General features: G+C 63.7%; 19 protein-coding genes and 2 pseudogenes (2 of these 21 cut by a window edge). 9 read left to right on the top strand and 12 right to left on the bottom strand.

What is annotated here, in order from left to right:
* A protein-coding gene (locus tag PseuLF5_RS01145) for a helix-turn-helix transcriptional regulator (protein WP_222832682.1) crosses the window boundary here: on the bottom strand, window positions 1-580 show its 5' portion. Its footprint begins 215 nt before the window's first position; the window shows 580 of its 795 coding nt (coding positions 1-580); the start codon lies at window positions 578-580; its stop codon lies off the left edge, out of view.
* Between the two features lie 488 nt (window positions 581-1068).
* On the opposite strand from PseuLF5_RS01145, the pseudogene PseuLF5_RS28095 reads away from it, so the two are divergent.
* The 6 genes and pseudogenes from PseuLF5_RS28095 to PseuLF5_RS01170 all read left to right on the top strand — a co-directional run.
* Window positions 1069-2391, top strand: a pseudogene (locus tag PseuLF5_RS28095) (condensation domain-containing protein); the annotation flags it as partial.
* Between the two features lie 90 nt (window positions 2392-2481).
* Window positions 2482-7482, top strand: a pseudogene (locus PseuLF5_RS01150) (amino acid adenylation domain-containing protein); the annotation flags it as partial.
* A gap of 218 nt (window positions 7483-7700) precedes the next feature.
* A complete protein-coding gene (locus PseuLF5_RS01155; protein ID WP_340132721.1) occupies window positions 7701-20714 on the top strand; it encodes an amino acid adenylation domain-containing protein in 13014 nt (4337 codons plus the stop codon).
* Window positions 20711-38533: a non-ribosomal peptide synthase/polyketide synthase gene (locus tag PseuLF5_RS01160; protein ID WP_340132722.1), complete on the top strand. Its 17823-nt coding sequence runs from the start codon at window positions 20711-20713 to the stop codon at window positions 38531-38533. The genes PseuLF5_RS01155 and PseuLF5_RS01160 overlap by 4 nt, the downstream gene beginning before the upstream one ends.
* 66 nt (window positions 38534-38599) lie before the next feature.
* A complete protein-coding gene (gene macA, locus PseuLF5_RS01165) occupies window positions 38600-39748 on the top strand; it encodes a macrolide transporter subunit MacA (protein WP_267800754.1) in 1149 nt (382 codons plus the stop codon).
* Between the two features lie 2 nt (window positions 39749-39750).
* Window positions 39751-41709: a MacB family efflux pump subunit gene (locus PseuLF5_RS01170; RefSeq protein WP_186748144.1), complete on the top strand. Its 1959-nt coding sequence runs from the start codon at window positions 39751-39753 to the stop codon at window positions 41707-41709.
* A 64-nt stretch (window positions 41710-41773) separates the two neighbouring features.
* Here PseuLF5_RS01170 and PseuLF5_RS01175 read toward each other — a convergent pair whose 3' ends face one another.
* Window positions 41774-42523: a response regulator transcription factor gene (locus PseuLF5_RS01175; protein WP_340132723.1), complete on the bottom strand. Its 750-nt coding sequence runs from the start codon at window positions 42521-42523 to the stop codon at window positions 41774-41776.
* Between the two features lie 323 nt (window positions 42524-42846).
* On the opposite strand from PseuLF5_RS01175, the gene ycaC reads away from it, so the two are divergent.
* Entirely contained in the window at window positions 42847-43479 is a 633-nt protein-coding gene (gene ycaC / locus PseuLF5_RS01180) for an isochorismate family cysteine hydrolase YcaC (RefSeq protein ID WP_123462852.1), read from the top strand.
* 211 nt (window positions 43480-43690) lie between these two features.
* On the opposite strand, the gene PseuLF5_RS01185 is transcribed toward ycaC, so the two are convergent.
* The 7 genes from PseuLF5_RS01185 to PseuLF5_RS01215 form a co-directional block, all read right to left on the bottom strand.
* Entirely contained in the window at window positions 43691-44428 is a 738-nt protein-coding gene (locus PseuLF5_RS01185; RefSeq protein WP_340132724.1) for a Fic family protein, read from the bottom strand.
* Window positions 44425-44688, bottom strand: a complete 264-nt coding sequence (locus PseuLF5_RS01190; protein WP_123462970.1) for a hypothetical protein — start codon at window positions 44686-44688, stop codon at window positions 44425-44427. Before PseuLF5_RS01190 ends, PseuLF5_RS01185 begins: the two co-directional genes overlap by 4 nt.
* Window positions 44689-44835: 147 nt before the next feature.
* Window positions 44836-46086, bottom strand: a complete 1251-nt coding sequence (locus tag PseuLF5_RS01195; protein ID WP_340132725.1) for an MFS transporter — start codon at window positions 46084-46086, stop codon at window positions 44836-44838.
* 7 nt (window positions 46087-46093) lie between these two features.
* Entirely contained in the window at window positions 46094-49003 is a 2910-nt protein-coding gene (locus PseuLF5_RS01200; protein ID WP_340133257.1) for a PAS domain-containing hybrid sensor histidine kinase/response regulator, read from the bottom strand.
* Between the two features lie 170 nt (window positions 49004-49173).
* Window positions 49174-50712 carry a cryptochrome/photolyase family protein gene (locus PseuLF5_RS01205; protein WP_340132726.1) on the bottom strand — a complete coding sequence of 513 codons (1539 nt, stop codon included), beginning with the start codon at window positions 50710-50712 and terminating at the stop codon, window positions 49174-49176.
* Window positions 50713-50816: 104 nt separating this feature from the next.
* Window positions 50817-51941, bottom strand: coding sequence for an alkene reductase (locus PseuLF5_RS01210; RefSeq protein WP_340132727.1), 1125 nt, complete (start codon window positions 51939-51941; stop codon window positions 50817-50819).
* Window positions 51942-52038: 97 nt separating this feature from the next.
* A complete protein-coding gene (locus tag PseuLF5_RS01215; protein WP_186748148.1) occupies window positions 52039-52716 on the bottom strand; it encodes a type 1 glutamine amidotransferase domain-containing protein in 678 nt (225 codons plus the stop codon).
* A 210-nt stretch (window positions 52717-52926) separates the two neighbouring features.
* On the opposite strand from PseuLF5_RS01215, the gene PseuLF5_RS01220 reads away from it, so the two are divergent.
* On the top strand, window positions 52927-53511 hold the full coding sequence (locus tag PseuLF5_RS01220) for a TetR/AcrR family transcriptional regulator (RefSeq protein ID WP_123462865.1): 585 nt from the start codon (window positions 52927-52929) through the stop codon (window positions 53509-53511).
* Window positions 53512-53640: 129 nt separating this feature from the next.
* Here PseuLF5_RS01220 and PseuLF5_RS01225 read toward each other — a convergent pair whose 3' ends face one another.
* Window positions 53641-54336, bottom strand: a complete 696-nt coding sequence (locus PseuLF5_RS01225) for a tRNA (adenine(22)-N(1))-methyltransferase (protein WP_340132728.1) — start codon at window positions 54334-54336, stop codon at window positions 53641-53643.
* Window positions 54337-54472: 136 nt separating this feature from the next.
* Entirely contained in the window at window positions 54473-55522 is a 1050-nt protein-coding gene (locus PseuLF5_RS01230; protein WP_123462867.1) for an NAD(P)-dependent alcohol dehydrogenase, read from the bottom strand.
* A gap of 190 nt (window positions 55523-55712) precedes the next feature.
* Here PseuLF5_RS01230 and PseuLF5_RS01235 point away from each other — a divergent pair, with 190 nt between their 5' ends.
* Window positions 55713-56642, top strand: coding sequence for a Gfo/Idh/MocA family protein (locus PseuLF5_RS01235; RefSeq protein WP_123462869.1), 930 nt, complete (start codon window positions 55713-55715; stop codon window positions 56640-56642).
* 56 nt (window positions 56643-56698) lie between these two features.
* On the opposite strand, the gene PseuLF5_RS01240 is transcribed toward PseuLF5_RS01235, so the two are convergent.
* A protein-coding gene (locus tag PseuLF5_RS01240; protein WP_340132729.1) for an alkaline phosphatase D family protein crosses the window boundary here: on the bottom strand, window positions 56699-57671 show its 3' portion. The gene runs 446 nt beyond the window's last position; the window shows 973 of its 1419 coding nt (coding positions 447-1419); its start codon lies beyond the right edge, outside the window; the stop codon is at window positions 56699-56701.

A 57671-nucleotide genomic window follows, 5' to 3' on the forward strand; every position in this document is an offset into this window, starting at 1 on the left:
GCGCCAGCGGTGCCTGATCGAGTTCAGCCTGGGGCAGGCGTGGCTGGCGGGCGTGGGTTTGCCGACTGATGTGCGCATGGCGTTCGATCAGCGGCAGCAGGGTGTCCGAAAGGCTTTTGAGAAACGACAGCTCCGGCAGTGAAAACACCCGCCGGGTATGCGGTCGGTAAAACGAAATGACGCAGCGGCGGTTGGACATGCGCGACACCAGATTGCACTGGTGCGCATTGTGTTGCGGGTAGCGAGGTTGCAGCGAGGCTCTGAGCTGGATCAGCAGCGAGTCATTCATCTCGATCATCTTCGGCAACAACGGATGGTCATCGGCCCGTTCGAGCGGGTCGGCCGGCGCACAGGTCTGCGGCAAACCGGCACTGCCCAGCGGCTTGATCTCGACCACGCTGGCCTGACGCTCATCCAGCGTCCACTCGCTGAGGTCGACGCCGTCGACCGGCACCAGCGTGTCGACCAACTGAAACATGTTCGCGGCGAAGTGATCGTCCCCGGTGCTGGCAATCAGCTCACCCAGTTGCCAGTAGAAATGCGGGTTTTCCATATTGCGAATACTGCCGGTCAGATTCATATCCTTGTCATCCCTGGTTCAGAGCCATCACTGAATCGTCTGCCGTCTATGTAAAAGCCGCCCACGCAGTCATTTCTCCTTGAACATGATCTGGAGCGGGATTTAAGCCTATGGATTTGTCCTACGTCTGTAGGGGAAAACAGGGACACAAAGTGCCATCATTTCGGAAAGTTGGCGCCGGGCTTCTGACGGTATCCGGCACAGATGCCACGGCTTTCGTGACTGTTCGGTCACTGCAAAGCCTTGAAAGCCGGGACTATTAAGCTGCGGTGCGAGCATTGCGCTGGCCGATGGCTGCACTGGCTTGTGGCATTTTTCCTACAAGTATTTCAGCGTTTCCTCTCCGAACTTTTAGAAGCTTCCTGCCGGATCAGTGGCAACCGGGGCTGACAGGCCTTGGGAGGGGGCTGGGTTGTCCGGGTTTCACGTGTCATGTCGGCATCGGGGCCGATGCTTGAATAGGCGCAAAATTTCATGAGAAGGACTTTATGCCGCCTATTTCTGCCCCAGCGGTGGACACGCCGTCCGCATCGACCCAGACGTATCCCCTGACCGCAGCGCAGCTGGACATCTGGCTGGATCAGCTGAGTCGCGGCGATTCGCCGCTGTACAACATCGGCGGGTACCTGGAGCTGAGCGGTCCGCTGGATCCGGCACGGATGCAGGCAGCGCTCGAAGGCCTGGTGGCCCGGCATGACGCCCTGCGCACGGTGCTGCTGCCGGGTGCCGGCGTCGATGGCTTGCCGTTGCAGCGGTTTGCCCGCGCATGGCCGGTGCCGATGCCGATTCACGATGTGTCGGCGCAGGCCGACCCGGAGTCGGCGGCGCGGGCATTGGTTCAGGCGCGTATTGATCAGCCCTTCGTGCTGGGCGGCGGCTGCCTGTTCCGTTTTCTGTTGATCCGCCTGGATGATGAGCGCCACTGGCTGTCCGTGCAGGCCCATCACCTGATCATTGATGGCTGGAGCTTCGGCGAAATGTTCAAGTCGCTGGACGATATCTATAACGCGCTGGCGAACGGCCAACCGGCGCCGGCCTCGGCACCGTCCTACCTCGACTTCATCGCCGACGATACGCGCTATCGCGCGTCGCCCCGTTACGCGCTGGACCGCAGGTACTGGCTGGACAAATACCGGCAATTGCCCGAGCCGCTGTTGCTGCCACGCCATCAACCGAGCCGCGCCGGCAAAACCGTTCAGACCCAGGTGTTCACGCAACCCTTGCCGGCGTTGTTGCACGAGCGCATGAAGCAGGTGGCCCGAGGCGCTGGCGCTTCGGCGTTCCATGTGTTGCTGGCGGCGCTGCACGTGTATTTCAGCCGTACGGCGCAGCGTGACGAATGGGTGGTCGGCCTGCCGATTCTCAATCGCGGCGGTGCACGGTTCAAATCCACCCTCGGGCTGTTCGCGCAGATCAGTGCGGTTCACATGGCGTTTGGTCGCCAGCGCACGTTCGGCGAACTGGTCAGGGCGATCCGCGATGAGCTCAGAAAGGATTTTCGCCATCAGCGTTTCCCGGTCAGTGAGATGAACCGCGCCCTGGGCCTGCTGCGTGAGGAGCGCTCGCAGTTGTTCGAGGTGACGGTGTCCTACGAGCAGGGCGCTCACGATTATCGCTACGGTGAGGCGTCGGGGCGGATGATCAAGGCCTCCAACGCGGAGGAGGCCACGCCGCTGGCGGTGCACCTGCTGAGCAATCAGGTCAACGACGACGCGCATTTGTACCTGGTTTACAGCGAGGCGTATTTCAGTGCCGAGGAGATCACGGCCCTGGCCGCACGCTGGCTGTTGATTCTGGAACAAGGGCTGGAGGCGGTGAACTTGCCGGTGGCGGATTTCAGCCTGAGCACGCCTGAGGAAGAGGCGCTGCTGCAACAGTGGAATGCGACGCGAGTGAGCTACCCGGCGGTGAGCACGATCCATCAGCGTTTCCAGGCGCAGGTGGCGCAACGGCCGCAGGCGCTGGCGGCGGTGCAGCAAGGGCAATCGTTGACCTATGCCGAGCTTGATCAACGGGCCAACGCGCTGGCTCATCATCTGCTCGATCTTGGTGTGCGCCCGGATGACCGGGTGGCGATCGTCGCCCGACGCGGTCTCGACACGTTGGTCGGGTTGCTGGCGGTTCTCAAGGCCGGCGCCGCCTATGTGCCGCTCGACCCGGCGCATCCGGCCGAGCGCCTGAGCTATCTGCTGGAGGACAGCGCGCCGCTGGCGGTGCTGACCCAGCGTGGTTTGCGCGGGCATCTGCCGGCGTTGTCGGTGCCGGTGATCGAACTCGATCGCCCGAGCTGGCCGGCCACTGATAGTGACGCGCCAAAGGTGCCCGGACTGACCCCGGCACATCTCGCCTATGTCATTTACACCTCCGGCTCCACCGGCCTGCCCAAAGGGGTGATGGTCGAGCACCGGACCCTGTGCAATCTGGTGGATTGGCACGCTGACGCGTTCGATCTGCAGGCCGGCAGCCAGACCTCGAGCCTCGCCGGGTTCGGTTTCGATGCGATGGCCTGGGAAGTCTGGCCGGCGCTGTGCGTGGGTGCGACCTTGCACCTGGCACCCGCCAGCGAGGGCAGCGAAGACATTGGTGCGCTGCTCGACTGGTGGCGGGCGCAACCCCTGGAGGTGAGTTTCCTGCCAACCCCGATCGCCGAATACGCCTTCAGCCGCCAGCTCGATCATCCGACCTTGCGCACGCTGCTGATCGGTGGCGATCGCCTGCGCCAGCCCCCGCGCCCGCAATCGTTCGCGGTGATCAACAACTACGGCCCGACCGAAGCCACGGTGGTGGCGACCTCGGGGCGCCTCGCCGCCGGGCAGGCGCTGCACATCGGCAAGCCGGTGAGCAACGCCACGGTGTATGTGCTCGATGATCAGCAACAACCGCTGCCGCCAGGCGTGGCCGGCGAGTTGTACGTCGGTGGGGCCGGCGTGGCTCGCGGTTACCTGAACCGTGCGGACCTGAGCGCCGAACGCTTCCTGCGCGATCCGTTCAGCCGCGAAGCGGATGCGCGGATGTATCGCACCGGCGATCTGGCGCGCTGGCGCAACGACGGCACGCTGGAGTATCTGGGGCGTAACGACGATCAGGTGAAAATCCGTGGCGTGCGCATCGAACCGGGGGAAATCGAGAGCGCACTCGCCAGCCATGCGGCGGTGCGCGAAGCCGTAGTGCTGGTGCGCGACGGGCAGTTGTTGGCGTGGTTCACCGAGCAGGCGCCGCTGGACATCAACCAGTTGCACGCGCACCTGAAAAGTCGCCTGAGCAGTGCCATGCTGCCGAGCGCCTACGTGCGTCTACCGGCATTGCCCCTGACCGCCAATGGTAAGGTCGACCGCAAGGCGCTGCCGGCGCCCGGGCCTGAGGACCTGATCCGCCGCGAATATGAAGCGCCGCAAGGCGAGGTTGAAATCGCTCTGGCGCAAATCTGGACGGAAGTGTTGCAAGTCGAACGGGTCGGGCGTCACGACCATTTCTTCGAGTTGGGCGGGCATTCTTTGCTGGCGGTGATACTGATCGAGCGCATGCGTCAGCTCGACTTGAGCAGTGACGTGCGCGTGTTGTTCAGTCAGCCGACCCTCGCCGCACTGGCGGCCTCGGTCGGCAGCGGGCGTGAAGTCGAGGTGCCGGCCAACCGCATCGCTGCCGACTGCACGCACATCACCCCGGCGCTGCTGCCGCTGGTGCAACTGGCCCAGGCGGACATCGAGCGCATCGTCGCCACGGTGCCCGGCGGGGCGGCCAATGTGCAGGACATTTATCCGCTGGCGCCGTTGCAGGAAGGCATCCTCTATCACCACATCACCGCCGCCCAAGGCGATCCGTACCTGCTGCAATCGCAACTGGCGTTCGACAGCCTTGAGCGCGTCGAGGCTTTCGCCGCAGCGCTGCGCGAGGTCATGGCGCGCCACGACATTCTGCGCACGGCGGTGCTCTGGGAGGGCCTGAGCACGCCGGTGCAAGTGGTCTGGCGCGAGGCGATTCTGCCGTTGCAGGAAGTCGAATTCGACCCGGCCAACGGCCCGGTCCTCGAGCAGTTGCATGCGCGCTTCAACGCCCGGCGTTACCGCCTCGACGTCAGTCAGGCGCCGCTGATGCGTCTGGTGTACGCCAAGGATCCGGCGTTGGGCCGGGTAGTGGGGATTCTGCTGTTTCATCACTTGGCGATGGACCACATTGCCCTCGAAGTGATGCGCGGCGAGTTGCAGGCCAGCCTTTGCGGGCAGGTCGTGGAACTGGCGCCGCCGGTGCCGTATCGCAACTACGTGGCGCAGGCGCGCCTGGGTGTCAGCGAGCAGGAGCACGAGACGTTTTTCCGCGAACAACTGGCGGATATCGACGCGCCGACCCTGCCGTTCGGCCTGCAGCAAGTGCAGGGCGATGGTTGCGGCATCGACGAGGCGCAGCAGGCGCTTCCGGCAGAGGTCTATCAGCGTTTGCGCCATCAGGCGCGTCAGGCCGGGGTCAGCGTCGCGAGCCTGATCCATCTGGCGTGGGCGCGGGTGCTGGCAGCGACGTCCGGCCAGTCCAATGTGGTATTCGGCACCGTGCTGATGGGGCGGATGCAGGGCGGCGAGGGCGCCGACCGGGCGTTGGGGGTGTTCATCAACACATTGCCGCTGCGCATCGACGTCGACGCCGGGGTGCTCGACGCTGTGCGCGCCACCCATGCACGACTGACCGCACTGCTCGGGCACGAACATGCGTCGCTGGCGCTGGCCCAGCGTTGCAGCGGAGTCGCCTCACCGGCGCCGCTGTTCAGCGCGCTGCTCAACTACCGGCACAGCGATGAATCGCAACTGCTGGAACCGTCGCGGCAAGCCTGGCAAGGCATCGAAACCCTGGCCAACGAAGAACGCACCAACTATCCGCTGACCCTGAGCGTGGATGATTACGGCAACGGTTTGCGCCTCACCGGCAGGGCCGTGGCGCAGATCGGCGCGCAGCGGATCTGCGGTTATATGCAAGCCGCGCTGAGCGGCCTGGTGCAGGCGTTGGAACAGGCACCGCAACAGCCGCTGAACCGCTTGCCGATCCTGCAGGCCGAGGAGTTGCAACGCTTGCTGATTGCGTTCAACGCCACCGAGGTCGATTGCCCGCTGGAACAGCCGCTGCACGTTTTGTTCGAAGCGCAGGCGCAGCGCAAACCGAACGCTATTGCGCTGCAGAGCGGTGAACGCAGCCTGACGTATCGCCAGCTCAACGAGCACGCCAACCGCCTGGCCCACCACTTGCGCGAACTCGGCGTACAGCCGGATGCGCGGGTGGCGATCTGTGTCGAACGCGGGCTGGATCTGGTGGTCGGTTTGCTCGGCATCCTCAAGGCGGGGGGCGCCTATGTGCCGCTGGACCCGGACTATCCGCTGGAGCGTCTGAATTACATGTTGCAGGACAGCGCGCCGGTTGCCCTGCTGGTGCATGGCGCCACGCGGCAACTGTTGGGCGAGCCGGGGGTGCCGCTGCTCGACCTCGACCGCCGCACGTGGGACCAGCAACCCGCGAGCAATCTGCAGGTGCCCGGTCTCGGCGCCGCGAACCTCGCCTATATGATCTACACCTCGGGTTCTACAGGCCTGCCCAAAGGCGTGATGATCGAACACCGCAGCGCCTGCAACATGGTGCACTGGGGCTCGGTCATTTCGCCGCCAACCGGGCACGGTGCGCTGCTGCAAAAAGCGCCGTTCAGCTTCGACAGTTCGGTGTGGGAGATCTTCTGGCCGCTGTGTTCCGGCATGCGTCTGGTATTGGCCCGACCGGATGGCAACCGTGATTCGGCGTACGTGGTGCAGACCATTCGCCAGCATCAAGTGACGGTGGTCAAGTTCGTCCCGGCGTTGCTGCAGCAGTTCATCGAACAGGACGACGTCGAGCAGTGCACCAGCCTCACTGATGTCCTCAACGGTGGCGGCGAACTCAGCGCGGCACTGGCGCGGCAGGTGCGTGCCCGGTTGCCATGGGTGCGTTTGCACAACGTCTACGGCCCGACCGAAACCACGGTGGACAGCACCGGATGGACGCTGGAGCCGCACCTGCCGGTGCCGGAGAATCTGGTGCCGATCGGCAAGGCGCTGAGCAACACCCGTCTGTACGTACTCGACGCTTACGATCAACCGGTGCCGCAAGGCGTCAGCGGTCAGTTGCACATCGGCGGCGTCGGCGTGGCGCGCGGTTATCACCGATTGCCCGAGATGCAGGCCGAGCGCTTCATCGACAGCCCGTTTGTGCCCGGCGACCGGTTGTACCGCACGGGCGATCTGGTGCGCTACAACCCGCATGGCGAGCTGGAGTTCCTCGGCCGCAACGACTTCCAGATCAAGCTGCGGGGTTTGCGCCTGGAGCCGGGGGAAATCGAGGCGCGGCTGATCGAACATCCAGCGATCCGTGAAGCGCTGGTGATGGTGCGCGACGAGCGTCTGGTGGCCTGGTACACCGTGCGCTGCGGTGCAGAAGCACCGGGGCTGGAGACCTTGCGCACCCATGTGCTGGCGCGGCTGCCCGAATACATGGTGCCGGGAGCCTTTGTACGGCTCGACGCTTTGCCGCTGACGCCAAACGACAAGATCGACCGGAAAGCCTTACCGGAACCGGGGGCGGACGCGCTGATCAACCGGCCTTACGTGGCGCCCGAGGGAGAGGTCGAAACCACGCTGGCACGGATCTGGGCCGAGGTGCTCGGCGTCCATCAGATCGGGCGGCATGACAACTTCTTCGAGCTCGGCGGACATTCGTTACTCGCTGTAAGCCTGGTGGCGCGCATGCGCCAGAACGGTTTGCACACCGATGCCCGGGCGCTGTTCAGTCAGCCGACGCTGGCCGCGCTGGCGCTCAGCACCACGCGAGAGGCGCAGCAAGTGGTCATCCCGAAAACCACCATCCCGAGCCTCAACCGCAAACGCCGGCTCTAGTCCGGCGCCGTTCACTACGGCTGACATCGAACCTGTGGCGAGGGCGCTTGCTCCCTCGCCACAGGTATTCGGCAACTCGTCGGCAGGGAAGGTGGCTTGTCCCCGCTTCCCATGTCAGCCCCCCATGCCCCGATGTTTTAGTTTTTCCAGGCTGCGCGCAGTTCGCACGGACTCGCGGCTGCGCGCTCATTTTTCTCGTATTTACAGCAGGTTATCCCATGCAATTCAGCGAACTGATGGCTGTTATTTCCACCCATGCGATCCGCCTTCAACAGGAAGATGAAGACTTGGTCATTCTGGGCAGCGACGACGCGCTGGATGATGCGGTGTGGGACAGTCTCGCCGCGCACAAGGCGCAACTGCTGGAACTGGTCGCCCGTCACGGCGGCGACTGGTTGAGCCCGGCGTTTCGCATCACCCCGGACATGCTGCCGCTGGTGACGCTGGATCAGCCGACCATCGACCGTATCGTCGCCAGCGTGCCGGGCGGCGCTGCCAATTTGCAGGATATTTACCCGCTGGCGCCGTTGCAGGAAGGCATGCTGTACCTGCACCTGTCGGCGCCTGCTGGCGACCCCTACGTGTCGCAGGCGCGCTTCGCCTTCGCCAGTCGTGAGCGTCTGGAAGCTTTCGCCGAGGCGCTGCAGTGGATGATCGAACGCCACGACATCCTGCGCACCTCGTTCGTCTGGGAACGCCTGGATGAACCGCTGCAAGTGGTACAACGCCATGCGTCGCTGCATTGCGAAGAAGTCCGGCTCGACCCGGGTGTCGACGTGCTGACGCAACTGCTCGAACGTCACGATCCGCGCACCTTCCGTCTTGATGTGCAGCAGGCGCCGCTGCTGCGTCTGGTGTATGCGGCGGACCCGGCGAACGGGCGTGTGGTCGCACTGTTGCTGTTTCATCACTTGATCATGGACCACGTCGCCCTCGATGTGGTGCGTCGGGAAACCCGTGCGCACCTGCTCGGCCAGGCCGCGCAGGTCGGGCCGGCGGTGCCGTATCGCGATCACCTGGCCAAGGCGCGCCTGGGCCTCGACCAACAGTTCCATGAGGCGTTCTTCCGCGAGATGCTCGCCGACATTGACGAGCCGACCTTGCCCTGCGGTTTGCAGGATGTGCAAGGCGACGGCCAGGCCATCGAAGAAGCCTTGCTGATGCTTGAGCCCGAGTTGAGTCGACAACTGCGCGGGCAGGCGCGCCAGCTCGGGGTCAGTGTCGCCAGCCTGATGCACCTGGCGCTGGGCCGGGTGCTCGGCCAGTTGTCCGGGCGCACGGCTGTGGTGTTCGGCACCGTGCTGCTGGGGCGGATGGAGGCAGGCGAGGGCGGCGAGCAAGCGCTGGGCATGTTCATCAACACGTTGCCGCTGCGCGTGGATGTCGGGCAGGACGGGGCGCGCGAGGCGGTGCTGGCGACCCATCGGCGCCTGACCGCATTGCTCGCCCATGAGCAGACGTCACTGGCACTGGCCCAGCGCTGCAGCGCCGTCGCGGTGCCGACGCCGCTGTTCAGCGCCATTCTCAACTACCGGCACAGCAGCGCGGAAGACGTCGCCGAGGTCAGCGATCTGGCCCCTGGCGTGCAGGTGTTGGGCGCCCGTGAGCGCACCAACTACCCGTTGACCGTCAATATTGATGATCTCGGTGAAGACTTGCGCATTACCGCGCTGGCGGACGCGGCCCTCGGTGCCGAGCGCATCGCCCGTTACCTGAACACCGCGCTGCACAGTCTGGTGCACGCCCTGCAATCGGCGCCGAATACGCCGCTGCACAGCCTCGATATCCTGCCGGCAGCCGAGCGTGAAAAACTCCTGCATGGCGACCGTTCATTGGCGCCGCGCTTCCCCGAATCACCGCTGATCCACCAACAGTTCGAAGCCCACGCACGGGCCCGGCCCGAAGCGCCGGCGCTGATGTTCGGCGGGCACACCCTGAGCTACGGCGAACTCAATCGCCGCGCCAACCAGCTCGCGCATCACTTGCTGGCGCGCGGTGTCCGCCCGGATGACCGGGTGGCGATCTGCGTCGAGCGCGGCCCGCAGATGATCGTCGGCCTGCTCGGCGTGCTCAAGGCCGGCGCCGCTTACGTGCCGATCGACCCGGCGTATCCGCTGGAACGCATTGCCTACACCCTTGAGGACAGCACCCCGGTGGCGCTGTTGATGCAGGCCGACACCGCCGAGCGCGTGGCCGGCGCCGAGGTTGTGCAAATCGACCTCGACAGTGTGCAACTGCACGCCGAGCTGACCAGCAATCCGTACATCCCTGAACTGCTGCCGAGCCATCTGGCCTATGTGATCTATACCTCCGGTTCCACCGGTCTGCCCAAAGGCGTAATGGTCGAGCACCGCAACGTGGTGCGGTTGTTCGCGGCGACCCAGCCGTGGTTCAACTTCAACCCGCAAGATGTCGGGGCACTGTTCCATTCCTTTGCGTTCGACTTTTCGGTGTGGGAAATCTGGGCCGCGCTGGCCTTCGGTGGCCAGTTGCTGCTGGTGCCGCAAGCGGTCAGCCGTTCCCCGGACGACTGCTACGCGTTGCTGTGCCGCAGCGGCGTCACCGTGCTCAACCAGACCCCGAGTGCCTTCCGCCAGTTGATCGCCGCGCAGGGGCGCAGCCCGCTGCAGCACTCGTTGCGCGAAGTGGTGTTCGGCGGCGAAGCCCTGGAACCGGGCCTGCTCAAGCCGTGGTATGCGCGGGTCGGCAATGCCGGCACGCGCCTGGTGAACATGTACGGCATCACCGAAACCACCGTGCACGTGACCTATCGGCCATTGGCCGCGGCGGATGCGCATCTGGTCGGGCGCAGCCCGATTGGTGTGGGCATTCCCGACCTGCAACTGTACGTGCTCGACGCCCAACGCGAACCGGTACCCGCCGGCGTCATCGGTGAGCTGTACGTCGGCGGTGCCGGGGTTGCCCGTGGCTACCTCAATCGCCAGGCGCTGACCGCCGAGCGCTTTATTGCCGACCCGTTCAGCGGCCGCACCGACGCCCGTTTGTACAAGACCGGTGACCTCGCACGCTGGACCGCAGACGGCAGCCTCGAATACCTGGGGCGCAATGACGATCAGGTGAAAATCCGCGGTTTCCGCATCGAACTGGGCGAAATCGAAGCGCGTCTTGCGGCCTGCCACGGTGTGCGTGAAGCGGTGGTCATCGCCCGCGAAGACAGCCCCGGTGATCAGCGGCTGGTGGCGTACTGGCTGGCCGCAGAAGACGCCGCGCCGAGTGCCGCGCAATTGCGCGACGCGTTGCTGCTGTCGCTGGCCGACTACATGGTGCCGAGCGCCTTCGTACGCCTCGATGCGTTGCCGCTGACCACCAACGGCAAGCTGGATCGCAAGGCCTTGCCGCAGCCTGAAAGCGATGCGTTCGCCCGGCGCGGTTTCGAAGCACCGTCGGGTGACGTGGAAACGCTGATTGCCGGCCTCTGGCAGACCCTGCTCGGTGTCGAACAGGTCGGTCGTCATGACAATTTCTTCGAACTCGGCGGCCATTCGCTGCTGGCGGTAAAACTGATCGAGCGCATGCGTCAGCACGATCTGCACTGCGACGTACGCGTGCTGTTCGGCCAGCCAAGCGTGGCGGCACTGGCGGCGACGCTCGGCAGCGGCCACCGCCTCGTGGTGCCGGACAATCGGATCAGCGCCGATTGCACACGGATCACCCCGGACTTGCTGCCACTGGTCTCACTGGATCAAGCCGCCATCGACCGCGTTGTGGCCACGGTGCCCGGCGGCGTCGCCAATGTGCAGGACATTTACGGTCTGGCACCGTTGCAGGCGGGGATTCTCTACCACCACCTGGCGACCAGCGCCGGCGACCCGTACGTGCTGCAGGCGCAATTCGCCTTCGCGGGTCTGCCACAGATCGAGGCCTTCGTTCGCGCACTGAACGCAGTGATCGCCCGGCACGACATTCTGCGCACCGGCGTGGTCTGGGAAGGCCTGGAAGAACCGGTGCAGGTGGTCTGGCGCGAAGCGCCGTTGGCGCTGGAGCGCGTCGATGCCGACCTGCTCGAAGGCGACGTGCTGGAGCAGATGCAGGCGCGTTTCGATCCGCGTCACTACCGCCTCGACCTGCGCCGTGCACCTTTGATGCGCCTGGCCTATAGCGAAGACCGCGAACACCAGCGCTGGGTCGGCATCCTGTTGCTGCACCACATCGTCCTCGACCACACCGCACTCGAGGTGTTGCTGGCAGAAATGAACGACAGCCTGCAACCAGGCGCTCGCGAACTGCCGGCGCCGGTGCAGTACCGCAACTACGTGGCGCAAGCGCAACAGGGCGCCAATGCCCAGGCGCATGAAGCGTTTTTCCGCGACATGCTCGGCGACATCGACGAACCGACCGTGGCCTTCGGTCTGCAAGACGTGCATGGCGACGGCAGCAGCATTGTCGATACCGTGCAGGCGCTGGACGCCGGCGTTGCCCGGCGCTTGCGCGAACAGGCGCGCCGGCTCGGGATCAGCGCCGCCAGCCTGGTGCACCAGGCCTGGGGGCAGGTGCTGGCGCAAATGTCGGGCCGCGACGAGGTGGTGTTCGGCACGGTCTTGCTCGGGCGCATGCAGGGTGGCGAGGGCGCCGACCGCGCCTTGGGCATGTTCATCAACACCTTGCCGCTGCGGGTCAGCGTCGGCGCGATGGCGGTGCAGGACGGTGTGCGCGCCACCCACGAGCGGCTGGCGCAACTGCTGGGCCACGAACAGGCCTCGCTGGCGCTGGCCCAGCGTTGCAGCGGTGTATCGGCGGCGCTGCCGCTGTTCAGCACCTTGCTCAACTATCGCCACAGCGCGGCGCAATCGGCGAGCGTGGCGTGGGATGGCATCGAGGTGCTGAGTTCCCGCGAGCGCAGCAACTATCCATTGGTGATCAGCGTCGACGATCTCGGTGAAGGCTTTGGCCTGACTGTGCAAGCCGTCCCGCAAGTGAATGGCGTGCGGGTCTGCGATTACCTGCAAACCGCGCTGCACAACCTGCTGACAGCACTGGAGCACGCTCCGGCCACTGCGTTGCAGCAGATTTCGGTGATGTCGCCCAGCGAGCGGCAGCGGGTTCTCGTCGGGTTCAACATCACCGGGCGTGAATACCCGCCTGCGCAAACCGTACAGCGTCTTTTCGAACAGCAAGCGGTGGCCCATCCCGAGGCCCTGGCGGCGGTGCAAGGTACGCAGCAATTGAGCTATGGCGAACTCAACCAGCGCGCCAATCGCCTCGCGCATCACCTGATCGGCCTTGGCGTGCAGCCCGACGACCGGATCGCCCTGTGTGCCCGCCGCAGCCCGGACATGCTGGTCGCACTGTTGGCGATCCTCAAGGCCGGCGCCGCTTATGTGCCGGTCGATCCGGCGTACCCGCCGGAGCGCATTGCCTACCTGTTGCAGGACTGTGCGCCGGTGGCGGTCCTGGCCCAGGCCTCGACCCGCGACCTGCTCGGTGGCGTAGCGCTGATCAATCTCGACAGCGAACGCTGGCAACACCTGTCAGATGCCAATCCGCGGATACCGGCGCTGACGCCGAACCATTTGGCCTATGTGATCTACACCTCCGGTTCCACCGGCCAGCCGAAAGGGGTGATGGTCGAACATGCGACCCTGGAAAACCTCGTGCACTGGCACGTCGAAGCCTTCGACCTGCAGGCCGGCAGTCATACCGCGAGTGTCGCCGGGTTCGGTTTCGACGCCATGGCCTGGGAAGTGTGGCCAGCGCTGTGCGTCGGCGCGACCTTGCACCTGCCGCCGCAGTCGATCGGTAACGAGCACTTGGACGAGTTGCTCGACTGGTGGTGCGCGCAGCCGTTGCAGGTGAGCTTCCTGCCGACACCGGTGGCCGAATACGCCTTCAGCCGTCAGTTGCAGCACCCGACCTTGCGCACGCTGTTGATCGGTGGCGATCGCCTGCGCCAGTTCACGCGCCTGCAAAGCTTCGAGGTGATCAACAACTATGGTCCGACCGAAGCGACGGTGGTCGCGACTTCCGGGCGGGTGGAGTGTGGCCAGCCGTTGCACATTGGCCGGCCGATCGCCAATGCCAAGGTGTACTTGCTGGACGCCGAGCAGCGTCCGGTGCCGGTGGGCGTGGCGGGCGAGTTGTATGTCGGCGGCGCGGGCGTGGCGCGTGGCTATTTGAATCGCCCCGAATTGAGCGCTGCGCAGTTCCTCTTTGACCCGTTCAGCGATGACCTGCAGGCGCGCATGTACCGCACCGGCGATCAGGCGCGCTGGCTGGCCGACGGTAATATCGAGTACCTGGGGCGCAACGACGATCAGGTCAAATTGCGCGGCGTGCGCATCGAACTCGGTGAAATCGAAGCCGCGCTCGGCAGTCACGCGGCGTTGCAGGAAGCTGTGGTCCTGGTGCGCGATGGGCGCCTGATCGCCTGGTTCACCGAGCGCTCGGCGGTTGACATCGAACAGTTGCGCCATCACTTGCAGGCGCGCCTGCCCGATGCTTTGTTGCCCGCGGCTTACGTGCGGCTGGCGGCCTTGCCGTTGACCGCCAACGGCAAGATTGATCGCAAGGCCTTGCCGGAACCGGAGCACGGCGCGTGGCTCAGCCGCGAATACGAGGCGCCACACGGTGCGGTGGAAATCGCGCTGGCGCAGATCTGGATCGACGTGCTGAAGGTCGAGCAGGTCGGGCGCCACGACAACTTCTTCGAATTGGGTGGGCATTCGTTGTTGGCGGTGAGCCTGATCGAACGCATGCGCCAGATCGACCTCGCCGCCGACGTGCGCGTGTTATTCAACCAGCCGACCCTGGCAGCACTGGCCGCCGCTGTGGGCAGCGGTCGTGAAATTGCAGTCCCGGCCAACCGGATCCCGCCAGGCTGCACGCACATCACCCCGGACATGCTGAGCCTGACCGAACTCGATCAGCCGAGCATCGCACGCATCGTCGCCACGGTGCCCGGTGGCGCGGCCAATGTGCAGGACATCTACCCCTTGGCGCCGCTGCAGGAAGGCATTCTTTATCACCACCTGAGCGCCGAACAGGGTGATCCATACCTGCTGCAATCGCGACTGGCGTTCGACAGTGTCGAGCGTCTGCGCACGTTCGGTAATGCCTTGCAGCAAGTCATCGCGCGCCACGACATCCTGCGCACCAGCGTGGTCTGGGAGGGACTGTCGAGTCCGCACCAGGTGGTGTGGCGCGAGGCTCCGCTGGTGGTGCAAGCGGTGGCGCTGGACCCGGCGCAAGGTGACATTCTCGAACAGTTGCACGCACGCTTCGATGCGCGCTACCACCGCCTGGACCTCAGTCAGGCGCCGCTGATGCGCATCGTCTATGCCGAGGACCCGGCGCAGCAGCGGGTGGTGGCGATTATCCTGTTCCAGCACTTGATCCTCGACCACACCGCGATGGCAGTGGTGGGCGAGGAAATGCGTGCGTTCATGTTCGATCAGGCCGACAGCCTCGGCGCGCCGATGCCGTATCGTAACTACGTGGCGCAGGCGCGGCTGGGCGCCAATGAGCAGGAGCACGAAGCGTTCTTCCGCGACATGCTTGGCGATATCGACGAGCCGACCCTGCCGTTCGGCCTGCACGACGTGCAAGGCGATGGCGGCGACATCGAGGAGGCGCAGCAAACCGTCGATACCGGGCTGACCCGGCGTCTGCGCGAGCAGGCCCGGCAACTGGGCGTCAGTCCGGCGAGCCTGATGCACGTGGCCTGGGCGCAGGTATTGGGCGTGCTTGCCAACCGCCGCGACGTGGTGTTCGGCACGGTGCTGCTGGGCCGTCTGCAGGGCGGCGAGGGCGCCGACCGCACGCTGGGCGTGTTCATTAACACCTTGCCGTTGCGCGTGGACGTCAGCGCAGGTGTGCAAGGCGCGGTCAAGGCCACACACGCACGCTTGACCGCGCTGTTGGCCCATGAACATGCGCCACTCTCACTGGCGCAACGCTGCAGCGCGGTGTCCGGCGCGCCGCTGTTCAGCGCCATTCTCAACTACCGGCACAGTGCGGCCGAGGCGCAGCCGCGTGACGGTCAGGGTATCTGGGAAGGTGTGCAGTTACTCGGCGGCGAAGAGCGCAGCAACTACCCGCTGACCCTCAGCGTCGACGACCTGGGCGAAGGCTTCGCCCTCGCGGTGCTGGCGCTGACGCAGATCGGCGCGCAGCGCATTTGCGGCTACATGCACACCGCGCTGGAGCATCTGGTGAACGCGCTGGAACAGGCGCCGCAACGTCCGCTCAACCGCTTGCCGATTCTTCCGGTGGAGGAATACGAGCGCTTGCTGGTCGGCTTCAACCCGACAGCGACGGCGTACCCGCGCGGTGCAACGATTCAGGCGCTGGTGCAAGTGCAGGCCGCGCAACAACCAGAGGCTCTGGCGGTGGTGCAGGGCGCGCAGCAACTGACCTATGCGCAACTCAATCAACAGGCCAATCGCCTGGCCCATCACTTGCTCGGCCTCGGCGTGCAACCAGACGACCGGATCGCCGTGTGCCTGCAACGCAGCCCGCAAATGCTGGTGGCGCTGCTGGCGATCCTCAAGGCCGGCGCCGGTTACGTGCCGGTCGATCCGGCGTACCCGGCGGAACGCATCGCTTACCTGTTGCAGGACAGCGATCCGGTGGCGGTGCTGGCACAGGCCTCGACCCGGGAGCTGTTGGGCCGGGTGCCGGTGATCGACCTCGACCTGGACATCTGGCAGCACCTGTCCGACGCCAATCCGCAACTGCCGACGTTGACCCCGGCGCATCTGGCGTACGTGATCTACACCTCGGGTTCGACCGGCCAGCCGAAAGGCGTGATGGTCGAACATGCGACCCTGGAAAACCTCGTGCACTGGCACTGCGAGGCGTTCGACCTGCGCGCGGGCAGCCACACCGCGAGTGTCGCCGGTTGCGGTTTTGACGCGATGGCCTGGGAAGTCTGGCCGGCGCTGTGCGTCGGTGCGACCCTGCATTTGCCGCCGCAGTCGATCGGCAACGAACACCTCGACGACTTGCTCGATTGGTGGTGCGCGCAACCGTTGCAGGTCAGCTTCCTGCCGACTCCGATCGCCGAATACGCCTTCAGTCGCGAGCTGCAGCACCCGACGCTGCGCACGTTGTTGATTGGCGGCGATCGCCTGCGCCAGTTCCCCCGCGAACACAGCTTTGCGGTGATCAACAACTACGGCCCGACCGAGGCCACGGTGGTTGCGACCTCCGGCCAGATCAATGCCGGCCGGCTGCTGCACATCGGCCGGCCCGTCAGCAACGCCAAAGTCTACCTGCTCGATGATCAGCAACGGCCGGTGCCGGTGGGCGTGACGGGGGAGTTGTACGTCGGTGGCGCGGGGGTGGCCCGGGGTTATCTGAACCGCCGCGACCTGAGCGCCGAACGCTTCCTCGAAGAACCGTTCAGCGACGAACCGCAGGCGCGCATGTACCGCACCGGCGACCTCGCGCGCTGGTTGGCCGATGGCAACATCGAGTACCTGGGGCGTAACGACGATCAGGTCAAACTGCGCGGCGTGCGCGTGGAACTGGGGGAAATCGACGCCGCGCTGTCGAGTCATCCGGCGGTGCAGGACGCGGTGGTGCTGGTGCGCGAGGCGCGTTTGATCGCCTGGTTCACGGCGCGCACGGCAGTCGACATCGAGGACCTGCGCCTGCATCTGCAGGCACGCTTGCCGCAGGCCTTGGTGCCCGCCGCTTATGTGCGCCTGTCGGCGCTGCCGTTGACCGCCAACGGCAAACTCGACCGCAAGGCCTTGCCCGAACCGGATCAGGACGCCTGGCTCAGCCGCGAATACGCTGCACCGCAAGGTTCAGTGGAAACCGCGCTGGCGCAGGTCTGGGCCGAGGTGTTGCAGGTCGAGCAGGTCGGGCGTCACGACAACTTTTTCGAACTGGGCGGCCATTCGCTGCTGGCGGTGAGCCTGATCGAACGCATGCGTCAGCTCGGCCTGAGCACCGACGTGCGCGTGCTGTTCAGCCAGCCGACCCTCGCCGCGCTGGCCGCCGCCGTGGGCAGCGGCCGCGAAGTCGAAGTGCCGGCCAACCTGATTCCGAGCGGATGCACGCACATCACCCCGCAGATGCTGACGTTGCTGCAACTGGATCAGCCGAGCATCGAGCGGGTGGTCGCGACGGTGCCGGGTGGCGCGGCCAACGTGCAGGATATTTACCCGTTGGCGCCGCTGCAGGAAGGCATTCTTTATCACCACTTGAGCGCCGCGCAGGGCGATCCGTACCTGCTGCAATCGCGCCTTGCATTCGACAGCCTCGAACGCTTGCAAGCCTTCGCCGCCGCGCTGCGTCAGGTCATGGCCCGTCACGACATCCTGCGCAGCGGGGTGGTCTGGGAGGGCTTGGCGACGCCGGTGCAAGTGGTCTGGCGTGAGGCGCAACTGCCGGTGCAGGAGGTCATCCTCGACCCGGCGGCCGGCGATGTTCTGGCGCAGTTGTACGAGCGTTTCGACGCGCGGCATTACCGCATCGAGCTCAGTCAGGCACCGTTGATTCGTCTGGTCCATGCGCAAGACCCGGCCAATGATCGGGTGGTCGCGATGCTGCTGTTCCATCACATCGCCATGGACCACACGGCGCTGGCCGTGGTGCAGGAAGAAATGCAGGTGATCCTTTTCGGCCACGGCCAGGCACCGCTGCCGGCGGTGCCATACCGCAACTACGTGGCGCAGACGCGCCTGGGCGTCAGTGAGCAGGAACATGAAGCGTTCTTCCGCACTATGCTCGGTGACATTGACGAGCCGACGCTGCCGTTCGGTCTGCTTGACGTACACGGCGACGGCAGTGACATCGAAGAAGTGCGCCAGAGCGTGCCCGAAGCCCTGGCCTTGCGCTTGCGTGGCCAGGCGCGGCAATTGGGGGTGAGTGTCGCCAGCCTGTTCCACCTGGCGTGGGCGCAGGTCCTGGCCACGACTTCCGGGCAGGATCACGTGGTGTTCGGCACCGTGCTGTTGGGCCGGATGCAGGGCGGCAGCGGTGCCGATCGCGGCCTGGGCATGTTCATCAACACCTTGCCGTTGCGCGTCGATCTGGGCGACACCCCGGTGCGTGCCGGCGTCCGTGCGACCCACGCCCGACTGACCGCGTTGCTCGGCCACGAACATGCGTCACTGGCGCTGGCCCAGCGTTGCAGCGGTGTGGCAGCGCCGGCGCCGCTGTTCAGCGCCATGCTCAACTACCGCCACAGCGTCAGCGAGGAACAGCAGCAGGCCGCTCGCCTGAGCTGGCAAGGCATTCATAATCTGTCCAGCGAAGAGCGCACCAACTATCCGTTGAGCCTGAACGTCGATGACCTCGGCCAGGGCTTTTACCTCACGGCGATGATCCCTTCGCGCATTGGCGCGGCGCGCGTCTGTGGCTACCTGCAACAAGCGTTGTCGGGGCTGGTCGAGGCGCTGGAGCAGACACCGCAGCAGGCGTTGAACCGTCTTCCGGTGTTGCCGGATGGCGAACGTCGGCAACTGCTGTTCGGCCTCAATGCCACTGACGTCGATTACGATCTGGAGCAGACGATTCATGGGCTGTTCGAGGCGCAAGTGCAGCGCTCGCCGCAGGCGCCGGCGGTGGTGGCCGCTGAGCAGTCGCTGACCTTCGCCGAACTCAATGCGCGGGCCAATCAACTGGCGCGGCATTTGCGCGGGGTGGGGGTGCAGGCCGATTCGCGGGTGGCGATCTGCGTCGAGCGGGGGCTGGACATGGTGGTCGGGCTGCTGGCGATTCTCAAGGCCGGCGGCGGTTACGTGCCTCTGGACCCGGCTTACCCGTTGGAGCGTCTGGCCTACATGCTGGAGGACAGTGCGCCACTGGCGGTGTTGGTGCAGGGTTCGACTCGCTCGTTGCTCGGCGAGGTCACGGTGCCGCTGATTGATCTGGATCAGCCGCACTGGCAATCGCAACCGGCGGACAATCTGTCAGCACCGGAATTGACCCCGCACCACACGGCTTACGTGATTTACACCTCGGGTTCCACCGGGCAACCCAAAGGCGTGATCAACGAACACGCCGGGGTGGTCAACCGCTTGTTGTGGATGCAGGACGCTTATCAGCTGACGGCAGCCGACTCTGTTTTGCAGAAGACGCCGTTCAGCTTCGACGTGTCGGTGTGGGAGTTCTTCTGGCCATTGATGACCGGCGCCCGACTGGTCATGGCAAGGCCCGAGGGGCATAAGGATCCGCAGTACCTCAGCGAAATGATCGAGCGCGAGCACATCACCACGCTGCACTTTGTGCCGTCGATGCTCGACGTGTTCCTCACCCATGCTGAAACTGCACGTTGCGGCGGATTGCGTCAGGTCATGTGCAGTGGCGAAGCCTTGCCGGGCAGCATCGTTCGGCGTTTCAAACAGCAAGTGCCAGGCAGCAAATTGCACAACCTGTACGGCCCGACCGAAGCGGCGGTGGACGTCACCGCGTGGGATTGCGCCGGGCCGCTGGAGCAAACTCCGGACAACACGCCGATCGGCAAACCGATCGCCAACACCCGGATGTACATCCTCGATGCGCAACAACAGCCCGTGCCCCAAGGCGTGGTCGGCGAGTTGTATATCGGCGGCGTGCAGGTGGCCCGTGGTTATCTGAATCGCCCGGAACTGAGCGCCGAACGCTTCCTCGACGATCCATTTCAGGCAAACGGACGCATGTACCGCACCGGCGACGTCGCGCGCTATCTGGCCGACGGCAATATCGAATACCTCGGCCGCAACGACGATCAGGTGAAGATCCGCGGCTTGCGCATCGAACTCGGTGAAATCCAGGCCCGCCTGACCCAGGTCGATGGTGTGCAGGAAGCCGCCGTGCTGGCTCGTGAAGACGTACCTGGCGACAAGCGTCTGGTCGCGTACTACACCGGCGCCCGCCTCGAAATCGACGTTCTGCGCAGTCACCTGCTGGAGCATTTGCCGGACTACATGGTGCCTGCCGTGTTCGTGCACCTCGACACGTTGCCGCTCAGCCCCAACGGCAAACTCGATCGCAAGGCGCTGCCGGCACCGGATCAAGGCGCGTTGCCAACCCGCGAATATGAAGCCCCGGTCGGCGAAGTGGAAGTCACCCTCGCACGCCTGTGGGCCGAACTGCTCAACGTCGAGCGGGTAGGGCGTCACGACCATTTCTTTGAACTGGGTGGTCACTCGCTGCTGGCGGTCAGTCTGATCGGCCGGCTGCGTCAGGAAGGCATGGAAGCCGATGTCAGGTCGTTGTTCGAACATCCGACCCTGGCCGGTTACGCCGCAATTACGGAAAGAATGGAGATCGTCCTGTGAACGTGATCGAACTGTTGGCCACATTGAAGGCTAAAGATATTCAGCTGGCGGTCACGGATGACCAGTTGCGGGTCAACGGCAACAAACAGGCCTTGAGCGATCCGGCATTGCTGGCGCTGTTGCGCGAGCACAAGCCGGCGCTGATCGAACTGATCAAGGCCGGGCAATACTCGGCCACCCGACACGGGCAGGTCGAGGTGCCGGCCAATGGCATTGTTCCGGGAACGACACGCATCACACCGGCGATGCTGACCCTGGTCGAACTCGACCAGGCCACCATCGACGGTCTCGTTGAGCAAGTGCCCGGCGGCGCGGCCAACGTGCAGGACATTTATCCGCTGGCGCCGCTGCAGGAAGGCATCCTCTATCACCACGCCAGTGGCGGCGAGGGCGATCCGTATGTCATGCAGTCGCACTTTGCCTTTGCCAGCCGTGAACGCTTTCAGGCGTTCGCCCACGCCCTGCAAAGCGTGATTGATCGCCACGACATCCTGCGTACTGCGGTGTTCTGGGAAGGGCTGGATGCACCGGTGCAAGTGGTCTGGCGTCGGGCCGAACTGCCGATGGAGGAAGTGCTGCCCCCGACAGCCGACAGCGACGTGCTGGCGTACCTGCACGAACGTTTTGACGCCCGGCATTTTCGCCTCGACGTCAGCCGCGCACCGTTGATGCGCCTGGCCCATGCCTGGGACGAAGCCGGGCAGCGGGTGATCGCCACGTTGCTGTTCCATCACATGGCCCTCGATCACTCGGCCCTCGACGTGGTGCGTCATGAAATGCGCGCCTGCCTCACCGGACAAACTGAATCACTCGGGCGCCCGGTGCCGTTTCGCAATTACGTGGCCCAGGCGCGACTGGGCGTCAGCGAAGCCGAGCACGAGGCGTTCTTCCGCGACATGCTCGGCGATGTCGACGAGCCGACGCTGCCCTATGGTCTGCAAGACGTGCAGGGTGACGGCAGCCAGATCGAAGAGTTGAGCGTGCCGGTCGAGGCACTGCTGGGGCAGCGTTTGCGTGCTCAGGCGCGCACGCTCGGAGTGAGTGCCGCGAGCCTGTTTCACCTCGGCTGGGCGCAAGTGCTGGCGGCGCTCACCGGCAAGCAACAGGTGGTGTTCGGCACGGTGCTGATGGGGCGCATGCAGGGCGCCGAAGCGATTGACCGGGCGCTGGGGATTTTCATCAACACCTTGCCGCTGCGGGTGGATATCGACGGCGAGGACGTGCGTGCGGCGGTCAACGCCACGCACGCTCGGCTGACCACGCTGATGCGCCACGAATACGCGCCGCTGGCCCTGGCCCAGCGGTGCAGTCACGTGGTGGCGCCGACACCGTTGTTCAGCACGCTGCTCAATTATCGCCACAGCCACGACGTCGCCACGGTCAGTGCGCAAACCCTTGCAGCATGGGAGGGCATCACCACCCTGAGTTCCGAGGAACGCACCAACTACCCGTTGACCCTGAGCGTCGATGACCTCGGTGAGCGTTTCCATCTGACCTTGCTGGCCAGTACGCAAACCCATCCGCAGCGGGTCTGCGACTACATGCACTGCGCGCTGGAAAACCTTGTGCTGGCGCTGGAGCAGGCGCCGCAGACGCCGGTCAATCAACTGCCGATCCTGCCGGCGGCAGAGCGGGCGCAGGTGCTGTTTGGCTTCAATGCCACGCAGGCGCAAGGCCTGACCGGGTTGACCCTTCACCAGCGTCTCGAGGCGCAGGTGGCCGAGCGGCCTGAGGCGTTGGCGGCGGTGTTTGGCGATGCGCAAATGACCTACGCCGAACTCAACCGCGAGGCCAACGTCCTGGCGCATCACTTGATCGACCTGGGGGTAAAACCTGACGACCGTGTGGCCATCGTCGCCCGCCGTGGCCTCGAGACGCTGGTCGGGCTGGTCGCGATTCTCAAGGCCGGCGCCGGTTACGTGCCGGTTGATCCCGCACATCCGGCCGAGCGTTTGCATTATTTGCTCGATGACAGTGCGCCAGTGGCGGTTCTGACCCAGAGCCGTCTGCGTGAGCGCCTGCCGGCTCTGAGCGTGCCGGTGATCGACCTTGATCGCCGCACCTGGCCGCAGCGCGTTACCCATGATCCACAAGTGCCGGGCATGAGCACTGCGCACCTGGCCTACGTGATTTACACCTCCGGCTCCACCGGCCTGCCCAAAGGCGTGATGGTCGAACACCACACCTTGAGCAACCTGGTCGATTGGCATTGCACAGCGTTCGACCTGTGCGCGGGGCGCCACACTTCAAGCCTCGCCGGGTTCGGTTTCGATGCGATGGCCTGGGAAGTCTGGCCGGCGCTGTGCGCAGGCGCGACCCTGCATCTGGCACCGACCCATGAGGGCGGCGAAGACATCGACGCGTTGCTTGAATGGTGGCGCGCGCAACCGCTGGACGTGAGCTTCCTGCCGACACCGGTGGCCGAATACGCCTTCAGCCAGAACCTCGAACACCCGACCCTGCGCACACTGTTGATCGGTGGTGACCGCTTGCGTCAGTTCAACCGCAACCAGCATTTCGACGTGATCAACAACTACGGCCCGACCGAGGCCACGGTGGTCGCGACCTCCGGTCTGGTGCAAAGCGGCGACGCGCTGCACATCGGCAAACCGGTGAGCAACGCCACGGTGTACCTGCTCGATGAACAACAACGCCCGGTGCCGATTGGCGTTGCCGGCGAGTTGTATGTCGGCGGTGCCGGCGTCGCCCGGGGCTACCTGAATCGCCCGCAGATGACTGCCGAGCGTTTCCTGCGTGACCCGTTCAGCAGTGCGCCGAATGCTCGGATGTACCGCACCGGCGATCTTGCGCGCTGGCGCGAGGACGGCACCATCGAATACCTGGGGCGCAATGACGATCAGGTGAAAATTCGCGGCGTGCGCATCGAACTGGGGGAAATCGAAACCTGCCTCAACCAGTTGCCGGGGATTCAGGAAGCGGTGCTGCTGGCCCGCGAAGACCAGCCCGGCCAGCCACGGCTGGTGGCGTACTTCACCGAACAGGCCCAGGTCGAAGCCTTGCCGGTGGGCGAGTTGCGTGCGCAGTTGCTCAGCCGTTTGCCGGAGTACATGGTGCCGACGGCGTTCGTCCGGCTCGCCGCACTGCCGCTGACCGCCAACGGCAAGGTCGACCGCAAGGCTCTGCCGGCACCGGAGCTGACGGCGCTGTTCACCCGCGAATACGTGGCACCCGAAGGCGAGGTGGAAACCGCACTGGCGCGCATCTGGGTCGACGTGCTGCAGGTCGAGCGGGTCGGGCGTCAGGATCACTTTTTCGAACTCGGCGGCCACTCGCTGCTGGCGATGCGCATGGTTGCGCAGGTGCGTCAGCGGCTGGGGGTCGAACTGGCGCTGAGCGATCTGTTCGCCAATGCCGAACTGGCGGCGGTGGCTGCCGTCCTCAGTGAGGCCGGGCGTTGCACCCAGCCGCAGATGCTGCCGGTGCCGCGCGACGGCGCCTTGCCGCTGTCGTTCGCCCAGCAGCGCCTGTGGTTTCTGGCGCAAATGGAAGGCGCCAACACCGCCTACAACATTCCCGTGGCCCTGCGCCTGCGCGGGCGCTTGCATGACGATGCGCTGCAACGCGCACTGGCGCGGATCGTCGCCCGCCACGAAACCTTGCGCAGCCGCTTCACTCAGTACAACGACGAAGCGCAGGTGCTGATTGCGCCGGTGGATACCGGTCTGTTGCTGCGCGTCGAAGATCTGCGCCAGCACCGGCAACCCGACGAAGCCTTGCAGGCGCTGATTCAGGGCGAAGCGTCGGGGCCGTTCGACTTGCAGGACGATCCGCTGATTCGCGGTCGTCTGGTGCTGCTGGCCGACGATCACCATGTGCTGTTGCTGACCCTGCACCACATCATCTCCGATGGCTGGTCGATGGGCGTACTGACCCGCGAATTGATGACGCTGTACCAGGCGTTCAGTCACGGTCAGCCGGATCCATTGCCGCCGCTGACGCTGCAATACACCGATTACGCAATCTGGCAGCGGCGCTGGCTCAGCGGTGAAGTGCTGCAGCGCCAGAGTGAGTTCTGGCAACAGACGCTGGCCGGGGCGCCGGCGTTGCTGATGCTGCCGAGCGACCGTCCGCGTCCGGCGCAGCAGGACTACGCCGGCAGCAGTGTCGCGGTGGTACTCGACGAACGCCTCAGCGCCGGGCTCAAGGCGTTGGGGCAGCGGCATGGCGTGACCCTGTACATGACGCTGATGAGTGCCTGGGCAATGTTGCTCAGTCGTTTGTCCGGTCAGGCGGAGGTGGTGATCGGTTCGCCGGTGGCCAACCGCAACCGCGCCGAGATCGAAGGGCTGATCGGCATGTTCGTCAACACGTTGGCCCTGCGCATCGACACGTCGGGTGAACTCAGCGTCGAAGGGCTGCTGGCGCGGGTCAAGGCGCTGACGCTGGCGGCGCAGGCGCATCAGGATCTGCCGTTCGAGCAGGTGGTGGAAATCGTCCGGCCGGTGCGCAGTCTGGCGCACAGTCCGCTGTTCCAGACCTTGCTCAGTTGGGACGGTCTGGAAAGCCCGGCGCTGGCTCTGGGTGACCTGAGCCTGGAAGGCGTGGCCGAACCGAGCCACTTTGCCAAGTTCGATTTGTCGTTGAGTCTGAGTGACGCCGGCGGGGCGATTCGCGGGTCGCTGGAGTACGCCACGGCGCTGTTCGATGAAGCCACGGTGCAGCGCTTTGTCGGGTACTTCGAGCGCTTGTTGCAGGCGATGGTTGCCAACGATCAGGCAGTGCTTGAGCACGCACCGCTGTTGCTGCAGCAAGAGCAGCAGCGCTTGCTGGTCGAGTTCAATGCCACAGCGGTCGATTACAACCTCGAGCAGACGATTCATGGGCTGTTCGAGGCGCAAGTGCAGCGCTCGCCGCAGGCGCCGGCGGTGGTGGCCGCTGAGCAGTCGCTGACCTTCGCCGAACTCAATGAGCGGGCCAATCAACTGGCGCGGCACTTGCGTGGGGTGGGGGTGCAGGCCGATTCGCGGGTGGCGATCTGCGTCGAGCGGGGGCTGGACATGGTGGTCGGGCTGCTGGCGATTCTCAAGGCCGGCGGCGGTTACGTGCCTCTGGACCCGGCTTACCCGTTGGAGCGTCTGGCCTACATGCTGGAGGACAGTGCGCCACTGGCGGTGTTGGTGCAGGGTTCGACTCGCTCGTTGCTCGGCGAGGTCACGGTGCCGCTGATTGATCTGGATCAGCCGCACTGGCAATCGCAACCGGCGGACAATCTGTCAGCACCGGAATTGACCCCGCACCACACGGCTTACGTGATTTACACCTCGGGTTCCACCGGGCAACCCAAAGGCGTGATCAACGAACACGCCGGGGTGGTCAACCGCTTGTTGTGGATGCAGGACGCTTATCAGCTGACGGCAGCCGATTCCGTACTTCAAAAGACGCCGTTCAGCTTCGACGTGTCGGTGTGGGAGTTCTTCTGGCCGTTGATGACCGGCGCCCGACTGGTCATGGCAAGGCCCGAGGGGCACAAGGATCCGCAGTACCTCAGCGAAGTGATCGAGCGCGAGCACATCACCACGCTGCACTTTGTGCCGTCGATGCTCGACGTGTTCCTCGCCCACGGCGACACCACGCATTGCAGCGGATTGCGTCAGGTCATGTGCAGTGGCGAAGCCCTGCCGGGCAGCATCGTTCGGCGTTTCAAACAGCAAGTGCCGGGCGCAGCGTTGCACAACCTGTACGGCCCGACCGAAGCGGCGGTAGACGTCACCGCGTGGGATTGCGCCGGGCCGCTGGAGCAAACCCCGGACAACACGCCGATCGGCAAACCGATCGCCAACACCCGCCTGTACATCCTCGATGCGCAACAACAGCCCGTGCCCCAAGGCGTGGTCGGCGAGTTGTACATCGGCGGCGTGCAGGTGGCCCGTGGTTATCTGAACCGCCCGGAACTGAGCGCCGAACGCTTCCTCGACGATCCGTTTCAAGCAAAAGGACGCATGTACCGCACCGGCGATGTCGCGCGCTATCTGGCCGACGGCAATATCGAATACCTCGGCCGCAACGACGATCAGGTGAAGATCCGCGGCTTGCGCATCGAACTCGGTGAAATCCAGGCCCGCCTGACCCAGGTCGATGGTGTGCAGGAAGCCGCCGTGCTGGCTCGCGAAGACGTACCTGGCGACAAGCGTCTGGTCGCGTATTACACCGGCGCGGCGCTGGACATCGAGGCACTGCGCCGGCAATTGCTGGAGCATTTGCCGGACTACATGGTGCCTGCCGTGTTCGTGCATCTCGACACATTGCCGCTCAGCCCCAACGGCAAACTTGACCGCAAGGCGCTACCGGCGCCGGATCTGACCGCGATGACCTCGCGCGAATACGAAGCCCCGGTCGGCGAAGTGGAAATCGCGCTGGCGCAACTCTGGGCCGAACTGCTCAACGTCGAGCGGGTAGGGCGTCACGACCATTTCTTTGAACTGGGCGGCCACTCTTTGCTGGCGGTCAACCTGGTGGCGAAAATGCGCCGCGCCGGCCTGAGCGCCGACATTCGTGTGCTGTTCAACCAGCCGACGCTGGCCGCACTCGCCGCTGCAGTCGGTGGCGAGCCGGACGCGGAAGTGCCGGCCAACCGCATCCCTGCGGATTGCACGCAGATCACGCCGGATCTGCTGCCGCTGGTGACGCTCGACCAGCCAACCCTTGACCGTATTGTCGCCAGCATCCCCGGCGGTGCGGCCAACGTGCAGGACATCTACCCACTGGCGCCGTTGCAGACCGGCATCCTGTTCCATCATTTGTCTGCCGCTCAGGGCGATCCGTATGTGTTGCAGGCGCAGTTCGCGTTTGCCGATGAACAACGTCTGAACAGCTTTACCCAAGCCTTGCAGCAGGTGATCCAGCGTCATGACATTCTGCGCACCTCGCTGTTCTGGGACGGCCTGCCAGACCCGGTGCAAGTGGTCTGGCGGCAGGCATCGCTGGTCTGTGAAAACGTCGCGCTGGAAGCGGCGGACGTTGATGCACTGGCGCAGTTGCGCTGCCACTTTGACGCCGGGCATTACCGCATGGCCGTCGATCAGGCACCGCTGATGCGTGTGGTCCACACCTGGGACGCGGCCAATCAACGTGTCGTTGCGTTGCTGCTGTTCCATCACCTGGTGATGGATCACGTGGCGCTGGAGGTGCTGCAACAGGAAATGCAGGCCTTCCTCGTTGGCCAGCCGCAACGCCTGCCCGAGCCGGTGCCGTACCGCAATTACGTGGCGCACACTCTGGCGGGGCTGAGCGATGAGCGGCACGAAGGCTTCTTCCGCGAGATGCTCGGCGATGTCGACGAACCGACCTTGCCATACGGCCAGAACCCGGCCCTGGAAGAACAGGCGCAGAAGGCTCAGCTGACTCTCGATGCCACGCTGAACCACGAGATCCGCCGTCAGGCCCGGCGCCTCGGTGTCAGTGCTGCGAGTCTGATGCACCTGGCCTGGGCGCAGGTGCTGGGGCAATTGTCGGGGCGCGACGACGTGGTGTTCGGCACGGTGTTGCTCGGGCGCTTGCAGGGCGGCGAGGGGGCGGAACGGGCTCTCGGGGTGTTCATCAACACCTTGCCGCTGCGCCTTGATTTGCGCGCGCACAGCGTCAAGGGCGCGGCGCTGGCCACGCACCAACGCCTGAGCCAGTTGCTGCAGCACGAACACGCGCAGCTGGCGCGCATCCAGCATTGCAGCGCGATGGCGCCGACCACGCCGCTGTTCAGTACGCTGTTCAATTACCGTCACGGCGCCTCGTCGGGCGCGCCTTCTGCCGAAGCCACAGCGGCGTGGCACGGCATGCAATTGCTTGAGGCCGAAGAGCACAGCAACTATCGCCTGACCCTCAGCGTCGATGACTTCGGCGAAGGTTTCAGCCTGACCGCACTGGCCGGTGCCGGCCTCGATGCACGGCGCATTTGCAGCTATTTGCAGTGCGCCTTGCACGCCTTGCTGGAGGCGCTGGAACACGCGCCGCATCAGGGTTTTGAGCACGTGTCGATTTTGCCGGCCGATGAACGCGCACAGCTATTGATCGACTTCAACGCCACCCGCGCCGATTATCCGCAAGGGCTGACGATCGCTCAGCGCTTCGAACAGCAAGTGGCCGAGCGGCCGGACGCGCCGGCAGCGGTGTTTGCCGAGGCCCCCCTGAGTTATGCCGGGTTGAATCGACAGGCCAACGCACTGGCGCATCATCTGATTGCGTCGGGGGTGAAGCCCGACGACCGCGTGGCCATCGTCGCCCGTCGTGGCCTCGATACGCTGGTCGGGCTGGTGGCGATTCTCAAGGCTGGCGCCGGTTATGTGCCAATCGATCCGGCGCATCCGGCCGAGCGCTTGAACTACCTGTTGACGGACAGTGCGCCAGTCGCCGTGCTTACCCAAAGTACGTTGCGCGAACGTCTGCCAGCATTGGCAGTGCCGGTGATCGACCTTGACCGGCACCTGTGGCCAAGCGACCACAACGACAATCCCGTTCTGCCGGGCCTGACCCCGCAGCATCTGGCTTATGTGATCTACACCTCCGGCTCCACCGGCCTGCCCAAAGGCGTGATGGTTGAACACCATACGCTGAGCAATCTGGTCGATTGGCACTGCGAGGCATTCGAGTTGCGCGCCGGCGGCCAAACGTCAAGCCTGGCCGGGTTCGGCTTCGACGCGATGGCCTGGGAGGTCTGGCCGGCGTTGTGCGTTGGTGCGACCCTGCACCTGGCGCCCACCCATGACGGCAATGAAGACATCGACGCCTTGCTCCACTGGTGGCGCGCACAGCCTTTGGACGTCAGCTTCCTGCCGACCCCGGTGGCCGAATACGCCTTCAGCCAGAATCTGCCGCATCCGACCCTGAAAACCCTGTTGATTGGCGGCGATCGTCTGCGCCGGTTCAACGCCAACCAGCCGTTCCGGGTGATCAACAACTACGGCCCGACCGAGGCCACGGTGGTGGCGACCTCCGGAACGGTCGAAGCCGGGCAGGCGTTGCATATCGGCAAACCGGTGAGCAACGCCACGGTGTATCTGCTCGATGAACAGCAACGACCCGTGCCGCTGGGAGTGATGGGCGAGTTGTACGTCGGCGGTGCCGGCGTGGCCCGGGGTTATCTGAATCGTCCGGAACTGACGGCGGAACGCTTCCTGCACGACCCGTTCAGCACGGCGCCGAATGCACGCATGTACCGCAGCGGCGACCTGGCGCGCTGGCGCGAGGACGGCACCCTGGAATACCTCGGGCGCAACGATGATCAGGTCAAGATCCGTGGCGTACGCATCGAACCGGGCGAAATCGAAACCTGCCTCAACCAACTCGACGCAATCAGGGACGCGGTGTTGCTGGCCCGTGAGGATGAGCCCGGCCAGCCACGGCTGGTGGCGTATTACACCGAACAGGGCGAGTCGCTGAGCGTTGGCCAGTTGCGCGCACACCTGCTGGCGCAACTGCCGGAGTACATGGTGCCTGCCGCTTTTGTCAGGCTCGATGCATGGCCGTTGACCGCCAACGGCAAGGTTGACCGCAAGGCCTTGCCGGCACCGGATCTGGCCGCGCTGTTGACCCGCGAGTACGCCGCGCCGCAAGGCGAGCCGGAAACCACCCTGGCGCAGATCTGGGCCGAGGTGCTGCAGGTGGAGCGGGTCGGACGCCATGATCATTTCTTCGAACTCGGCGGCCACTCGCTGCTGGCGATGCGCATGGTCGCTCAGGTGCGCCAGCAACTGGGCCTGGAACTGGCCCTGACCGACCTCTTCGCCAACCCTGAACTGGCGGCCGTTGCCCGGTGCCTGTACGCAGCGGACGTCAGCAGCCGGACGCAAATCCTGCCGGTCACGCGTGACGGCACCTTGTCCTTCGCCCAGCAGCGCCTGTGGTTCCTGGCGCAGATGGCGGGCGGTAACTCGGCGTACAACATTCCGATTGGCCTGCATTTGCGCGGGCGGCTCGACGGTGACGCCCTGCAACGTTCGCTGGCGCAGATCGTGGCGCGTCACGAAACCTTGCGCAGCCGTTTCCTGAGCATTGACGATGCAGCGCAGGTCGCTATCGCCCCGGTCGGCAGCGGCATGGTGTTGCAGGTCGCAGACCTGCGCCGGCACTCGCAGGCCGAAGCGACCTTGCAAACGTTGACAGCACAGGAAGCCGCGACAGCGTTCGATCTGCAGAACGATCCGCCGATTCGCGGACGTCTGGTACGAATGGCCGACGAGCATCACGTGCTGTTGCTGACCGTGCATCACATCGTCGCCGACGGCTGGTCGATGGGCGTGCTGACCCGCGAGCTGATGGCGCTGTATCAGGCGTTCAGCCACGGACAGCCCGATCCATTGCCGCCGCTGGCGTTGCAATACGGCGACTACGCGGTCTGGCAACGGCGCTGGCTCAGTGGCGAGGTGTTGCAGCGCCAGAGCGATTACTGGCAGCAGACCCTCGCCGGCGCGCCGGCCCTGTTGACCTTGCCCACCGACCGGCCGCGTCCGGCGCAGCAGGATTACGCCGGGCGTCGCGTCGAAGTGCTGCTGGATGCGCGCCTGAGTGCCGGGCTCAAGGCCTTGAGTCAGCGGCATGGCGTCACCTTGTTCATGACCGTGCTCAGTGCCTGGTCGCTGTTGATGAGTCGGTTGTCCGGGCAGGCCGACGTGGTGATCGGCGCGCCAGTGGCCAACCGCACCCGTGCCGAGATCGAAGGCTTGATCGGCATGTTCGTCAACACCCTGGCCTTGCGCATCGACACCTCCGGCGCACCGAGCGTCGAAGCGCTGCTGGCGCGGGTCAAGGCGGTGACGCTGGCTGCGCAGGCCCATCAGGATCTGCCGTTCGAGCAGGTGGTGGAAATCGTCAGGCCGCTGCGCAGTCTGGCCCACAGTCCGTTGTTCCAGACCACCTTGAGCTGGGACAGCAGCGTCGGGCCGGATCTGGCGCTGGGCGAACTGACCCTGCAAGCGCTGGCCAGCGCCGGCGATGTTGCCAAGTTCGACCTGACCTTGACCCTGGGCGAAGTCGGCGAGGGGATTCGCGGTTCGCTCGAATACGCCACGGCGTTGTTCGATGAAGCGACGATCCTGCGTTATGTCGGCTACTTCCAGCGACTATTGGCGGCCATGGTCGGCGATGATCACGCGGTACTGGAGCAGGTGCCGTTGCTGGCGGCGGACGAGCGTCAGCGCTTGCTGCACGACTTCAACGCCACCGCCCGTGACTACCCGCAGGCGCTGACCGTGCACGGGGTGTTCCAGCAACAGGCGGCGGCGCATCCCAAAGCGGTGGCGGCGGTGCATGGTGCGCAGTCGCTGAGCTACTTCGAGCTGAATGCACGGGCCAATCGTCTGGCCCATCACTTGATCGGCCACGGCGTGCAACCGGGGGATCGCGTGGCGATCCTGCTGCCGCGGTCGCTGGAATTGCTGGTCGCACAACTGGCGATTGCCAAGTGTGCGGCAGCTTACGTGCCGCTGGATATCCATGCACCGAGCGAACGTCAGGCATTCATGGTCGAGGACTGTCAGGCCGTGGCGTTGCTGACCCTCAGCAGCGAAGCGATCGACTTTAGCGTGGCGCGCATCGACCTGGATCGCCTGACGCTCAGCGACCAGCCGACGCACAACCCGAATCGGCTACAGTCCTCGGAATCGCTGGCGTACGTCATGTACACCTCGGGCTCCACGGGCACCCCGAAAGGTGTGATGGTGCCGCACCGTGGCATCGGCCGCCTGGTGCTGAACAACGGCTATGCCGATTTCAATGCGCAGGACCGCGTGGTGTTCGCCTCGAACCCGGCGTTCGATGCCAGCACCATGGACATCTGGGGGCCGCTGCTCAATGGCGGGCGCGTGGTGGTCATCGACCATCAGACCCTGCTCGACCCGCACGCCTTTGGCCGGGAACTGAGCGCCAGCGGGGCGACGATCCTGTTCGTCACCACGGCGCTGTTCAACCAGTACGTGCAACTGATTCCGCAGGCGCTCAAAGACCTGCGCATTCTGTTGTGCGGGGGCGAGCGCGGCGATCCGGCGGCGTTCCGCACGCTGCTGGCCGAGGCGCCGGCGCTGCGCCTCGTGCATTGCTACGGCCCGACTGAAACCACCACCTACGCGACGACCTTCGAAGTGCAGCAGGTGGCGGAAAACGCCGAGAGCGTGCCGATTGGCGGGCCGATTGCCAACACGCAGGTCTACGTGCTCGATGCCCATCAGCAACTGGTGCCCCAGGGCGTGACCGGCGAGTTGTACATCGGCGGGCAGGGCGTGGCGCTGGGGTATCTCAACCGTGCGGATCTGACCGCCGAGAAATTCCTCCGTGATCCGTTCAGCGACCAGCCCGGCGCGCTGCTGTATCGCACTGGCGACCTCGTGCGGTGGCTGGCGCCGGGGCAACTGGAGTGCATCGGGCGTAACGATGATCAAGTGAAAATTCGCGGCTTCCGCATCGAACTCGGGGAAATCGAAAATCGCTTGCTCAACTGCGCCGGGATCAAGGAAGCGGTGGTGCTGGCGCGCCGCGACGGCCAGGAAAACGCACGTCTGGTGGCGTACTACACCGTCCACGATCAATCCGTAGACAGTGCCGACCTGCACGCGCAATTGCAGGCACGGCTGCCGGAATACATGGTGCCGAGCGCCTGGGTGCAACTTGAGGCCCTGCCGCTGAACAACAACGGCAAGATCGACCGCAAGGCCCTGCCGGCACCGACGCAGGCGGCACTGCTCAGCCGGGTCTATGTGGCCCCGGCGACGCCTTTGGAACAGCGCCTGGCCCAGGTCTGGGCCGAGGTGTTGCAGGTTGCCCAGGTCGGGCGTCACGACAACTTCTTTGAACTGGGCGGGCACTCGCTGTTGGCGATGCGCATGCTGTCGCAGGTACGCCAGCAACTGGGCGTGGAGCTGACATTGGCCGAGCTGTTTGCCAATCCGGAGCTGGCGGCCGTGGCCGAGGTGCTCAGCCGCGCCGGGCGCAGCACGTTGCCGGACATTCTGCCGGCGCCGCGTGATCAAGCGTTGCCGCTATCGTTTGCCCAACAGCGTCTGTGGTTCCTGGCACAAATGGGCGGTGGCCACTCGGCGTACAACATCCCGGTCGGCCTGCGCCTGCGCGGGCGCCTCGATGAAGTGGCCCTGCAACGGGCACTGGCGCGGATCGTCGCACGCCATGAAACCCTGCGCAGCCGCTTTATCCAGCGCGACGACGAGGCGCAGGTGCTGATCCGGGAGGAGCAGAGCGGTTTGCTGCTGCAGGTCGAAGACTTGCGTGAGCACCCGCAGGCCGATGACGCCTTGCGTCGCTTGAGCGAGGCCGAAGCGTCGGCGCCGTTCAATCTGCAACATGATTTGCTGATCCGTGGCCGTCTGGTGCGGCTGGCCGACGATCACCACGTGCTGTTGCTGACGCTGCACCACATCATCTCCGACGGCTGGTCGATGGGCGTGCTGACCCGCGAGCTGGCGGCGCTGTATCAGGCGTTCAGCCACGGCGAAGCCGATCCGCTGCCGCCACTGCTGCTGCAATACACCGATTACGCGGTGTGGCAGCGGCGCTGGCTCAGTGGCGAGGTGCTGCAACGCCAGAGCGATTACTGGCAACAGACCCTGGCCGGTGCGCCGGCCTTGCTGACCTTGCCCACCGACCGGCCGCGTCCGGCGCAACAGGATCACAGCGGCGGCAGCGTCGAGGTGGTGTTGGGCGAGCCGGTCAGTGCCGGGCTCACGGCGCTGTGCCAGCGTCGCGCAGTGACGCCGTACATGGTGATCATGAGCGCGTGGGCGATGACCCTCAGTCGCCTGTCCGGCCAGGCCGATGTGGTCATCGGTTCGCCGGTGGCCAACCGCACCCGCGCCGAGATCGAAGGCTTGATCGGCATGTTCGTCAACACCCTGGCCTTGCGCATCGACACCTCCGGCGAGCCGAGTGGCGAAGCCTTGCTGGCGCGTGTCAAGGCGCAAACCCTGCAGGCGCAGGCGCATCAGGACCTGCCGTTCGAGCAGGTGGTGGACATTTGCAAACCGCTGCGCAGCCTGTCCCATAGCGCGCTGTTCCAGACCCTGTTGAGCTGGGACAACAACGATGGGCCGAGTGTGAAACTGGGTGACCTGACTCTCGAAGGCGTGGCCGGGGCAGGGCGCTTCGTCAAGTTCGACCTGTCGTTGACCCTGGGCGCGCACGCGGACGGGATTCGCGGTGCGCTGAACTACGCCACGGCGTTGTTCGACGAGTCGACGATCCGCCGCTTTGTCGGTTATTTCCAGCAACTGCTGACGGCGCTGGTCAGCGATGATCAGACGGTGCTGGCGCAGGTGCCGTTGCTCGACGCGCAGGAACGTCAGCGCTTGTTGATCGACTACAACGCGACCGAGGTCGATTGCCCGCTGGAGCAACCGCTGCACCGTTTGTTCGAGGAACAGGCACGGCTCAAACCGCAGGCGCTGGCGGTGCAGTCCGACGCTGGCAGTCTGACGTACCGCGAGCTTGATCAGCGCGCCAATCAGCTGGCTCATCACCTGCGTGCGCAAGGCGTGCAGCCGGAGGCGCGAGTGGCGATCTGCGTCGAGCGCGGGCTGGATCTGGTGGTTGGTCTGCTCGGGATTCTGAAAGCGGGCGGGGCGTATGTGCCGCTGGACCCGGGTTATCCGGCGGAACGACTGGCCTACATGCTCAAGGACAGCGCGCCGGTGGCGGTGCTGGTGCAGGCGGCGACGCGTTCGTTGTTCGCCGAGTCGGCGGCCGGGCTGATCGAGCTTGATCGCGGCACCTGGCAGCAGCTGCCGGATCATGCTCCGCAGGTGCCGGGCCTGAGTGCTGCGAACCTTGCGTACATGATCTACACCTCGGGTTCCACGGGGCTGCCGAAGGGCGTGATGATCGAACACCGCAGCGCCTGCAACATGGTGCATTGGGGCTCGCAGATCAGTTCGCCAACCGCGCACGGCGCGTTGTTGCAAAAGGCGCCGTTCAGCTTCGACAGCTCCGTGTGGGAAATCTTCTGGCCGCTGTGTACCGGGTTGCGCCTGGTGCTTGCACGGCCCGACGGCAACCGTGATTCGGCGTATGTGGTGCGGGCCATTCGCGAGCACAACGTGACGGTGGTGAAGTTCGTACCGGCGCTGCTGCAGGACTTTATCGAGCAGGACGATGTCAGCCAGTGCACCAGCCTCACCGATGTGCTGAATGGTGGCGGCGAGCTCAGTGCTGCGCTGGTTCGGCAAGTGCGCCAGCGCCTGCCGTGGGTGCGTTTGCACAACGTCTATGGCCCGACTGAAACCACCGTCGACAGCACCGGCTGGACGCTTGAACCGGGCATGTCGCTGCCGGACAGCGTGGTGCCGATCGGCAAGGCGCTGAGCAACACTCGCCTGTACGTCCTCGATGACCATGATCAACCGGTGCCGCAAGGCGTCAGCGGTCAGTTGCACATCGGCGGCGTGGGGGTGGCGCGGGGTTATCACGGCTTGCCGCAGATGCAGGCCGAGCGCTTTATCGACAGTCCGTTTGTGCCGGGGGACCGGCTGTATCGCACTGGCGATCTGGCGCGCTATTGCCATGACGGCAACCTCGAATTCCTCGGCCGCAACGACTTCCAGATCAAGCTGCGCGGGTTACGTCTGGAACCCGGCGAGATCGAAGCGCGGCTGATTGAGCATCCGGCGCTCCGCGACGCGGTGGTGATGGTGCGCGACGAACGTCTGGTGGCCTGGTACACCGTGCGTGCCGGGATCGAGACGCCAGGTCTGGAAGCCTTGCGCGCGCATGTGCTGGAACGCTTGCCGGAATACATGGTGCCCGGCGCCTTCGTGCTGCTCGATGCGTTGCCGCTGACACCGAACGACAAGGTCGACCGCAAGGCTCTGCCGGAGCCGGGTGTGGACGCGTTGATCAGCCGCCCTTACGTGGCGCCGCAAGGTGAAACCGAAACCACCATGGCGCGGGTCTGGGCCGAGGTGCTGGGTGTCGAACAGGTCGGTCGTCACGACAACTTCTTTGAGCTGGGCGGGCATTCGTTGCTCGCGGTGCGACTGGTCAATCAGCTGCAACGGGCCGGTCTGCAAGTGTCGCTGGCCGAGCTGTTCCAGCACCCGAGTGTCGAATCCGCCGCTGCGTTGCTGGGGCAGGGCGAGAGCGCCGGGGAACCGGACGGACTGGTCGTGGTGCGCGCCGGGGATCACGGTACGCCGTTGTTCCTGCTGCATGAGTTCAGTGGCCGCGACGTGTATTTCCCGACGCTGGCGCAGCATATAGGCGGGACGTTCCCGATTTACGGCCTGCCCGGCGTGCCGCTTGGACAGCCGCAGTTGCGCACCCTTGAGTGCATGGCTCGGCGCATGGCCGGGATCATCCGTTCGGTGCAGGCGCAGGGGCCGTATCGGCTGGCGGGCTGGTCGTTCGGTGGCGTGCTGGCCCATGAGGTCGCCCAGCAGTTGCTCGGTCAGGATCAGGTGGTGGACTTCATCGGCCTGCTCGACAGCTACGCGCCCAACTCGCTGGCGCAGGACAAGGCGCTGTGGAGTGGCGAGGGGCTGGACAAGCGCCAGTTGCTTGGCCATTGCCGTGGCCGTTCGCTGATGCTCGGTGCCGACGGCGCCAGCGCACTGGCGGCGGTGCAGGCGCTGGAAGACGCCGCCGGTGCACTGGATTTCGATCAGTTGTTCCAGCGTTGCCTGGCACAGCACTTGACCGATCCGGAGCTGGCCACGGTCAGCGCTGCGGATGCCCGGCATTACTTTGATCGCGAAGCGGCGCATCGCCTGGCACTAGCGCATTACCGGGTCAGCCCGGCGAGCCAGACGATCCATCTGTTCCGCGCTCAGGAGCTGATGGACGGGCAGTCTCTGCCCAGCCCGACGCGGGGTTGGGAAGCGCGGTTCGCCAGCCATTGGCTGCACTGCATCGACATCCCCGGCGATCACCGCACCATGATGAAGGCGCCGCATATCCAGGCGTTGGGGCAGGCCATCACGCAGGCGCTGGACGCCGTGCAACCCCCTGAGCCTGCGCAGTACCAGCCGCTCCTGACGATCCAGAGCGGACACTTGGGACATGCGCCGATTTTCTGTGTGCCGGGGGCCGGTGACAGCGTCACGGGGTTTATTCACCTGACCGAAGCCATTGGCCCGGAATGGCCGATCATCGGCCTGCAACCGCGGGGGCTGGACGGCATCGGCGTGCCGCACAGTCAGGTCGAGGCGGCTGCGGTGTTCTATCTGCAAGCTGTCGAGCAGCTATACCCGCAAGGCCCGGTGCACCTGATCGGCCATTCGTTCGGCGGTTGGGTCGCGCATGCCATGGCCGCGCAGTTGCAAGCGCAGGGACGTGAAGTGGCGTCGCTGACGTTGATCGACAGCGAGGCGCCGGGCGGCAACGGTACCGCAGGCAAGCCGTATACCGGCACGGCGGCGCTGCAGCGCTTGATCGACACGCTGCAACTGTCCAGCGGCAAGTCGCTGGGCATCGATCCGCAGGCCTTCGTCGACGCCGATGACGCCACGCAACTGCGCCTGCTGCATGCCGGCATGGTCCGCGCCGGCGTGTTGTCGGAGCGCGCGGCGCCGGATGCGATGCACGGCCCGGTGCGTACCTTCGCCACGGCGCTGCGCACGGTCTATCAACCGCCACTGACCTACACCGGGCCGGTGCGGCTGGTGCTGGTCGATGATCCGACCCTGGACGCGTGGGGCAATCAGCGCGAGCAGGCGGCGATGCTTGAAGGCTGGCAGCGTCATGTCAACGACCTCGCCGTGTGGTACGGGCCGGGCAACCATTTCACGATTCTCAAGGCGCCCAACGTCTTCAGCTTCGCGGCGTGGTGGCATGACGGCTTGTCGGTGCCGGTGGGCAAAGTGTTGTCCTGAATATTGTTTTTAAAAAGGAGCCCGGCCGCTGGCCGGGCTCACCCCTGAACGGACTTGTGGTCATTTATGGAAAAGTCGAAGTTGCGCAAAGTCGGTATGGGATTGGCACTGGCGGCAGTGGCCGGGTTGGTGTTCTACACGGTGCAGGCACCGGCCGAGGCACCGCAGTACCTGACCGCCACGGTCGAGCGGGATGATATCGAGAACGCGGTGCTGGCCACTGGCGTGCTTGAAGGGATCAAACAGGTGGATGTCGGCGCGCAGGTCTCCGGCCAGTTGAAGTCGCTCAAGGTCAAGGTCGGCGACAAAGTGAAAAAGGGCCAGTGGCTGGCGGAAATCGATCCGCTGGTGCTGCAAAACACCCTGCGTCAGGCCCAGGTCGATGAAGAGAACCTGCAAGCGCAAAAACGCGCGACCCAGGCCCAGCTCAAGCAGACCAGGGCGATTTACGAGCGCTATCAGAACCTGCAGGAGGATGCTTCGATCTCGCGCCAGGATTTTGAAACCGCTGAGTCGAACTATCAGGTGCAGCAGGCCAACCTGATGTCGCTGGAGGCGCAGATCAAAAGCGCACACATCCAGATCGACACGGCCAAGGTCAACCTGGCCTACACGCGGATTGTCGCGCCGATCGACGGCGATGTAGTCGGCATCGTCACCCAGGAAGGCCAGACGGTGATCGCCAACCAGTTGGCGCCGGTGCTGTTGAAACTGGCGGATCTGGACACCATGACGGTCAAGGCGCAGGTTTCGGAAGCTGATGTGATTCACATCGCGCCGGGGCAGGAGGTGTATTTCACCATTCTCGGTGAGGACAAACGCTATTACGCCAAACTGCGCGGCACCGAACCGGCCCCGCAGAATTTCCTCGAGACCCCGGCGGCCGGTACGCCCAAGCAAAGCAGCGCGGTGTTCTACAACGCCTTGTTCGAGGTGCCTAATCTCGATCACCGTTTGCGCATCTCGATGACGGCGCAGGTGCGGGTGGTGCTCGATACCGCCAAATCGGTGTTGACCATTCCCGTGGCGGCCCTCGGTCCACGCAACGCCGACGGCAGTTTCCCGGTGCGCGTGCTCGACGCCAAGGGCCACGCCCAGTCGCGCAATGTGCAGACCGGGATCAACAACAACGTCAAGGTGCAGGTCAATGCCGGTCTGGCCGAAGGCGACCGTGTGGTGATCGGTGATCCGGTGACGAATGTGGCGGGGGCCTGAGCATGACGCAGCCACTGCTCCAGCTCAGCGGCATCACCCGCAGTTTCACCGCCGGTGACCGCGAATTCCTCGCCCTGAAGAACATCGACCTGACGATCAACGCCGGGGAAATGGTCGCGATCATCGGCGCCTCGGGCTCTGGCAAATCGACCTTGATGAACATCCTCGGGTGCCTCGATTACGCCACGGCGGGCAGCTACAAAATCAACGGCCAGGAAACCCGCGACCTCGACAATCAGGCCCTCGCCGAACTGCGTCGTGACTATTTCGGTTTCATCTTCCAGCGCTACCACTTGCTGCCGCACCTGAGCGCCATGCACAACGTCGAGATGCCGGCGATTTATGCCGGCACGCCACAGCTGCAGCGCCACGCCCGCGCCCGCGAGCTGTTGGCGCGGCTGGGCCTGGAAGAACATCTGAGCCACCGGCCGAGCCAGCTCTCCGGCGGCCAGCAGCAGCGCGTGAGTATCGCCCGGGCGTTGATGAACGGCGGCGAAGTGATCCTCGCCGACGAACCCACCGGCGCCCTCGACACCACCAGCGGCAAGGAAGTGATGCGCATCCTGCTGGAGCTGCACGCGGCCGGGCACACGGTGATTCTGGTGACCCACGACCCGAAAGTCGCAGCCAATGCCGAGCGCATCATCGAAGTCAGCGACGGCGAAATCCTCAGCGACCGCACGAACGAACGTGACACCACGCACCTGCTCAGTGAAGAACCAGTGACCCCCAAAGCCACCGCCACGCGCCGTCTGGTAGCCAGCCTTGGCCTGTTCAAGGAAGCCTTCAGCATGGCCTGGATCGCGCTGGTGTCGCACCGCATGCGCACGTTGCTGACCATGCTCGGCATCGTCATCGGCATCACCTCGGTGGTGTCGATCTCGGCGGTCGGCGAGGGTGCCAAGCGCTACGTGCTCAAGGACATCGCGGCCATCGGCAGTAATACCATCGACGTGTTTCCCGGGCGAAGTTACGGCGACAAGCGCGCCGCCTCCATTGAAACCCTGGTGCCCGCCGACGTCACGGCGCTGAATCAGTTGTACTACGTCGACAGCGCCACGCCGATGATTGGCCGTAGCCTGTTGCTGCGCTATCGCAATATCGACGTGGATGCGCAGGTCAACGGCGTCAGCGATCAGTATTTCAAAGTGCGCGGGATCAGGATGGCCGAGGGCATCGCATTCAGCGAAAGCGATGCGCGGCGTCAGGCCCAGGTGGTGGTGATCGATCACAACACCCGCCAGCGTTTGTTCGGTGAGGGAGTCGATCCGTTGGGGCAGGTGATTTTGATCGGCAACCTGCCGTGCACGGTGATCGGGGTTGCTGCGGAAAACAAAAACCTGTTCGCTTCAGGCAAGACCCTCAACGTCTGGGTGCCCTATGAAACCGCCGCCGGCCGGGTGCTGGGCCAGCGTTATCTGGATAGCATCAGCGTGCGCATGAAGGACGGCCAGCCGAGCAAAGTGGTGGAAGAGCACGTTATTCAGTTGTTGCAGCAGCGCCACGGCACCAAGGATTTCTTCACCAACAACCTCGACAGCGTCTTGCAGACCGTGCAGAAAACCAGCCGCTCGCTGGCCTTGCTGCTGTCGTTGATCGCGGTGATTTCGCTGGTGGTCGGTGGTATCGGAGTGATGAACATCATGCTGGTGTCAGTCACCGAACGCACCCGCGAGATTGGCATCCGCATGGCGGTGGGGGCGCGGCAGTCGGACATTCGTCAGCAGTTTCTGGTGGAGGCCGTGATGGTCTGTCTGTTGGGCGGGGCGATCGGGATTTCGCTGTCCTACGGCATCGGCCATTTGTTTTCGGTGTTCATCAAGGAATGGGAAATGGTCTTCTCCCTCGCGTCGGTGCTCACAGCGGTGATCTGCTCGACCCTGATCGGCATCGTCTTCGGCTTCGTCCCGGCCCGCAACGCCTCGCGGCTCGATCCAATCGAAGCACTGGCCCGTGACTGAATAGCTGATTGCCCCAAGGAGTTGCCGCAGGCTGCGGCAGCTCCTTGGGGGAATGCGGATGGGATCAGGCTGCGGTGGAGGCCGAGGTGTCCTGAGGCGAATACATCCAGCGCATCAACGAATGGCGTCCGCTGATCCCCAGCTTGATCGCCGCGCGTTTGAGATAGCTTTCCACGGTGTTGACCTTCAACTGCAACAGCTCCGCCAGTTCCGGGGCGGTACGCCCGGCCAGCAGGCCGACGCACACCTCGGTTTCGCGGTTCGACAGGCTCAGTCCCAATTGTTCCAGACGCTCGGTGAAACGCAGGCGCAGGGTTTGCAGGCCGCTGCCTTCCGCTGCCTCGGCGAGAGTCGCCGTGTCATGGTTCGTCGGCTGCAGGGCGCTGATGTGTTTTTCCACCATCGGCAGCAGCACCGGCGAGATGTCCTGCAACAAGCTGCGTTCCTGCGCCGAAAACCGCTGCGACTGCGCATTGCGGTACACCGAAATCACGTAGCGAAAACCGTCCTTACGGCGGGTCAGGTGCAGTTGCGAGGCATCGGCCACGCTCGAAGAATCCGCTGCGTGCGGCGCATGGGCCGCCGCAGCGCTGTGTTCGGAGAATAGCGTCTCTGCCAGTTGCGCCGAGTCTTTGACCGGCCCCGGCTCACCACGACTGGCGGCGCGGCTCACCGGTTCGACGCGCATCTGCCGGATGTGCGTGGCGTCCACTGCCAACTGGGTGAGGATCAGGTCATGCAGCATGCGCGGGAAGTGCCGGCTGCCGGTGCTGGCAATCACTTTGCCGATGTGGGGAAACAGGTGTGAATTCATATGCGTCATCCATGAATGTACGTAGAGACAGACTTCCAGCCGCGCCGCCGACGATCTCCCTGAACGGCAAACACGCGCTGCATTGGATCCTATCCTAGTACAACGTTTTAGCGACCGTTTAATGAAGGTGTTATTAGCTCATAACGAGCATCCGTCGCGATTCTTCAAGCGTGCGTGGATCTATCGCCAGGGTTCGCCTGGATTGTCCTGTTTGAGTTGACGGTGAAACGCTTTTCAACGGATTTATCCTTTTCCGGCCCCCCAGTAATCTGTGCCCAACTTGAACGCAACAACAATTTCCAACATTGAAAAGGGACGCGCAGATGAACACTCCAACCTACAACCGCCTGAACAAAGACGACGCCGTGGTACTGCTGGTCGACCACCAGACCGGCCTGATCTCCCTGGTCCAGGACTTCTCGCCCAACGAGTTCAAGAACAACGTGCTGGCGCTGGCCGATCTGGCGAAATTCTTCAACTTGCCGACCATCCTCACCACCAGCTTCGAACAAGGCCCGAACGGCCCGCTGGTGCCGGAACTGAAAGAAATGTTCCCCGACGCGCCGTACATTGCCCGCCCGGGTCAGATCAACGCCTGGGACAACGAAGACTTCGTCAAGGCTATCAAGGCCACCGGTCGCAAACAGATCATCATCGCCGGCGTGGTAACCGATGTGTGCGTTGCGTTCCCGACCCTGTCGGCCCTGGCCGAAGGCTTCGACGTGTTCGTCGTCACCGATGCCTCCGGCACCTTCAACACCACCGTGCAACAAGCCGCGTGGAACCGCATGACCCAGGCCGGCGCACAGATGATGAACTGGTTCTCGGTGGCCTGCGAACTGCACCGCGACTGGCGCAACGACATCGAAGGGCTGGGTAACCTGCTGTCGCAACGGATTCCGAACTATCGCAACTTGATGAATGGTTATGCGGCGTTGACGGCTCAGCAGAAGTAAGCCGACACGGTTCAAAGGAAAAGCCTGCTTTGAAAAGCAGGCTTTTTTGTCAGCGGTTGTTGCCGCGCGTCCATAAACCACTAGCGGTCAGTTATGGGAAGGGTGACCTTGGGGTTGCTCGCCCAATCAAAAGCCTGCCTGAACAGTGGGCTTTTGATTCTATTTCGGTTTCAGAAGCACGGGTGAGGCGATTCAAGGCAAGGGTTAATCATCACTCGAGAGGCTTTGCCCGATACGTTTTGTAGAGGCGTTGAACCTCGGGATCATCCAGACTCTCATACGTGATGCCTTCTTTATCCAGGCCATCCAGCCCCTTTATACCGCCAATCATTTCCGGCCATTCCTCACGACTGGAAATGTCGATTACAAACGGCGACAAGTAGCCATCCAGATGGCCTTGAAACGGATCTCGAATCTCGTCGCCGAGTGCCCGCAAATAGTCATCCTTGCTGGTTTTTGCCCAATTGATGGCGAATTTGGTCCGAAAGCACAGCTCCATGTAGACAAGCAGGATCGTACGGCCGTTACCGTCCAGAAAGGGGTGAGCAGAAGCCAGTTGGCCCATTACCTCGCCAGGCCTGGCTCGGAAGCGTTTCTTGTTTGCTGCGAGCTCAAGGGCATATTCGACGGACCTTTTGATAAGGTCGGGACGCTCAAATATCGTGTGATGAGGATCATCCTTCGATCCCTTGAAAACGGCCAGATGTGGGACCAGTTCATTCCTGTCTTTACCCGCCCAAGGGTAAAACCCGGAGAACAGTATTTCGTGTGTTTTGAGGACAGCTTGGTAGTCGATGGGCTTTTTCCTGGCGAGGTAGGCGAGAGCGTCGTCGATACTGGCTTCAAAGGAGAGATGCTCAGATTCCTTTACTTCAATGGGATCTTTGAGTTTGAGCGAGTTTTGAAGATAACCTTCAGTTTCGAAATCGCCGAAGGGATCGAAAGTCATGCGGTGGGCTGCTGTTTACCACGCCTTTTTTCCTGCAGATAGCGTCCTTGCAGGGCCATGATCTCTGTCTTGCTCAACACGCCTTTTCTTTTGAGGTTAACAAGCAATTGCTCGACACCGTCCAGCTCCACCATGTCACCCGCCAGGCGTGTAATGGTCACTGCCATGCAGCTCAGGTTGTCGCGATCGGCGCTGACCTTGTGTTCTTTGGCGAGCAGGCGAACTTCAGTCGCAACGCTGTCAGTGGCTGATCTAGTCATTTGGAAACCCCTTGTTTTCTCTTTCAGAGCATAGCATGGCGTCATTTCTACAGGCTTGTCAGCCAGTGCTTTACCTGCCCACCAGACTCTGATCGACACCGCAATTTCATGACCATCGCAAAATCTGTGGGAGCGGGCAACGCAATGCTACCTGCCAAGCGCCACATTGGTCGGCGCAGTTTCGACATCTGGCTCGCCCCGTAACGTCTCCGGAACTCCCGCCCAAAGCACCGCCACCGCCACGCCCGCAACCCCTGCCAGTGTCAGAAACGCAGCACTGTAACCGGCGCCTTGCACGACGAATCCGGCCAGGCCGTTGCTCAGTGCAGCGCCCAGGCCGAAGACGGTGGTCAGGGCGCCGAGGCTGATGTTGAAGTGGCCGGTGCCTTGGGTGAGGTCTTTGACCATGATCGGGAACAGCGCGCCGAACAGGCCTGCACCAACGCCGTCGAGCATCTGCACGGCCACCAGCCAGTAAGGGTCGTCGGACAAGGTGTAGAGCACGCCGCGCAGCGGCAGAATCAGGAAACCGGCGAGCAGCAATGGCTTGCGCCCCCAGACGTCGGCTTTCGCGCCGACCAGCATGGCCGCCGGAACCATGACCAGTTGTGCCGCGACGATACAGGCGGAGGTCAGTGGCGTGGCCATTTGCAGATTGGTCAGCGACAGTTTTTGACTGACCAGCGGCAGCATCGCGGCGTTGGCCAGGTGGAACAGCGCGCAGCAAATGGCAAATAACAGCAGCGGTCGGTTGGTCAGCAGCACCGACCAGCCAGAAGGTTGGCGCTGGCCGGCCTCGGCGGGGTCGAGGCCGCGTGCGACGTCATGGTCGATGGCGTCTGCCGCAACGAAGTGAATGGCAATCACGCTGGCGAGTGCCATCGCGGCCATCAGGTAGAACACGGCGACAGGGCCGAACAGGTAGGCGAACAGGCCGGCGAGTAATGCCGCGCAGGCATTGCCGGCATGGTTGAACGTTTCGTTGCGCCCGGTTCGCCGGGTGAATGCGCGCGGCCCGGTCATGCCCAGAGTGATGGCGCAAATGGCCGGGGCGAAGACCGAGGCAGCCGCCGCACTCAGGGCCTGGGTCAACGCGACGAGACTGAAGGAACTCACGAACGGCAGCAACAGGCAGCTGCCAGTCACCAGCAGCGCGGCGATAGCGATCAATGCACGTTTGGCGCGGGTGCCGTCGACCAGTGCGCCGGCGGGCGTTTGCGTGATCAGCGCGGCGATCCCGGCAATGGTCATGACCACGCCGATGCTGGCCGGGTCCCAGTGATGCACGGCCAACAGGTAGATCGCCAGGTACGGTCCGAGGCCGTCGCGTACGTCAGCGAGGAAAAAATTGAGGCTGTCGAGTGACAGGTTATTGCGCCGATCCAGTTGATTGCTCACGACAGCCTCATTCCCCAGGGTTCGAAATCAGGTTGCTGACCCGCGCCACCAACGTGTCGACGGCGAACGGTTTGGTCAGAACCTGCATGCCCGGGCCGAGTTGACCATTGCCGAGCACGGCGTTTTCAGCGTAGCCAGTAATGAACAAGGTCTTCAGTTTCGGCCGGATTTCCAGGCCCGCGTCGGCCATTTGCCGGCCGTTCATCCCCCCCGGCAAACCGACATCGGTGATCAGCAGGTCGATGTGCGCACTGGAACGCAACGTCTCCAGTCCCTCGACGCTGTCGGCCGCCACCAGCACGACGTAGCCGAGTTCGCTGAGCACGTCCCGCAGCAGCATGCGCACCGTCGGTTCGTCGTCGACGATGAGGATCGTTTCCCCGGCTTTTGCCAGCGGGGTTGTCATGTTGTGCGTGGCATCGTGATTTTGCTGAGTCTCGCCGCAATAGCGTGGCAGGTAAATGCACATGGTCGTGCCTTGGCCCACTTGCGAGTGCACGCGCACCTGGCCGCCCGATTGTTTGGTAAAGCCGTAGATCATCGACAGCCCCAGACCGGTGCCCTGGCCCAGTGGCTTGGTGGTGAAAAACGGGTCGAAGGCCTTGGCGACGATATCGGCGCTCATGCCGGTGCCGGTGTCCTTCACGCACAGGCACAGGTACTGGCCTTGAGGAATATCGAGGGTACGCGCCGACTCCACTGTCACGGAGCGATTTGAGGTTTCCACGGTGATGCAGCCGCCGTCGGGCATGGCGTCGCGGGCATTGATGCACAGGTTGAGCAGTGCGTTTTCCAGTTGACTGGCGTCGACCAGGGCAGGCCACAGGTCGGCGGCCGCCAGTGTCTTCAGGCGAATACTCGGGCCGACCGTGCGCTGGATCAGTTCGGTCATGCCGACAATCAGCGTGTTGACGTCCGTCGGGCGCGGATCGAGGGTCTGGCGTCGGGAGAATGCCAGGAGTCGATGGGTCAGGGCAGCGGCGCGTTTGGTGGCGCCTTGGGCGGTCACCAGATACTTGTCGACGTCCTTCAGGCGGCCCTGTGCGATGCGCTTTTCCATCAGCTCCAGCGCTGCCGAAATGCCGGCCAGCAGGTTATTGAAGTCATGGGCCAGGCCGCCGGTCAGTTGCCCGACGGCTTCCATTTTTTGCGACTGGCGCAGTTTTTCTTCGGCCTGCATAAGATCGGCGGTGCGTGCCGTCACGCGTTGTTCCAGGGTGTCGTTGAGCGCCCGCAGTGCGGCGTTGGCGCGGTCTCGCTCGGCTTCGACGTTGCGTCGTTCCTCGACGTCGATGAGCACGCCGGGGAAACGCAGCGGGGTGCCGTCCTCGGCGCACTCGACGCGGCCGTTGGCCTCGATCCAGTTGTATTTTCCATCGGCGCCGCGCACCCGGTATTGATGGGAATAGGCGCCGCCGCGGGCAATTGCCTCGTCGATCGCGCTGATGAGCGCGGCCTGGTCGTCGGGGTGAACGGTCATCGCCACTTGTTCCAGGCTGAGGCCATCGCGACCCAAAGCCGGATCAAGGTTGAACACCCGGGCGAAGGCTTCGTCAACGGTGAAGCAATCGGTCGGCAGGTCCCAATGCCAGGTGCCGATAATGGCGCCGGCGGCGAGGGCCAGTTGCACGCGCTCGATGTTTTCCCGGGCCACCGCTTCGCTGACCCGCAAACGCTCTTCGGCATCACGGCGCTGGGTAACGTCGCTGAAAAAGATTGCGATCTGGCGATCAGCCGGGGCGCCGACGCGCACCGCGCGCACGTCGAACCAGCGTTCAAAGGTGTTGGCGTAATTTTCGAAATTCGCCGGTTCGCCGGTTTTGGCGACGTGCCCGTAGGTTTCGAACCAGAAGCTTTCCAGATTGGGCGCGAACTCGGTCACCCATTTGCCGCGCAGATTGACCCCGGCCTGACGCTCGAAGGCCGGGTTGGCTTCGACGAAGAAGTAGTCCACCGGGCGATCGTCAGCGTCGAATTTGACCTTGACGATGGCAAACGCCGCTTCGATGGTTTCCAGAATGGTGCTGAAGCGTTCTTCGCTCAGGCGCAGCGCGGTTTCGGCACTGCGCGAACGGGTCAGGTCGAGCATCGCGCCGATCATGCGTTCGGCCTGGCCGTCGGCATTGCGAATCATGTGGCCGCGATCAAGCACCTCGGCGTAAGAGCCGTCCTGGCAGCGAAAGCGATATTCGGCGCTCCAGGTCGAGCCGCTGCCGTTGATGGCTGAGCGGATCGAGGCCTCGACGCTTTGGCGATCCTGCGGGTGGATCTGCGCGAACCGCCAGTCAGCGGTCGAGTCGATGGCGGCCGGGGCAATTCCATACGCCTGTTGCAGGGCTTCGTTCCAGATGATCTGGTTGGTGCGCAGATCCCAGTCCCATACCGCGTCGCGGGTGGCCTTGACCGCCAGGCGATAACGCTCCTGGGTTTCGAACAGCGAGCGGCCGGCCAGATGCTCACTGGTGCGGTCGCGCAGGATTTTGACGAAGCCGCCATGGCACTGGTTGTCGTCGTAAAGCGGCATCAACTCGCCCGATGCCCAGAACCGCTGCCCGTCCTTGCGCACATGCCAGCGTTCATCGGAGGCGCGTCCTTCCTGCAGGGCGCGCTGCATTTCCAGCTCGACACGGCCGGCTGCGCGGTCCTCGGGGGTGAAAAAGCGCTCGACACTCTGGCCGAGCATTTCTTCGGCGGTCCAGCCCATGACGTTGACGGCCCCGGTGTTCCACTCGGTGATTTTGCCCAACGGGTCGGTGACGACCATCGCGAAGTCGATCGCGCACTCGAAGATCGCCCGCAGGCGCGCCTCACTGCTGGCCAGTGCTGTGCGGCTCGCGGCCAGTTGCGCGGCGATATCGGGCGGGGCTCCGACGCCGGTTGCTCCCGAGCCGGTGTCGAGTGCCTGGCGCAGACGCATGACCTCTGCCTCCAGCGCCTCACGGGTAAGAAGTTTCAAAGTGTCCACTGCTCATGCCTTATTGAGGTCAGGGTCTGGGTTCATTCAACGTTCTGCGAACGAGTACGGATCACCCATTGACACGGCGCCTCATGGTTAAGTTGCACCCGTGAAGTCGCGCGTCGGCTGACTCAGAGCGACTGCCCGTTGTCGAGCCTGTCGAGCAAGGCCTGGCCGCGTTGCCAGAGTGCCTGTTGTTTGGCTGACGGCATGCGATCGAGGTTTTTGTAGAGCATGGCCATGCGCTGATTGCTGCGCAGCCTGTCGCCGTGGCGCATCAGGAAATGCCAGTACAGGGCATTGAACGGACAGGCGTTGTCGGCGGTGCTTTCGCTCACCTTGTACGCGCAATTGGCGCAGTAGTCGGACATCCGCTTGATGTATTGGCCGCTGGCGCAGTAAGGCTTGGAACCGAGGTAGCCGCCATCGGCGTGCATGACCATGCCCAGGGTATTGGGCAATTCGACCCAGTCGAACGCGTCCATGTAGATCGCCAGGTACCACTCGCAGATCTGGCTCGGAACGATGCCGGCCAGCAAGGCAAAATTGCCGGTGACCATCAGCCGCTGAATGTGATGGGCATAGGCATGTTTCAGGCTTTGCCCGATGGCCTGGCGCATGCAGTTCATTTGCGTGTCGCCGGTCCAGTAGAACTCGGGCAATGGCCGGCTGTTGCCGAAGACGTTGCCCGCGGCGTAATCGGGCATTTTCAGCCAGTACACACCGCGCACGTATTCGCGCCAGCCAATCAGTTGGCGGATGAAGCCTTCGGCGGCATTCAGGGCCACGCGGCCTGACCAATAAGCTGCCTCGACGTCGCTGCACACCTGGCGCACATCGAGCAGTCCGATATTCAGCGCGGCGCTGATGCGAGCATGGAACAGAAACGGTTCGTCGCTGGCCATCGCATCCTGATAGTCGCCGAAACCGGCCAGCCCGAAATCGAGAAAATACTCCCACAACGCCTGGGCATCGGCGTGGGTCACCGGGTAGTTGAAGTCTTCCAGAGAACCGTAGTGTCCGGCGAAACGTGCTTTCACCAGTGCGCACACTTGCTCGGTAATGGCGTCCGCCGAGAAGCTCAGGGGGTAGGGCGGCTTGACCTGTTTGGGCAGTGATTTACGGTTGTCCGCGTCGAAGTTCCAGGCTCCGCCGACCGGCGTGCCATCGCCATTGAGCAACAGCCCGCTTTTACGGCGCATCTCGCGGTAGAAATACTCCATGCGCAGCTGTTTTTTTCCGGCCGCCCACGCCGAGAATTCGCCGCGAGTGCAGAGAAAACGCCGGTCGCTGTGCCAATGGATCGGCACGCCACAGTCTTTGAGGGATTGCTCCAGACGCCAGTCGCCGGTTTCGGTCAGGTGCACTTCATCCGCGTTCAGGCGCGCCTGCCAGCGCTGCAATTCGCCCGGCACGCTGCCGCTGTTTTGCGCGTCGTCGAGGGTGACGTACTGCACGCGAAAGCCCTGGTTGGCCAGCGCCTGCGCGAAGTGGCGCATGGCACTGAACACCAGGACAATTTTCTGTGGGTGATGGGGGACGTGGCTGGCTTCCTCCATCACCTCGACCAGCAGAACGGTATCGCGTTCGCGATCGAGCCCCTGCAACGAGGCGAGATCGAACGATAACTGGTCGCCGAGGACCAGGCACAGCCGGTGGATTGCTTTCATTCGAACGGATTCAGCCTGTTGAGCGGCGATAAAGTTGCCAGCAGTCGATAAAACCTCTGCTCAGATAGTTGTACGAAATTATATGTTTGTATAGGTTTTTCTGATTAACCGGGATAAACCGGGTAATCGACGTAACCTTGCGCATCGCCGCCATAGACCGTGGCCGGGTTCAGCGCATTGAGTGGCCAGCCATTGGCGATTCGCGCAGGCAGGTCCGGATTGGCCATGAACGGCCGACCGAAGGCCACCAGGTCAGCGAGGCCGGAATCGAGCAACTGCGCCCCGGACTCGGGGGTGTAGCGCCCGGCGTAAATGATTGCGCCGCTGAACGTTTCGCGCACCGCCCGGCGGAAGGTTTCCGGCATGGCCGGGGCGTTGTCCCAATCGGCTTCTGCAATGGACAAGTAGGCGATGCCGACGTCTTCGAGCACTTTGATAGCTTCGATATAGGTGCGGTGCGGATCGTCCTCGACCATGCCCAGGTAGGTGCGCGCCTCATCGGTGGTGGTGAACAGCGGGGCGAAACGCACGCCGACTTTTTCCTTGCCGATGCATTCGGCGACACCCGCCACCACTTCGCGCAGAAAACGCAGGCGATTGTGCAGCGAGCCGCCGTACTGATCGGTGCGCAGGTTGCTGTGGGCGGAAATGAACTGGTTGACCAGATAACCATTGGCGCAGTGCAGTTCGATGCCGTCGAAACCGGCGTCGATCGCATTGCGCGCCGCCTGGATATACAGCTGAACCAGCGCCTGAACTTCGTCAGTGCTCAGTGCCCGAGGTGCGGAGGGCGGCACCAGTTCGCCACGGCCAGGCGCCGTTTCGATGAACACACTGACCCGGTCGGTGGCCACGGCAGACGCCGACACCGGTGCCGCCCCGTCAGGCTGCAACGCGGTGTGGGAGACACGACCGACGTGCCAGAGCTGGGCGAAGATCACGCCGTCGACGGCATGCACGGCCTCGGTGACTGTGCGCCATCCGGCGATCTGCTCGGCACTGTGGATGCCGGGCGTCCACGCATAACCCTGGCCACGCGGCTCGATTTGCGTACCTTCGGTCACCAGCAAACCGGCACCGGCGCGCTGCTGGTAATACTCGGCCATCAATGCATTGGCGATGTTGCCCGGTTGGCTGCTGCGCTGGCGGGTGAGGGGGGGCAGGACAATGCGGTTTTTCAGAGTGTGCAGGCCCAATTTGGCGGGCGTGAAGTAAGCGTGGTGGTTCATGGGTTACCTTTCAAGGGTTTATTAGACCAGTCAACTATTGGTCGAGCGTAAAAAAAACGCCGTGCATCACGCGCACGGCGTCTGGATCGGTCAGTCATCAGCCGAGCATGTTCAACAGCTTCTCGGCGACGGCAGCGGAGCTGGCAGGGTTCTGACCGGTCACGAGTTGGCCGTCGGCCACCACGTGTACCTGCCAGTCGGCGACCTTGGAATAGTGGCCGCCCAGACGCTGGAATTCGTCTTCGATCAAGAACGGCACGACCTCGGTCAGGCCCACCGCAGCCTCTTCGGAATTAGTGAAACCGGTGACTTCGCGGCCCTGAACCAGCGGCTTGCCATCTGCCTTGACCACGTGACGCAGCACGCCCGGCGCATGGCAGACAAAACCGTGAGGCTTGTTGCTGCGGTCGAAGGCTTCGATCAGGGCGATCGACTGCTTGTCCTCGGCCAGATCCCACAGCGGGCCGTGGCCACCTGGATAGAACACGGCATCGAAATCGTCGGCGCGTACATCGGCCAGACGGCCAGTGTTGGCGAGGGCCTGTTGTGCCGCCGGATCGTTGCGGAAACGGTCGGTTTCGGCGGTCTGGGCGTCGGGTTCATCGCTTTTCGGATCGAGCGGCGGCTGGCCACCGGCCGGAGAAACCAGAGTGACATCGGCGCCGGCGTCCTTGAAGGCGTAGTACGGGGCGGCGAACTCTTCCAGCCAGAAGCCGGTTTTCTTGCCAGTGTTGCCGAGTTGATCGTGCGAAGTCAGAACCATCAAGATTTTCATAGAGCACCCTGGGGTTGATCGGGTGGCGTCGCGACGCAACGGATTTGCGCAGCGGCGGCACCGGGAAATGAGTTGTCGGGGCGCAGCATAGTTTCCAATTAGACCAGTCGTCTAGTAATTTTTTCTACGCAGGCTTTTCAATGACAGGTGTGGCAAACTCCCGTTCCATCGAATTAAACGACTGGTCTATTGTTTGGTACTGCACGCCCCATGAAACCGACCTACGACGACACCCGCCAACATTTGCTCGACACCGGCCACCGAATGATGGCCGAGAAAGGCTTCACCAGTGTCGGCCTCAACGAAATCCTGCAAACCGCCGGCGTGCCGAAAGGCTCGTTCTATCACTACTTCAAATCCAAGGAGTTGTACGGCCAGGCGTTGCTTGAGGATTACTTCGTCGACTATCTCGCCGACATGGAGCGACGCCTGACGCTGCCCGGCCTCAACGCCTACGAGCGGCTGATGGATTACTGGCAGGGCTGGCAGAACCGTTGCACCCTGGAAGGGCATGGCGACGAATGCCTGGTGGTGAAACTCAGTGCCGAGGTCGCCGACTTGTCCGAATCCATGCGCCTCACCTTGCGTGACGGCGCCGAACGCGTGGTCGCGCGCATTGCCCTGTGCATCGAGCAGGGCCAGGCCGACCACTGCCTCCCTGAGGGCGACGCCCGGCATTTGGCCGAGACCCTGTATCAGCTGTGGCTGGGGGCGAGCCTGCTGAACAAATTGCAGCGCACCGGGCAATCGCTGAAGACGTCGATGGCGACCACGCAAACATTGCTCAGCGTTTGACGCTTGCAGGGGCGTGAGCCCTGCCTCGTTACGCGTGAGCGCGAACATGAGGTTGCGCTTGCGCGTCTCTGCAACTGATGCGGCGAGCCACAGAATTCCAGACCTGTGTCTGTCTGTCCCGAGCGTCCGTCAGGTCAGCAGTTCGCTGATCCATCGCGTCTGGCGGTTCAGTTCCTGCACCCTGCCTTCAGGCAATGTTTGCCGGGCCCGGCTGAGTTGGCTCAACGTCTTCTGCTTGTGCCGCAGCTTGTGTCGCCACTTGCTCAGGAACGCCGGGCTGCGTGCCTGCAGGTGCAAGGGGCCGAAGTACAGCTCTTTGGCGCTGTAGCTCACCGCATCGGCACGTTCGGCGACGATGATTTCGTAGTCGAAGCGGTTCTCGCGCAGCACTTCTTCACTGTGGATCCGGTAGCCGTTGTCCATCAACCATTGGCGCAATGGCTGCTCGCCGCCGTTGGGTTGCAGGATCAGCCGTTCCTTGCCGCTCAAATGAGTTTTGCCGCGGTCGAGAATGTCGCGGATGGTTTCGCCACCCATGCCGCACAGGCTGACGGCGGTAATCGCGTCTGCAGGCGTGATCGCCGCCAGACCATTGGCCAGGCGTACGCTGATGCGCTGGTGCAGATCGTTGTCGCGCACGGTGCGTTGCGCTGCCTGGAAAGGTGTCGTGGCGACTTCGCCCGCCACGGCGTACGCGATGGCTCCGCGCCGCAGCAACGCCACCGGCAGATAGCCGTGGTCCGAGCCGATATCGGCCAGGTGCGCACCGGCCGGAATGTGTGCGGCCACGCGCTCAAGGCGCATGGACAATGTCTGTTCGTTCAACGGCAACCCCTGTTTACCACGCGCCTGCTGCTGGCTGGCAGGCAAAGGGGTGCGACTCTGGCGAGCAACGCCGAGGCTGTCAAATCCTGCCGACAGAATTGAAGAGCCCCCGACAGCATGGCCGGGGGCTCACACGTCAGCCCGCCAGGGTGGCGTTGTCGATCACGAAGCGATATTTCACATCGCCCTGGAGCATGCGCTCGTAGGCGTCATTGATCTGATCGGCGCGAATCAGTTCGATGTCGGAGACGATGCCGTGTTCGGCACAGAAATCCAGCATCTCCTGGGTTTCAGGAATGCCGCCGATCATCGAACCGGCGATCGTGCGGCGCTTCATGATCAGGTTGAACACGTTCGGCGACGGGTGTGGCGAGGCAGGCGCGCCGACCAGCGTCAACGCACCATCGCGCTTGAGCAGGACGAGGAAGGCGTCGAGATCGTGCGGCGCGGCGACGGTATTGAGGATGAAGTCGAAGCTCTTGGTGTGGGCAGCCATTTCCTCGGCATTGCGCGACACCACCACCTCATCGGCACCCAGCTGCCTGGCCGCTTCGCGCTTGGATTCGGAGGTGGTGAAGGCAACCACGTGCGCGCCCATTGCATGAGCCAGTTTGATGCCCATGTGGCCGAGGCCGCCAATGCCGACCACCCCCACTTTCTTGCCTGGCCCGACATTCCAGTGACGCAGCGGCGAGTAAGTGGTGATGCCCGCACACAGCAGCGGTGCGACGGCCGCCAGTTGCGCTTGCGGATGTCGAATGCGCAACACGTAGCGCTCGTGCACGACGATGTTCTGTGAGTAGCCGCCGAGCGTCCAGCCTGGCGCGTCCGGCGTCGGGAAGTTATAGGTGCCGATCATGCCGTCGCAGTAGTTTTCCAGACCGCTTTCGCAGTCATCGCAGTGCTTGCAGCTGTCGACGATGCAGCCGACGCCGACCAGATCGCCGACCTTGAAATCCGCGACATGCGCACCGACAGCGGCAACCCGCCCGACGATTTCATGCCCCGGTACACAGGGAAACTGCGTGCCGGCCCACTCGGCGCGCACCTGATGCAGGTCCGAGTGGCAGATGCCGCAGAACGCGATGTCGATCTGCACATCATGGGCTGCAGGCGCGCGGCGGTTGATCTGCATCGGCTCAAGAGGTTTGTCGCCCGCATGGGCGCCGTAGGCTTGTACAAGCATGGGAACATCCTCGATCGGTTGGTCGTATCGGCATTCTTCACGTTCTGGTCGACCGGGCAGTAGTGCATTCCTGTGTAATCCTTGCCTGATCCTGTGCGTGTTTGTGACGTTGCACTGACAGACGATCGCGGTGTTTGCAGGTAACCTGCCGGTTCACTGACTAAAACAAAAAGCAAAGCAGGAGTCACTGATGCAACCAATCCGTCTCGGTCTGGTGGGCTACGGCAAGATTGCCCAGGATCAGCACGTCCCGGCGATCAACGCCAACCCCGGATTCCAGCTGGTGTCTGTCGCCACGCAGGGCCAGCCGTGCCCTGGTGTGGAGAATTTTCATACCTTGAGCGAGTTGCTGGAACACGGCCCGCAGGTCGATGCCATCGCGTTCTGCACCCCGCCCCAAGGGCGCTTCGCGTTGGTGCAACAGGCGCTCGCCGCCGGCAAACATGTGCTGGTGGAAAAGCCGCCCTGCGCCACGTTGGGCGAGGCCCTGGCGCTGGTCGATCAAGCTGCGGCGAAGGGCGTCAGTGCCTTGTTCGCCTGGCATTCGCGCTATGCGCCCGGCATTGAAGCGGCCCGCGACTGGCTGGCCTCGCGCACCCTGCAAAGCGTGCAGATCGACTGGAAGGAAGACGTGCGCAAGTGGCATCCCGGCCAGACGTGGATCTGGCAACCCGGCGGCCTCGGCGTATTCGATCCGGGCATCAATGCCTTGTCGATCGTGACCCACTTGTTGCCGCACCCATTGTTCGTTGAATCTGCCGAGTTGCGCGTGCCGGACAACTGCCAGTCGCCGATTGCCGCGTCGATCAAAATGGCAGACGCACGGCAGCTCGACGTGCGCGCGGAATTCGATTTCGACCACGGTCACGATGAGTTGTGGAGCATCGAGATTCGCTGTGCCGAGGGCGTTCTGCGCCTGGACAACGGTGGTGCACTGTTGAGCATCGACGGCGTGCGCCAGACCGTGTCGGAAGAGGGTGAGTATGCGGCGGTGTATCGGCATTTCCAGCAGTTGATTGCTGATAAGGCCAGTGATGTGGATGTGCAGCCATTGCGGCTGGTGGCGGACAGTTTCTTTGTGGGGAGTCGGGTGGCGGTCGAGGCGTTTTACGACGCCTGAAGTCAGCGCCGTCAATCGAAAGCCTGCCCGAGAGCAGGCTTTCGTGTTTCCGGGCGCTAGAACTTGATTTTCGTTGCCGGTCCCAGGGATCCCCCCTTGCGTTCGAAAAAGTTTACATCGACCCCTTTAAGACTGCTTTCCAGCCTGGCGAAGTTATCGTCGGAGTACACGTCCGAGAGCAAACGAGTGACATAGTTGCCGCCCGGTATCCCGGTAAGCTGGGTGTCGAAGGCGAATTCGGTTTTACTCATGTGCGGGTACGGCCAGAAGAACGACGATGAAACCACGCTGTGGACACTGAAGCTCGGATCGCTGTCCAGGGTCAGCTTGCTGACGAAAGAGCAATGCACGTCGCCGGAAACGAAGATCACCTTGCTGATCTTATTGTTGCGGATGTGTTCGATGATCAAGCGACGCTGTTCGGCAAACGCGCCCCATTTATCGCCGGCATCATTCAACAGATCAGGAAACAACGGGACTGAAGTCACGACGAACTTCACCAATTGACTACCGTTGCCCAGCCAGTCCAGGAGCGCCTTGAGTTGCGTCTCGCTGACCATGGTTGGAGGCGTTGCGGACAAGTCTCGCTCTGTGCGTGAGTCCATGACGAACCACTCCGAGCAGCCGTCGACGAAGCTGTACCAGAAGTGTGAAAGGGTGCCTTCGATCCGGCCCACGCGGTCGGCGCTAAAGAGCGGGCTGTGGCTGCTCTGGTAGATTTGATAGGCGTGGATGGCATGGGGATAGAGCGTCACGCGATCCTGCTTGTCGGCATTGGCTGGCCAGTTATCTTCGATTTCATGGTCGTCCAGAATCATGTACGTCGGCACGCGAGCCATCAATTGCTGGATGTAGGTCTGTGAAAACACCGTGCGATAGCGCTCCAGAAACTGATCGAGGCGGGTATCGGGGGCAACGAAGTTGAGGTCATCGGCGTAGATCTGGTCGCCAATCATCAGCAGCGCGTCGACGGGTTTTTTCTTGTCAATCTGTTCGAGTACAGAGCGAAAGACCTTGTCGCCGCGGTCG

Source organism: Pseudomonas sp. LF-5, assembly GCF_037626295.1.
In the GTDB taxonomy this organism is placed as follows: Bacteria; Pseudomonadota; Gammaproteobacteria; order Pseudomonadales; family Pseudomonadaceae; genus Aquipseudomonas; species Aquipseudomonas monsensis.

What these genes read in the sequence shown, in the direction of transcription:
- PseuLF5_RS01170 (WP_186748144.1), top strand. Translation starts at nt 39,751, where the DNA reads ATGACGCAGCCACTGCTCCAGCTCAGCGGCATCACCCGCAGTTTCACC.
- PseuLF5_RS01155 (WP_340132721.1), top strand. Translation starts at nt 7,701, where the DNA reads ATGCAATTCAGCGAACTGATGGCTGTTATTTCCACCCATGCGATCCGC.
- PseuLF5_RS01210 (WP_340132727.1), bottom strand. Translation starts at nt 51,941, where the DNA reads ATGAACCACCACGCTTACTTCACGCCCGCCAAATTGGGCCTGCACACT.
- PseuLF5_RS01215 (WP_186748148.1), bottom strand. Translation starts at nt 52,716, where the DNA reads ATGAAAATCTTGATGGTTCTGACTTCGCACGATCAACTCGGCAACACT.
- PseuLF5_RS01205 (WP_340132726.1), bottom strand. Translation starts at nt 50,712, where the DNA reads ATGAAAGCAATCCACCGGCTGTGCCTGGTCCTCGGCGACCAGTTATCG.
- PseuLF5_RS01220 (WP_123462865.1), top strand. Translation starts at nt 52,927, where the DNA reads ATGAAACCGACCTACGACGACACCCGCCAACATTTGCTCGACACCGGC.
- ycaC (WP_123462852.1), top strand. Translation starts at nt 42,847, where the DNA reads ATGAACACTCCAACCTACAACCGCCTGAACAAAGACGACGCCGTGGTA.
- PseuLF5_RS01235 (WP_123462869.1), top strand. Translation starts at nt 55,713, where the DNA reads ATGCAACCAATCCGTCTCGGTCTGGTGGGCTACGGCAAGATTGCCCAG.
- PseuLF5_RS01175 (WP_340132723.1), bottom strand. Translation starts at nt 42,523, where the DNA reads ATGAATTCACACCTGTTTCCCCACATCGGCAAAGTGATTGCCAGCACC.
- macA (WP_267800754.1), top strand. Translation starts at nt 38,600, where the DNA reads ATGGAAAAGTCGAAGTTGCGCAAAGTCGGTATGGGATTGGCACTGGCG.
- PseuLF5_RS01190 (WP_123462970.1), bottom strand. Translation starts at nt 44,688, where the DNA reads ATGACTAGATCAGCCACTGACAGCGTTGCGACTGAAGTTCGCCTGCTC.
- PseuLF5_RS01230 (WP_123462867.1), bottom strand. Translation starts at nt 55,522, where the DNA reads ATGCTTGTACAAGCCTACGGCGCCCATGCGGGCGACAAACCTCTTGAG.
- PseuLF5_RS01185 (WP_340132724.1), bottom strand. Translation starts at nt 44,428, where the DNA reads ATGACTTTCGATCCCTTCGGCGATTTCGAAACTGAAGGTTATCTTCAA.
- PseuLF5_RS01200 (WP_340133257.1), bottom strand. Translation starts at nt 49,003, where the DNA reads ATGCGTCTGCGCCAGGCACTCGACACCGGCTCGGGAGCAACCGGCGTC.